The 56,133-nt window shown below is 69.9% G+C and carries 54 protein-coding genes, 2 tRNA genes and 1 pseudogene (2 of these 57 only partly in view); 26 read left to right on the forward strand and 31 right to left on the reverse strand.

Translation table 11 applies throughout. From position 1 onward, the window contains the following. A protein-coding gene (locus AB0I03_RS10475; protein ID WP_360409717.1) for a sulfotransferase crosses the window boundary here: on the reverse strand, positions 1-310 show its 5' end (the start). 914 nt of this gene lie to the left of the window's left edge; the window shows 310 of its 1,224 coding nt (coding positions 1-310); it begins with the start codon at positions 308-310; its stop codon lies off the left edge, out of view. A 248-nt stretch (positions 311-558) separates the two neighbouring features. Between AB0I03_RS10475 and AB0I03_RS10480 the strand changes: the two genes are divergently transcribed. From AB0I03_RS10480 to AB0I03_RS10490, 3 genes are all read left to right on the forward strand, one after another. Beyond that, positions 559-903 carry a helix-turn-helix transcriptional regulator gene (locus AB0I03_RS10480; protein WP_360409984.1) on the forward strand — a complete coding sequence of 115 codons (345 nt, stop codon included), beginning with the start codon at positions 559-561 and terminating at the stop codon, positions 901-903. 59 nt (positions 904-962) lie between these two features. Next, the gene (locus AB0I03_RS10485) at positions 963-1,379 is read left to right on the forward strand and encodes a VOC family protein (protein ID WP_360409720.1); all 417 of its coding nucleotides are present in this window, start codon (positions 963-965) and stop codon (positions 1,377-1,379) included. 111 nt (positions 1,380-1,490) lie between these two features. Next, positions 1,491-1,937 carry a universal stress protein gene (locus AB0I03_RS10490; protein ID WP_360409723.1) on the forward strand — a complete coding sequence of 149 codons (447 nt, stop codon included), beginning with the start codon at positions 1,491-1,493 and terminating at the stop codon, positions 1,935-1,937. 181 nt (positions 1,938-2,118) lie between these two features. On the opposite strand, the gene AB0I03_RS10495 is transcribed toward AB0I03_RS10490, so the two are convergent. The 4 genes from AB0I03_RS10495 to AB0I03_RS10510 form a co-directional block, all read right to left on the reverse strand. Further along, on the reverse strand, positions 2,119-3,621 hold the full coding sequence (locus tag AB0I03_RS10495; RefSeq protein WP_360409726.1) for a family 43 glycosylhydrolase: 1,503 nt from the start codon (positions 3,619-3,621) through the stop codon (positions 2,119-2,121). A 144-nt stretch (positions 3,622-3,765) separates the two neighbouring features. Continuing rightward, positions 3,766-5,520 (reverse strand): ABC transporter ATP-binding protein, encoded by a 1,755-nt coding sequence (locus tag AB0I03_RS10500; protein ID WP_360409729.1) that lies wholly within the window; start codon positions 5,518-5,520, stop codon positions 3,766-3,768. Positions 5,521-5,685: 165 nt separating this feature from the next. After that, complete coding sequence (locus AB0I03_RS10505) at positions 5,686-6,054, reverse strand: hypothetical protein (protein ID WP_360409732.1); 369 nt, start codon at positions 6,052-6,054, stop codon at positions 5,686-5,688. Next, the gene (locus tag AB0I03_RS10510; protein ID WP_360409735.1) at positions 6,051-6,644 is read right to left on the reverse strand and encodes a DinB family protein; all 594 of its coding nucleotides are present in this window, start codon (positions 6,642-6,644) and stop codon (positions 6,051-6,053) included. The genes AB0I03_RS10505 and AB0I03_RS10510 overlap by 4 nt, the downstream gene beginning before the upstream one ends. Positions 6,645-6,976: 332 nt before the next feature. On the opposite strand from AB0I03_RS10510, the gene AB0I03_RS10515 reads away from it, so the two are divergent. The 3 genes from AB0I03_RS10515 to AB0I03_RS10525 all read left to right on the forward strand — a co-directional run bounded on the left by AB0I03_RS10515 (position 6,977) and on the right by AB0I03_RS10525 (position 9,590). Further along, positions 6,977-8,368 carry a hypothetical protein gene (locus AB0I03_RS10515; protein ID WP_360409738.1) on the forward strand — a complete coding sequence of 464 codons (1,392 nt, stop codon included), beginning with the start codon at positions 6,977-6,979 and terminating at the stop codon, positions 8,366-8,368. Between the two features lie 34 nt (positions 8,369-8,402). Further along, positions 8,403-8,807 (forward strand): hypothetical protein, encoded by a 405-nt coding sequence (locus tag AB0I03_RS10520; RefSeq protein ID WP_360409741.1) that lies wholly within the window; start codon positions 8,403-8,405, stop codon positions 8,805-8,807. A 276-nt stretch (positions 8,808-9,083) separates the two neighbouring features. After that, on the forward strand, positions 9,084-9,590 hold the full coding sequence (locus AB0I03_RS10525) for a hypothetical protein (protein ID WP_360409744.1): 507 nt from the start codon (positions 9,084-9,086) through the stop codon (positions 9,588-9,590). On the opposite strand, the gene AB0I03_RS10530 is transcribed toward AB0I03_RS10525, so the two are convergent. Continuing rightward, the gene (locus AB0I03_RS10530) at positions 9,577-10,635 is read right to left on the reverse strand and encodes a hypothetical protein (protein WP_360409747.1); all 1,059 of its coding nucleotides are present in this window, start codon (positions 10,633-10,635) and stop codon (positions 9,577-9,579) included. The two genes, AB0I03_RS10525 and AB0I03_RS10530, sit on opposite strands and share 14 nt — an antisense overlap. Before the next feature lie 216 nt (positions 10,636-10,851). Here AB0I03_RS10530 and AB0I03_RS10535 point away from each other — a divergent pair, with 216 nt between their 5' ends. Together AB0I03_RS10535 and AB0I03_RS10540 are read left to right on the forward strand one after the other, a co-directional pair. Beyond that, entirely contained in the window at positions 10,852-11,841 is a 990-nt protein-coding gene (locus AB0I03_RS10535) for a heavy-metal-associated domain-containing protein (protein WP_360409750.1), read from the forward strand. A 26-nt stretch (positions 11,842-11,867) separates the two neighbouring features. Next, positions 11,868-14,129 carry a heavy metal translocating P-type ATPase gene (locus tag AB0I03_RS10540; protein WP_360409753.1) on the forward strand — a complete coding sequence of 754 codons (2,262 nt, stop codon included), beginning with the start codon at positions 11,868-11,870 and terminating at the stop codon, positions 14,127-14,129. 105 nt (positions 14,130-14,234) lie between these two features. Here the strand turns inward: AB0I03_RS10540 and AB0I03_RS10545 are convergent, their stop codons facing one another. Beyond that, positions 14,235-15,149: an NADP-dependent oxidoreductase gene (locus tag AB0I03_RS10545; protein WP_360409756.1), complete on the reverse strand. Its 915-nt coding sequence runs from the start codon at positions 15,147-15,149 to the stop codon at positions 14,235-14,237. A 118-nt stretch (positions 15,150-15,267) separates the two neighbouring features. Between AB0I03_RS10545 and AB0I03_RS10550 the strand changes: the two genes are divergently transcribed. Then, the gene (locus AB0I03_RS10550; protein WP_360409759.1) at positions 15,268-15,717 is read left to right on the forward strand and encodes a helix-turn-helix domain-containing protein; all 450 of its coding nucleotides are present in this window, start codon (positions 15,268-15,270) and stop codon (positions 15,715-15,717) included. 10 nt (positions 15,718-15,727) lie between these two features. Here the strand turns inward: AB0I03_RS10550 and AB0I03_RS10555 are convergent, their stop codons facing one another. Further along, positions 15,728-16,423, reverse strand: coding sequence for a haloacid dehalogenase type II (locus tag AB0I03_RS10555; RefSeq protein WP_360409762.1), 696 nt, complete (start codon positions 16,421-16,423; stop codon positions 15,728-15,730). Positions 16,424-16,503: 80 nt separating this feature from the next. Then, positions 16,504-16,839 (reverse strand): divalent-cation tolerance protein CutA, encoded by a 336-nt coding sequence (gene cutA / locus AB0I03_RS10560; RefSeq protein ID WP_360409765.1) that lies wholly within the window; start codon positions 16,837-16,839, stop codon positions 16,504-16,506. A 57-nt stretch (positions 16,840-16,896) separates the two neighbouring features. On the opposite strand from cutA, the gene AB0I03_RS10565 reads away from it, so the two are divergent. Then, positions 16,897-18,216, forward strand: coding sequence for a replication-associated recombination protein A (locus AB0I03_RS10565; protein WP_360409768.1), 1,320 nt, complete (start codon positions 16,897-16,899; stop codon positions 18,214-18,216). Here AB0I03_RS10565 and AB0I03_RS10570 read toward each other — a convergent pair. Next, positions 18,213-18,539: a GNAT family N-acetyltransferase gene (locus tag AB0I03_RS10570; RefSeq protein ID WP_360409771.1), complete on the reverse strand. Its 327-nt coding sequence runs from the start codon at positions 18,537-18,539 to the stop codon at positions 18,213-18,215. The genes AB0I03_RS10565 and AB0I03_RS10570 overlap by 4 nt on opposite strands. A gap of 84 nt (positions 18,540-18,623) precedes the next feature. Continuing rightward, complete coding sequence (locus AB0I03_RS10575) at positions 18,624-19,889, reverse strand: glucuronoxylanase (RefSeq protein ID WP_360409774.1); 1,266 nt, start codon at positions 19,887-19,889, stop codon at positions 18,624-18,626. A 204-nt stretch (positions 19,890-20,093) separates the two neighbouring features. On the opposite strand from AB0I03_RS10575, the gene AB0I03_RS10580 reads away from it, so the two are divergent. Beyond that, positions 20,094-20,867 carry an NAD(P)-binding domain-containing protein gene (locus AB0I03_RS10580; RefSeq protein ID WP_360409777.1) on the forward strand — a complete coding sequence of 258 codons (774 nt, stop codon included), beginning with the start codon at positions 20,094-20,096 and terminating at the stop codon, positions 20,865-20,867. A 125-nt stretch (positions 20,868-20,992) separates the two neighbouring features. Then, entirely contained in the window at positions 20,993-21,853 is an 861-nt protein-coding gene (locus AB0I03_RS10585; protein ID WP_360409780.1) for a hypothetical protein, read from the forward strand. 16 nt (positions 21,854-21,869) lie between these two features. Here the strand turns inward: AB0I03_RS10585 and AB0I03_RS10590 are convergent, their stop codons facing one another. Continuing rightward, positions 21,870-24,998, reverse strand: a complete 3,129-nt coding sequence (locus AB0I03_RS10590; RefSeq protein ID WP_360409783.1) for a BTAD domain-containing putative transcriptional regulator — start codon at positions 24,996-24,998, stop codon at positions 21,870-21,872. A gap of 273 nt (positions 24,999-25,271) precedes the next feature. Here AB0I03_RS10590 and AB0I03_RS10595 point away from each other — a divergent pair, with 273 nt between their 5' ends. Together AB0I03_RS10595 and AB0I03_RS10600 are read left to right on the forward strand one after the other, a co-directional pair. Beyond that, complete coding sequence (locus AB0I03_RS10595; RefSeq protein ID WP_360409786.1) at positions 25,272-25,820, forward strand: RNA polymerase sigma factor; 549 nt, start codon at positions 25,272-25,274, stop codon at positions 25,818-25,820. After that, positions 25,810-26,067 (forward strand): hypothetical protein, encoded by a 258-nt coding sequence (locus AB0I03_RS10600; RefSeq protein WP_360409789.1) that lies wholly within the window; start codon positions 25,810-25,812, stop codon positions 26,065-26,067. Before AB0I03_RS10595 ends, AB0I03_RS10600 begins: the two co-directional genes overlap by 11 nt. A 173-nt stretch (positions 26,068-26,240) precedes the next feature. On the opposite strand, the gene AB0I03_RS10605 is transcribed toward AB0I03_RS10600, so the two are convergent. Continuing rightward, positions 26,241-27,224 (reverse strand): helix-turn-helix domain-containing protein, encoded by a 984-nt coding sequence (locus AB0I03_RS10605; RefSeq protein WP_360409792.1) that lies wholly within the window; start codon positions 27,222-27,224, stop codon positions 26,241-26,243. Positions 27,225-27,295: 71 nt separating this feature from the next. Here AB0I03_RS10605 and AB0I03_RS10610 point away from each other — a divergent pair, with 71 nt between their 5' ends. Further along, complete coding sequence (locus AB0I03_RS10610) at positions 27,296-28,567, forward strand: MFS transporter (RefSeq protein ID WP_360409795.1); 1,272 nt, start codon at positions 27,296-27,298, stop codon at positions 28,565-28,567. A gap of 267 nt (positions 28,568-28,834) precedes the next feature. Further along, a complete protein-coding gene (locus AB0I03_RS10615) occupies positions 28,835-29,446 on the forward strand; it encodes a hypothetical protein (RefSeq protein WP_360409798.1) in 612 nt (203 codons plus the stop codon). A gap of 90 nt (positions 29,447-29,536) precedes the next feature. Here the strand turns inward: AB0I03_RS10615 and AB0I03_RS10620 are convergent. From AB0I03_RS10620 to dnaA, 11 genes and pseudogenes are all read right to left on the reverse strand, one after another. Next, positions 29,537-29,609 (reverse strand) — tRNA-Ala (locus tag AB0I03_RS10620). Positions 29,610-29,723: 114 nt separating this feature from the next. Then, positions 29,724-29,855 (reverse strand): DLW-39 family protein, encoded by a 132-nt coding sequence (locus tag AB0I03_RS10625; RefSeq protein WP_218125197.1) that lies wholly within the window; start codon positions 29,853-29,855, stop codon positions 29,724-29,726. Positions 29,856-30,048: 193 nt separating this feature from the next. Beyond that, positions 30,049-30,125: transfer RNA gene (locus AB0I03_RS10630), tRNA-Ile, on the reverse strand. 162 nt (positions 30,126-30,287) lie between these two features. After that, a pseudogene (locus AB0I03_RS10635) lies at positions 30,288-30,743 on the reverse strand (DUF3566 domain-containing protein); the annotation flags it as partial. Between the two features lie 252 nt (positions 30,744-30,995). After that, positions 30,996-33,500, reverse strand: a complete 2,505-nt coding sequence (gene gyrA / locus AB0I03_RS10640) for a DNA gyrase subunit A (protein ID WP_360409801.1) — start codon at positions 33,498-33,500, stop codon at positions 30,996-30,998. Positions 33,501-33,568: 68 nt separating this feature from the next. Beyond that, a complete protein-coding gene (gene gyrB, locus AB0I03_RS10645) occupies positions 33,569-35,533 on the reverse strand; it encodes a DNA topoisomerase (ATP-hydrolyzing) subunit B (RefSeq protein ID WP_360409804.1) in 1,965 nt (654 codons plus the stop codon). A 305-nt stretch (positions 35,534-35,838) separates the two neighbouring features. Beyond that, complete coding sequence (locus tag AB0I03_RS10650) at positions 35,839-36,294, reverse strand: DciA family protein (protein WP_360409807.1); 456 nt, start codon at positions 36,292-36,294, stop codon at positions 35,839-35,841. Beyond that, the gene (gene recF, locus AB0I03_RS10655) at positions 36,284-37,420 is read right to left on the reverse strand and encodes a DNA replication/repair protein RecF (protein ID WP_360409810.1); all 1,137 of its coding nucleotides are present in this window, start codon (positions 37,418-37,420) and stop codon (positions 36,284-36,286) included. The genes AB0I03_RS10650 and recF overlap by 11 nt, the downstream gene beginning before the upstream one ends. A gap of 94 nt (positions 37,421-37,514) precedes the next feature. Further along, entirely contained in the window at positions 37,515-38,390 is an 876-nt protein-coding gene (gene gnd / locus AB0I03_RS10660) for a phosphogluconate dehydrogenase (NAD(+)-dependent, decarboxylating) (RefSeq protein WP_360409813.1), read from the reverse strand. An 85-nt stretch (positions 38,391-38,475) separates the two neighbouring features. Beyond that, a complete protein-coding gene (dnaN, locus tag AB0I03_RS10665; RefSeq protein ID WP_360409816.1) occupies positions 38,476-39,624 on the reverse strand; it encodes a DNA polymerase III subunit beta in 1,149 nt (382 codons plus the stop codon). Between the two features lie 392 nt (positions 39,625-40,016). Next, on the reverse strand, positions 40,017-41,846 hold the full coding sequence (dnaA, locus tag AB0I03_RS10670; protein ID WP_360409819.1) for a chromosomal replication initiator protein DnaA: 1,830 nt from the start codon (positions 41,844-41,846) through the stop codon (positions 40,017-40,019). 597 nt (positions 41,847-42,443) lie between these two features. Between dnaA and rpmH the strand changes: the two genes are divergently transcribed. From rpmH to AB0I03_RS10710, 8 genes are all read left to right on the forward strand, one after another. Further along, entirely contained in the window at positions 42,444-42,581 is a 138-nt protein-coding gene (rpmH, locus tag AB0I03_RS10675; RefSeq protein ID WP_112137843.1) for a 50S ribosomal protein L34, read from the forward strand. A 57-nt stretch (positions 42,582-42,638) separates the two neighbouring features. Next, entirely contained in the window at positions 42,639-43,055 is a 417-nt protein-coding gene (gene rnpA, locus AB0I03_RS10680) for a ribonuclease P protein component (protein WP_360409823.1), read from the forward strand. An 80-nt stretch (positions 43,056-43,135) separates the two neighbouring features. Further along, positions 43,136-43,390 carry a membrane protein insertion efficiency factor YidD gene (yidD, locus tag AB0I03_RS10685; protein ID WP_360409987.1) on the forward strand — a complete coding sequence of 85 codons (255 nt, stop codon included), beginning with the start codon at positions 43,136-43,138 and terminating at the stop codon, positions 43,388-43,390. Further along, the gene (gene yidC / locus AB0I03_RS10690; protein WP_360409826.1) at positions 43,390-44,511 is read left to right on the forward strand and encodes a membrane protein insertase YidC; all 1,122 of its coding nucleotides are present in this window, start codon (positions 43,390-43,392) and stop codon (positions 44,509-44,511) included. Before yidD ends, yidC begins: the two co-directional genes overlap by 1 nt. Positions 44,512-44,603: 92 nt before the next feature. Further along, the gene (locus AB0I03_RS10695) at positions 44,604-45,098 is read left to right on the forward strand and encodes a R3H domain-containing nucleic acid-binding protein (RefSeq protein ID WP_289958875.1); all 495 of its coding nucleotides are present in this window, start codon (positions 44,604-44,606) and stop codon (positions 45,096-45,098) included. Positions 45,099-45,114: 16 nt separating this feature from the next. Then, the gene (rsmG, locus tag AB0I03_RS10700; protein ID WP_360409831.1) at positions 45,115-45,816 is read left to right on the forward strand and encodes a 16S rRNA (guanine(527)-N(7))-methyltransferase RsmG; all 702 of its coding nucleotides are present in this window, start codon (positions 45,115-45,117) and stop codon (positions 45,814-45,816) included. 506 nt (positions 45,817-46,322) lie between these two features. Further along, the gene (locus AB0I03_RS10705; RefSeq protein WP_360409834.1) at positions 46,323-47,348 is read left to right on the forward strand and encodes a ParA family protein; all 1,026 of its coding nucleotides are present in this window, start codon (positions 46,323-46,325) and stop codon (positions 47,346-47,348) included. 3 nt (positions 47,349-47,351) lie between these two features. Next, positions 47,352-48,437, forward strand: a complete 1,086-nt coding sequence (locus AB0I03_RS10710; RefSeq protein WP_360409837.1) for a ParB/RepB/Spo0J family partition protein — start codon at positions 47,352-47,354, stop codon at positions 48,435-48,437. A gap of 292 nt (positions 48,438-48,729) precedes the next feature. On the opposite strand, the gene AB0I03_RS10715 is transcribed toward AB0I03_RS10710, so the two are convergent. Further along, positions 48,730-49,305, reverse strand: a complete 576-nt coding sequence (locus tag AB0I03_RS10715; RefSeq protein WP_360409840.1) for a GNAT family N-acetyltransferase — start codon at positions 49,303-49,305, stop codon at positions 48,730-48,732. Positions 49,306-49,604: 299 nt separating this feature from the next. Between AB0I03_RS10715 and AB0I03_RS10720 the strand changes: the two genes are divergently transcribed. Then, positions 49,605-50,135 carry a hypothetical protein gene (locus AB0I03_RS10720; RefSeq protein WP_289958871.1) on the forward strand — a complete coding sequence of 177 codons (531 nt, stop codon included), beginning with the start codon at positions 49,605-49,607 and terminating at the stop codon, positions 50,133-50,135. A 204-nt stretch (positions 50,136-50,339) separates the two neighbouring features. Here AB0I03_RS10720 and AB0I03_RS10725 read toward each other — a convergent pair whose 3' ends face one another. Further along, positions 50,340-51,305 carry a D-alanine--D-alanine ligase gene (locus tag AB0I03_RS10725; RefSeq protein ID WP_360409843.1) on the reverse strand — a complete coding sequence of 322 codons (966 nt, stop codon included), beginning with the start codon at positions 51,303-51,305 and terminating at the stop codon, positions 50,340-50,342. Beyond that, positions 51,302-52,549, reverse strand: a complete 1,248-nt coding sequence (locus tag AB0I03_RS10730; protein ID WP_360409846.1) for a PLP-dependent aminotransferase family protein — start codon at positions 52,547-52,549, stop codon at positions 51,302-51,304. The genes AB0I03_RS10725 and AB0I03_RS10730 overlap by 4 nt, the downstream gene beginning before the upstream one ends. Positions 52,550-52,827: 278 nt before the next feature. On the opposite strand from AB0I03_RS10730, the gene AB0I03_RS10735 reads away from it, so the two are divergent. Then, positions 52,828-53,529 carry a GNAT family N-acetyltransferase gene (locus tag AB0I03_RS10735; protein WP_360409849.1) on the forward strand — a complete coding sequence of 234 codons (702 nt, stop codon included), beginning with the start codon at positions 52,828-52,830 and terminating at the stop codon, positions 53,527-53,529. A 75-nt stretch (positions 53,530-53,604) separates the two neighbouring features. Here the strand turns inward: AB0I03_RS10735 and trxA are convergent, their stop codons facing one another. The 4 genes from trxA to sigM all read right to left on the reverse strand — a co-directional run. Further along, positions 53,605-53,922 (reverse strand): thioredoxin, encoded by a 318-nt coding sequence (trxA, locus tag AB0I03_RS10740; RefSeq protein ID WP_360409852.1) that lies wholly within the window; start codon positions 53,920-53,922, stop codon positions 53,605-53,607. Between the two features lie 34 nt (positions 53,923-53,956). Then, positions 53,957-54,889, reverse strand: a complete 933-nt coding sequence (trxB, locus tag AB0I03_RS10745; protein ID WP_360409854.1) for a thioredoxin-disulfide reductase — start codon at positions 54,887-54,889, stop codon at positions 53,957-53,959. A gap of 217 nt (positions 54,890-55,106) precedes the next feature. Further along, the gene (locus tag AB0I03_RS10750) at positions 55,107-55,892 is read right to left on the reverse strand and encodes a hypothetical protein (protein ID WP_360409857.1); all 786 of its coding nucleotides are present in this window, start codon (positions 55,890-55,892) and stop codon (positions 55,107-55,109) included. Further along, a protein-coding gene (sigM, locus tag AB0I03_RS10755) for an RNA polymerase sigma factor SigM (RefSeq protein WP_360409860.1) crosses the window boundary here: on the reverse strand, positions 55,889-56,133 show its 3' end. Its footprint extends 520 nt past the window's final position; the window shows 245 of its 765 coding nt (coding positions 521-765); the start codon falls outside the window, past its right edge; its stop codon occupies positions 55,889-55,891. The genes AB0I03_RS10750 and sigM overlap by 4 nt, the downstream gene beginning before the upstream one ends.

The following is a 56,133-nucleotide window of genomic DNA, read 5'->3' on the forward strand; positions in this document are numbered from 1 at the left end:
GCTCGCTCTCGATCTCGGGGCGGTCGGCGATGATCTTGGCGACCTTGAGGCGGTTGGTGATGCGGCGCTGCACGTCGCCGCGGATCGCGGTCCAGCCCAGGAACGAGGCCTGCTCCTCGTCCGCATAGCAGCCGAGGACGAACCGGCAGTCCTCTATGTACTCGCGATGCGCCGCAGCGGAAGCGCCGGTCGCCGCCTCGGCTTCGGCGACCATCCGCGCGATCTCCGCGTCGACCTTGCCGCGGCGACCGCGGACCGCCGGAGTGAGCAGGGCATTGACGGCCTTGACGGTGAGGGTCGCGTGTCCCACGCAGATCTCCTTCTGCTTGTTCCTGCACGGCGGCAAGACAATCGGGGGTGAGAGAACCCGTTGAGCATAAACGCCCACTGTGCACGAATCAATACGCTCGATGCCGCGCGCTCGACCCCCGCGGACCGTTCCACGAGCCGACCCGCCGGCCCGTGCGATCATCGGCGTACGCGCACGCGACCTCGGAGGATGCCGTGAAGACCCCAGGCGAAGACCAGAACCGCCGCCTCCTGCGCGCCCGCGACGCCATGGACCGCAGCTTCGCCCAACCCCTCGACGTACCGGCCCTCGCCCGCGTCGCCCTCATGTCGCCCGCGCACTTCAGCCGCCGATTCCGCGCCACCTTCGGCGAGACCCCGCACCGCTACCTCCAGCGCCGCCGCATCGAACGCGCCTGCGCGATGCTCCGCGACTCCGATGACACCGTCACCGAGATCGCCCTCGCAGTCGGCTTCGACAGCCTCGGCACGTTCAGCCGCACCTTCAGCACCCTCATCGGCCGCTCCCCCACCCGGTTTCGGGCCGAGGCGACCCCGCTCAAAGCCCCGGTCTGCTTCGTCAAGAGCTGGACCCGCCCGAGCAGTTTCAGTTGAGCGGCAACCGAGCATTTTTGGATAAGCCTGCGCGGCGGCAGCACCCATAAGCTGGGGGCATGTTCAAAGACATCAGCATCCACACCGTGTTCGTCCTCGACCAGGAAGAGGCGATCGACTTCTACGTAGGCAAGCTCGGCCTCGCGATCGTCGAGGACGTCGACCTCGGGTTCATGCGCTGGCTCACCGTCTCGGTGCCTGGTGACCCCGAGCACCGCATCCACCTCGAGGTGCCCGGCCCGCCCTCGCAGAGCGACGAGACCGCCGCGGTGGTCCGCGACCTGCTCACCAAGGGCGCGCTCGGTGCCACGGTGCTCACCACCGACGACTGCCGCGGCACCTACAAGCGGCTCACCGACCTCGGCGTCGAGTTCACCGAGGAGCCGGTCGAGCAGCCGTACGGCATCGACTGCGCACTGCGCGACCCCTTCGGCAACCACATCAGGATCACCCAGCCGGCCGCTCCGGAGGCCTGACAGTAAGCAGGGGGAACGCCCGGGCCGGCCCGGGCGTTTTCGCGTGCCTTCGAGGGTTCGACTCCAGTTCAGGCGGGTACTCCGGAAGCTCGGAGCGGCTTTGGAGGAACCATGGACGGCACAGAGGAGCGGCAGGAGCGCATCGTCGTCGGCGTCGACGGCTCCGGGCCGTCGGTCAGGGCCCTTGAGTGGGCCGTTCGGCAGGCACGGCGCACCGGCGCGAAGGTCGAGGCCGTGCAGGCCTGGGAAGTGCCGACGATGTACGGCAGCGGCATGATGGTCCTGCCCGGCGGCGAGGAGTTCGACAAGTCGGCCCGGCAGTCGCTCGAAGCGGCGGTCAACCACGCCTTGGAGGGGAAGACCGACGTCGAGGTCGAGCACCACACCGTGGGCGGCCACCCGGCCAAGACGCTCATCGACATGGCCGAAGGCGCCGACCTGCTCGTGGTGGGCAGCCGCGGGCACGGCGGGTTCGTCGGCTCCCTGATCGGCTCGGTCAGCCACTACTGCGTCAACCACGCGCCCTGCCCGGTCGTGGTGATCCGCCAGACGGACTGAGGCCGCGTCGGCCGGGCCGGGTCCGGCGCCCTACCTCGCGGGCACGGTCGCGGCGCCCGCGCGGGCGCCGGGACCGGCGCGCGCTACCGCGGGCACGGATGCCGCTGGCGTCCGAGCAGTTGCAGCTCCGCCGCCGAGGCCCGACAGCGCCCGCACGGGCGCCCCGACCGGGGCCGGCGCGCTACTCAGCGGCGGGCGCGGATGCCGTTGGCGTGTAAGCGAAGCTGCGCAGCCGCGTCGCCTCACCGGCGGCGCCGACGCCGAGCACGCGGCCGGTGAACCCGGCGGCGACCTCGGTCGAGAGGTAGCGGCCGTCGAGTCGCGCCAGCTCGGTCACGTCACCGCCGTCGACCAGCGCGAGCACGATGTCGTCGGGGCCGAAGGCCGTCATGGTCTCGGCCTCGCAGTCCACCGCGGCGATCCGCAGCACGACCGCGTCCCCGGTGACCGGGGCCGAGCCGAGTTCGGCGCTGACGCCGCCGATCCTCGCTTCCGCGCGCACCGCGCCGTCCTCGAACACCAGGCCGTAGCGGTGCCGGTCGTCGATGCGCACCTCGAAGCGGCCCGAGCCCGTGAACGCGGCCTCGGCCTCCCATCGCAGGTCCTCGACGCGCGTGCACAGCAGGCCTGGGGAGCCGTCGCCGGGGGCGCGGAGCCGCAGGCCCCCTTCGGGATCGGGTGCGGCGATCGCGGCGGGTTCGCTCGCGGGCGAGACCCAGCGGTGGTGCAGGGCCTTCGCGGTGAAGTCGTCGCGGAAGGCGGTGTCGTCGGGCGCGAACTCGTAGCGGTGCTCGTCGAACACCGGCCAGCCGTCGACCCAGTCGACCCCGGCCAGGAACGTCTCGCGGCCGATCACGTGGTAGCAGGGGGTGAATCCGGCGGGCCGCACGGCGAGGTAGACGGCGGCCCATTCGCCGGAGGCGGTCTGGACGAGGTCGGCGTGCCCGGTGTTCTGCACCGGGAGGGACGGCCGGGAGCGGTGGCTGAAGACCGGGTTGGCGGGGCAGGACTCGTACGGGCCTTCGGGGCGGTCGGCGCGGGCCACAGTCACGGCATGGCCGCGTTCGGTGCCGCCTTCGGCCAGGAGCAGGTACCAGTGGTCGCCGTGCTTGTAGAGGTGCGGGGCCTCGGGGAAGTCGAGTTCGCCGGTGCCCTGCCAGACCTTGTAAGGCTCGCCGGTGAACTCGCCGGTCTTGAGGTCGACGCAGCCTTGGAGCATCCCGTGGAGGTCGGTGTCGGCGACGCGGCCGGTCCAGGTGAGGAGGAGTTCGCCGTCGTCGTCCCAGCAGATGTCGGGGTCGATGCCGACGGCTTGGGGCACGAAGATCGGGTCGCTCCAGGGGCCGGCGGGGTCTTCGGCGGTGACGATGGTCTGCCCGGAGTCGGCGTCGCCGACGTTGGTGGTCACGAAGTAGAAGCGGCCCTCGTGGTGGCGGAGGGTGGAGCCGTAGATGCCGCCGGAGGGGCGGCCGTCGGCGCGGAGGAACTGGCCGCGGCGGTCGAGGATGTTGCCGATCTGCTTCCAGTGCACGAGGTCGCGGCTGTGGTAGATGGGTGCGCCGGGGAAGTATTCGAAGCTGGAGTGGGCGAGGTAGTAGTCCTCGCCCACTCGGCAGATCGTCGGGTCGGGGTGGAATCCGGGGACGATCGGGTGCTCGGCCCCGGACACGGCAGTTCGGCTCACAGTGCTCCCTCGATCAGCGCGGAGCCACCAGATTAAGTTGTGTCGCCAAACTTTGTCAACCGCGAACCGGGTCGGCCGCTTCAAGCTGTGGCCTTGAGCCGCAGCCGCAAGCGACCGCCCCGGACTTACCGCGGACGCTCCCGGTCACGCCGCCGCGTGCTGCACGCCCCAGGTCCGGGCGTACCGGCCCGAGCGTTCGAGCAGTTCATCGTGCGTGCCCTGCTCGATGATCCGCCCGTGCTCCATCACGACGATCACGTCCGCACTCCGGATGGTGCTCAGCCGGTGCGCGACGACCAGCGTGGTCCGCCCGCGCATCAGCGTCTCGAGCGCGCCCTGGATGTGCCGCTCCGACTCCGAGTCCAGCGCGCTCGTGGCCTCGTCGAGGAACAGGATCCGCGGGTCGCGGATCAGCGCCCGCGCGATCGAGAGCCGCTGGCGCTGCCCGCCCGAAAGCCGCGCGCCGCGCTCGCCGACCACGGTGTTCCAGCCGTCCTGGAGGGCCTCGACGAATTCGAGCGCGTTCGCGTCGCGCAGCGCCTGCCGCACCCGCTCGTCGTCGATCGGCCCGAGCCCGTACGTGATGTTGTCCCGCACCGATCCCTCGAACAGGACCGAGTCCTGCGGCACCACCGAGACGTGTCGGCGCACCGACCGCATGTCGAGGGCCTCCATGTCGGCGCCGTCGAGCAGCACCGTGCCGCCCGCGGGCCGGATCAGGCCGAGCACGGTGTTCATCAGTGTCGACTTGCCGGAGCCCGAAGGGCCGACGAGCGCAACGGTCTTCCCCGCCGCGATGTCGAGGTTCACTCCGTCCAGCGCGGGCGCGCCGCCGTCCGGGTACCGCACGGTGACCTCGCGGAGCTCGATGCGCCCCTCGACCTTGTCCACAGTGGGCTTGCCTTCGTTGTACTCGACGTCGGGGTCTTCGAGCACTTCGGCGATCGAGCGCGCCGACTCGGTGCCGCGCGCGGTCACCGGGATCAGGTTGAGCACGGCTCCGACGGAGCCGGTGAGCATCGAGAAGTAGGTGCCGAGCACCACGACCTGCCCGGCCGAGATCGGTGCCCACTGCATCACGGCCACCGTGGCGGCCAAGAGCAGGCAGCCGACCGACAAGAGCTGCATGGTGACCCAGCTGGCGGCGCCGAAGCGGCCGTTGACGACGTCGAGCCGCAGCCCCCGGTGCCGCACCTCCTCGGCGACCTCGGCGACCCGCCCGGTCGCGACGTGCTCGAGCCCGTGCGCGCGCGTGATCGGCATGAGGGCGGCCATCTCGCCGACCCGCGCGGAGAAGACCTCCATCTCGCGGCGGAACTCCTCGTTGCGTTCGCGGGAGCGGCGGCGCGTGAACCACCAGACGCCGAAACCGCAGGGAATCGAGAGGGCGAAGACCGGCAGGAACTGCGGCACGGTCAGCGCGGTCATGGTGATCGCGCCCGCGAAGACGAAGACGGCCGAGAGGAACGGCCCGCCCGACTGGGCGAACATCATCTCCACGTTCTCGACGTCGCGCACGACCTTGCTCTGGATGATGGAGGCGTTCGACCGGGAGTGGAACCCGATGGACAGCAGTTGCAGCCGCGCCGCGAGCGCGTTGCGGAAGCCGGCGCCGAGGGACCGCACGGCGCCCATGTAGAGGCGGGTGAACCAGACGTGGGTGAAGGCGTTCTGGACGACGAGGACGGCCGCGCCGACGGCGAGCCAGCCGAGTGTCGAGAGTGGACCGCCGCGTACGACCGCGTCGACGGCGGCGCCGGTGATGACCGGCATCAGCCAGGTGGGGCTGTCTTTGACGACGAAGATGCCGACGGCGAGGGCGAGCTGCGCCCTCCGGGGTCGGAGCGCCCGGGCGACCGAGGCGAGAGGACGTTTCCCGTCGAGGGTGATGGATTCCATTGCAGCAATGGCCCCGTGTTCGATTAGTGGGTTCAGGTTGGGCGACAACGGGAGTGGATGGGTCTCCCGCCGCGGTGCCGAGCGATGCGCCGAACACGCGAAGTCACCGCCCTCGACCATAACCCCGGCGTCCGCAATCCGCCTCCGCTTTTCACGGCATGCCGCTCAGTCGCCGGCCCGCTGGGCCCTCCAGGACCGGCGCGGCCTGAGCTCGAGGTCGGGCACGCCCGGCGGGTACGGCGGGTACTGCTCGACGAGGTCCGCCCAGACCTCGTGGGGGATCGCGAGCCCGGCATCGATCATCGCCGCGCCGTGCCACAGCCCGATCCCCTTGAGCGCCTTCGCGGTGCTGCGGCAGATCTCCTCGGAGAGGAACGCGAACCGCTCCTCGGCCGCGTCCCGCTCTCGCACCTCCGCGGGATCGGTCGCGTCCTCGAGCCGGTCCAGCACCGCTCCCTCCCGCTCCCACTCCTCCACGAGCGCCTGCACCGGTCGGAACGCCGCGGCGAGCTCCCCCTCGGTCATCTCGTTCACATCCCACCCCTCTCGATTTGCGCCGCCGACCTGGCGGCCTGTTCGATCTTCGCGCGGTAGGCCGCACGGGCCTCCTCGTCGATCGGCTGCTCGTGCTCGGCGCGCATCCCGGTTCGGCCGTCGAGGCCCTCGCGCAGGATGTCGGCGTGGCCCGCGTGCCGGATGGTCTCGCCGAGAACGTGGAGCAGTACGGCGAACAGGTTCGTGTCGGCATGAGGCTCCGACCACCACGGCACGCGGCCGGGGGCGTCGAGGGCCAGCTCGTTGATCGTCGCGTCCGAGTGGTCCCACGTGCGCTGGTAGAACTCGATGATCTGATCGCGGGTCTCGTGCTCGTTCGCCCACAGTTCACTGCCGTCTGAGTCCTGCCAGCGGGGCAGCGATTCGGGGGAAGGGCGGCCGAAGACCTCGCCGAAGTATCGGGCCTCGACGTTGGCCACGTGTTTGACCAGTCCGAGGAGGCTCGTCCCGGTCGCGGTCAGCGGCCGGTGGGCGTCGTATTCGGACAAGCCGTCGAGTTTCCATACCAACGCTTGGCGATCCCGCCGCAGTCTCCCGTGCATGGTGGCTTTCGCGAAAGCATCGATCATGTGGGACGAGTCTGCCACAGGCTGCCGCGTAGTAAGGGCGACGACGGTCACAGTCCAGATCGTGTTGCAAGGCAAGGGAGGCGAGAAAATAAGGGCTCGCGTCTAGACGGTGTGGTTGACATTTTGCACACTCATCGCTCATCATGCAGTAACCGCAATTGGCGATATGCCTAGTGCGACAAGGATTTACGTCGTCACCCGAATGGGTTACGTCGCAGGCCGCATGAAACGCAAGAAACCCATAGTGCAAAAATCTCCATCAGTCGCCCGGTGGCTCTCGAGCTACCAACTTTCAGACCACCGGGCGACCTAACAACGAAGGACGAACCATCGTGTCGTGGACGACGATACGCCATTCCGGCGTACCTGAAAACACCCATTCGGCCGCCTGGCGGATCGGCGAGAAGCCGCACGACCCGCTCGACCCGGGCCCGTACGGCACCCCCGGCTGGCAGCCCGACCCGCGCCGGGGTCGGCGCCGTCGAGGCGAATTGCCGGACCCGCCGCCGATCGAGCGCCGCGAATCGATGCCCGTCGAGCGTCGAAACGAGTCGAACCCGACCGAGCGTCGCGGTGAGCCGCGTCCGCTCGAGCGTCGCGGTGAGCCGCACCCCGAGGAGCGGCGGCGCATCGAGCCCCCGGGGCGCAGCTGGTTCGGGTCACCGGACCCGCGCCCCGCAGAGCCGCAAGACTTCTCGCCGATGCGCGAGGCCGCGTACCGCGCCTTCCTCCGCGACTCCGAGGAGCTTCACCGCGCGCACCTCGAAGCGCCGGAACCGAACCGGGTCCTCGTCTACCTGCGCTGGTACCTCCGGATCGTGGTGGCGATCCTGTACTGGCGCGTCGTGCCGTTCCCGGAACCGCCGTCGCGCTGCCGCCGCTCCCGCGCGGTATGCGGACCGCGCCAAGCGCACCAACCCCGCCAAGCGGCCCGATACGTCGGCCGCGCCGCCGTACCTACCCGCCCGGTGGTCGACTCGATAGGAGCGGCCCCATTCGCGGCCGACCCGATCGAGGCGGCCCAGCTCGCGACCGCGCCGACCGAACCGCTTCCGATCGCCGCACACCCGACCGAGCGGATGCCGATCCCCACGCAATCGGCCAGGCCCCCGCAGATCGGCGCACAACCGGTTGAACCGCCGCCGGTCGCCGCGCAAGCGGTCACCCCGGCAGCCGCTCCCCCGATCGCGATCGAGTGGCGCACCGTCGCGCGCCCGCAGGTCCGGCCCACCGCCACGGCCGCCAGGGCCGCCGAGGCCGGGGATATAGAGGCCACCGTGTCCACCACGTCCGCCAGGGCCGCCATGCCCACCCCGGCCCGACGCGTCGACCTGCCGCGCTCGCGCCCTCCGGTCCGACCGCAGTCCCATCGACTCGCGGTCATGACCCCGCGCAATGGCACGCACAGTCGCCGTCGCGCCGACACGCGTCGCATCTTCCTCCACACCTACGCCATCACCCGCGACCAGAACCTCCGCGACCTCACCTGGCCCAAGGGCAGCTGGGAAGGCTTCACGGCCTCCGACCCCTACGCCAACCCGCGCCGAGGCTCGATCCAACGACGCCGCAACCACCGACCTCGCAACCTCGCCCTCGCCCGCTCGTTCCCGAGCACGACCCCGGTCGTACCGGTCGGCGCGACCAGCCGCCCGGCCCCGATCGGCCCGACCACACGCCTGGTCCCGGCCACCGCGACCCCGTTCCCGGGCGGCGACCTCCGATGAGCCGACTCCGCAGCTTCCCGAACGGAGACCGCCCATGAGCCGACTCCGCAACGCGCCCTGGGAACTCCGCCGCGCCTACCAGCGCGCACTGGCCGCACTCCCCGGCAAGTCCACAGTGGTGTATCCGCCTGACCTCAGCACGCTCACCACGGTGGGCGCGGCGATCATCGACGACCGAACCCTCGCGTTCGGCGTCGACGGCGACCACCCGCGCCTGTGGATCACCACGGACGCACTCGAGGGTCCGAACCTCCTCGGCCACTTCTCCGGCCTGGCCGACGCCGCACCCGACCTGTGGATCTGCGACCACAGCGCCTGGCCGTGGGTCCTGAGCGGCGACATCGCCGACCGAATCGAGGAGGCGGCCCTGCGCGCATGGAGCGACTGCACCCGCAACTGCGACGGCTTAAGCGCTCGTCTCAGTTGGCGAGTTCCTTGAAGCACGTGATGGCTGCGGCGAGATTCCTGCCGGTCTCCCGCCGCAGTCCTGCCTTGATCCAAGCCGGTTCCGCCGAAAGAATCAAAGTCGGCCAAATCTGAAGGGTGCGCTGAACCATCGTGAGCGACAGGGAAAGACGAGCGGCGATCGACGCGTTCGCCCCGGCAGCCGGCGTCGAGCGGGCCGGCTGAATCGGTGAGCGCGGCGCATCCCCTTCATGGGCAGCCCCCAGTTCCCGACCCCCGACGGCGACTGTCCGCCAGGGCAAAGTGGACCTTGACCGTCGCGGCCGCATTGGTCGTCGTCTCCGTTGCCGCGGTGGTGGTCTGGTCGCAGGTCCGGGAGACCGAGCCAACGCAAGTCATCGACGATGAGGCCGGGCTGCGCTATGACATCCCGCAGAGCTGGGTGCAGGCCGGAGAAGCGGAAATGGCGGGCGAGGTCTACGCCATGTACTCGTCGGTGGCAGAAGCCCCCGGAAACGCATGGGTGCGAGTCAGGGTCTCCGGACCGGGTGCGGACGCATTGACGACGGCCAAGGGCTTCGTCGCCGCTTTCAACGGAGCCGACTGGGATTCCCCTTCGATGGTGGAGGAGGAGAGCGTCATCGACGGGCACGCCGCCACGAGGTTCTCCGACTCGGACGACGAGGGCCGCACCTGGATGGCAATGGCCATCGAGTTCGACGACCGGTGGGTCGAGGTGTCGGGAATGGCCGGCGACAATGAGCCGCACCTGATCGAGGAGCTGGAGTCGATCTACGCCTCGATCACGGTCCTGTAGCGGCGGGCCGGAACCCGGGCGCGGCCGGGTTCCGGCCCGGATGGCGGCAAAAACTCGCCGACCGAATCCGGGGTTCCACCTGGGATAAGGCCGGATCGACACCGGTGAGCGCGCGTCGTTCGACGATGCTGAGCACGCACGCCAAGGCGAGTGCGAGCCCCGCGAGCACCGACGCGAGCTGCATCAGGTTTCCGACCGGCGAGACGTCCTCGGTCAGCGACGCCCCGGAAAGCACGACCACCACCTGGTAGAGCCCCCAGCCGAACAGGCTGCCGGAGCCGACCCACGCGAGTACCGCGGCCCGCCCGAACGGCACCCGCACTGAGGGTCTGAGCATCCGGGCGGCGCCGAGCGCGGCCGAGAGGGCCGTCGCGGCCGCGATCGCCAGGTGCATTCGCTGCGAGACCTCCCACCCGGGCTCGTATGCGCCGAACGGGCTCGCGTCGCCGAACAGCCAGACCGCGTAGCCGATCGCGATGACCACCGCAGCCCCGCCGCCCCCGCGGACGAGTACCGCCTGCACGTCGTAGGTGGCGCCCTTCGCCGGTTCCGCCGGTTGGAACACATGACTCCAGCGCGCTTTCGCGTACCACCAGAACGCGGCCGCGAGGAAGATCCCCTGGAGCGCGAACGACGCCCCGACGACCGCGTACACCCACGGCTCGACCAGCCCGCCCTCGAACCGCATCGCCTGCCCGCCGCTGACCAGCCACGCGATCCCGCCAGCGGCCGCTTGCAGCACGGCGGGCACGAGCAGACCGGTCCCGATCCAAACGGGCGCCAGCAGCAGCCAGGCCGGCATCCGCGCTCCCCAGCGCCGTGTCAGCGCCGACGCGAGCACCACCACGAAGGCGTCCATGCCGAGCGTGATCGCGTTGGCGTACACGAACTCGTGCCCGGCGGCGGGGGAATCGGCCGGCACTCCGACCAGGTCGCCCGAGAGCCAGAGCACCTTGAGTGCCATATAGGGCACGGTGGCGACGACGGCACCGAGCCCGGCGAGTCTGCGCAGGAAGCGTTGCGGGGGAGGGGCATCGACCATCATGTCGTCATCGTGCCGCCCGTGGACCGCTCCGGCCTCCCTCCGCCGGGGGGCGGCGGTCCCCCGGCGGTGGGAGGCCTCACCCGCTGCCGGATTCGGTCGTGCTGCGGTGTCTCCCGCCTCACGTCGCGAACCCAAACTTGACTCTGATACCCGTAGGGGGTATAAATTCGGTTATGCGGATACCCTAAGGGGGTATCATCGGATCGGGAGGGTCTTATGAACACCGGAACACGCCTCGGCCTCTACGGCGGCGGGCTCGCAGTCCTGTTCGCGGCCGCGTTCGGCACCGCCGCGGCGGTCATGCCCGACGATGCCGCCGACGACTGGAACGACCAGGCCGAAGACGGCGGCCACGGCGGGCACGGCAGCGGCGACGGCGAGGCCGCCCCCGTCCGAGGCGTCTCCATCGAGCAGGACGGCTACCTCCTCAGCCAGGTCAGCGCCCCGACCGGGATCGGCGAGGCCGGCGAACTCGCCTTCCAGATCACCGGCGCGGACGGCGAGCCGGTCACCGACTACACCGTCTCCCACGAGAAGGAACTCCACCTCATCGTGGTCCGCACCGACGGCACCCACTTCCGCCACGTGCATCCCGAACTCGGCGCCGACGGCACCTGGTCGCTGCCCTGGACCTGGGACGCGGCCGGCTCCTACCGCGTCTACGCCGACTTCGTGCCCGAAGGCGGCGAGGACCTCACCCTGACCCGCACCGTCGAGGTCGCGGGGGACTACGGCCCCGAAATCGCCACCGAGCCCGCGCTGGTCTCGGAGGTCGACGGGTTCACCGTCACCCTCGAAGGCGACCTCAGCGCGGGCGCCTCCTCCGAGGTCACGGTCTCGGTTGCCCGCGAGGGCCGGCCCGTCACCGAGCTCGAGCCCTACCTCGGCGCGTTCGGTCACCTTGTGGCCCTTCGCGAAGGCGACCTCGCTTACCTCCACGTCCACCCCGAGGGCGAAGCGCCCCAGGCGGGCGACCTGAGCGGCCCGGACGTCACGTTCGCGACCGAGGTGCCGACCGACGGCCGGTACTTCCTGTACTTCGACTTCCAGGTCGCGGGCCAGGTGCACAGCGCGGCGTTCGTGGTCGACACGACCGAGAGCGCGAACGGCGGCGCCGAGGCCGACCCGAGCGAAGGAACCACCGAAGCGCCCGCCGAGGAGCCGTCCGAATCCGGCGAGCACGGCACCGACGACCACGGTCACTGATCCCGCACGAGAGAGGAAGGACGACCATGACCACTGCACTGCCTCCCGGCCCGGTCGACCGCATTGAACTCGAGATCGGCGGGATGACCTGCGCGTCTTGCGCGATGCGGATCGAGAAGAAGCTCAACAAGGTCGAGGGCGTCACCGCCACCGTCAACTACGCCACCGAGAAGGCCCGCATCGAGGCCCCCGCGGGCATCGACCCGGCCGAGCTCATCGCGGTCGTCGAGAAGACCGGCTACACCGCCGCGCTCCCGGCCCCGGCCGAGCCCGAGGCTTCGGACGCCGCGGAGGACGAGAAGCCCGACCCGGAACTGACGAGCCTGCGGCAGCGGCTCATCGGATCGGTCGTGCTCTCCGTACCCGTGATCGCCATGGCGATGGCCCCGGCCCTGCAGTTCGAGTACTGGCAGTGGGCGTCGCTCGCGCTGGCGTCCCCGGTGGTCCTGTGGGCGGCCTGGCCGTTCCACAAGGCGGCCTGGACCAACCTCCGCCACGGTTCGGCCACTATGGACACACTGGTGTCGGTCGGCACCCTCGCCGCGTTCGCCTGGTCGCTGTACGCCCTGTTCCTCGGCACCGCCGGGACGCCGGGCATGACCCACCCGTTCACGCTCAGCGTCGCCCCCAGCGACGGGGCCGGCAACATCTACCTCGAGGTGGCCGCGGGCGTCACCATGTTCATCCTGGCCGGACGCTACTTCGAGAAGCGCTCGAAGCGGCAGGCCGGCGCGGCCCTGCGGGCGCTGCTCCACATGGGCGCCAAGGAAGTCGCGGTGCTGCGAGGCGGCGCAGAGACGCGGATCCCGGTCGCGCAGCTGGCCGTGGGCGACGAGTTCGTGGTGCGTCCGGGCGAGAAGATCGCCACCGACGGCGTGATCGTCTCCGGCACCTCCGCAGTCGACGCCTCGATGCTCACCGGCGAATCGGTGCCCGTCGAGGTCGGTGTCGGGGACGCCGTCACCGGCGCCACGGTCAACGCCGGCGGGCGACTCGTCGTGCGGGCCACGGCGATCGGCGGCGACACGCAGCTCGCGCACATGGCGAAGCTGGTCGAGGACGCGCAGTCCGGCAAGGCCGAAGTGCAGCGGCTCGCCGACCGGGTCGCCGGGATCTTCGTCCCGATCGTCATCGCGATCGCCGTTGCGACCCTTGGGTTCTGGCTCGGTGCCGGATTCCCGACCGCGGCGGCGTTCACCGCTGCGGTGGCGGTGCTCATCATCGCGTGCCCTTGCGCTCTCGGGCTCGCGACGCCGACGGCGCTGCTGGTCGGGACCGGGCGCGGCGCGCAGATGGGCGTGCTCATCAAAGGGCCGGAGATCCTGGAGTCCACGCGTCGCGTCGACACGATCGTGCTCGACAAGACCGGGACCGTGACCACCGGCAAGATGACCCTGGTCGAGGTCCTGCCCGAGGAGGGCGTGGAGCGCGACGAACTGCTGCGGCTGGCGGGCGCTTTGGAGCACGCTTCAGAGCACCCTGTGGCGCAGGCGATCGCGAAGGCCGCCGCCGCTGAAGGCCGGCTTCCTCCCGTCGAGGACTTCAAGAACATCGAAGGCAAAGGCGTGCAGGGCGTCGTGGACGGCCACCTCGCGGTGGTCGGGCGCGCATCGCTGCTCGCGGACTGGACCCTGGAGCTGAGTGCCGAACTGGCCGAAGCGAAGGCGTCGGCCGAGGCCGAGGGCAAGACCGCCGTCGCGGTCGGCTGGGACGGCGAGGCGCGCGGCGTGCTCATCGTGGCCGACACGGTGAAGCCGACCAGCGCCGAGGCGATCGAGCAGTTCAAGGCGCTCGGGCTGACGCCGGTGCTGCTGACCGGCGACAACCAGGCCGTCGCCGAGCGGATCGCGGCGGAGGTGGGCATCGACGAGGTCATCGCCGAGGTCATGCCGCAGGACAAGGTGGACCAGGTGGCGCGGCTGCAGGCCGAGGGGCGGGTCGTGGCGATGGTCGGCGACGGTGTGAACGACGCGGCGGCGCTCGCCAAGGCCGACCTCGGTCTCGCGATGGGCACCGGGACGGACGTGGCGATCGAGGCCGCCGACCTGACGCTGGTGCGCGGGGACCTGCGGTCGGCGGCGGACGCGATCCGCTTGTCGCGCAGGACGCTCGGCACGATCAAGGGGAACCTGTTCTGGGCCTTCGCCTACAACGTGGCGGCGATTCCGCTTGCGGCGCTGGGGCTGCTGAACCCGATGCTCGCAGGTGCCGCGATGGCGTTCTCGAGCGTGTTCGTGGTCGGGAACAGCCTGCGGCTGCGGTCGTTCAAGAGCGGCGCGCGCGACTGACCTGGCCCGGGAAGTCACTGGACGCACAGTCCGGCCCGGTCCGCCGAGGCGATGCCCGGCGAGCCGGGCCGTCATGGGTCTCCAGCCTCTCGGCTGCTGCGCCGCTCAGGGCTGGAGGACGTAGCGGCCGCGCAGTCCGGCCTGCTCAGTGGCCTTGTAGGCCTCGGCCGCCCGGCTCAGCGGCAGGACCGCGTGCACCCGGGTGGGCAGGCCGCCGGACGCGGCGAGGTCCAGGAGCCGGCCCAGGCGTGCGGGGGCGGGCTCGACCATCAGCGTCCGCACCGTGATCCCGCGTTCGACCTCAGGCACGATGTTGGGGCGGACGCCGACGAAGGTGCCGCCGTCGCGGACCGGGGCCAGGCCCCACTGCTGCTGCGAAGAGGTGTCGACGACCGCGTCCCAGCCCGGCGCAGCCTCGGTGGCGAAGTCGGCGCCGAGGCTGCGCACGAAGTCCTCGTCGGCGGCGCGGGCCAGGCCCGTCACCCGCCAGCCGCGCTCGATCGCCAGCGCGACCACGTTCGCGCCGATGGCGCCGGCGGCACCGGTGACCAGGAGTCGGTTCTCGTCGGGCGCGTCGCCGAGCAGGTCGACGATCTGCGCGGCGCTCAGTCCGCTGAGCGGCACGGTCGACGCCGAGGCCAGGTCGAGTCCCTCAGGGACCGGGGCGACGTCGGCGGCATCGACGATGAGGCGTTCGGCGAAGGTGCCGAAGTCGCGGTCGAAGCCGACCACGACGCCGGCGACGCGGGTCCCGGGGGCGAGGTCGGTGCCGGGTCCGGCGGCGTCGACGGTGCCGGCGAAGTCCCAGCCCAGGCCCGTGTGGTGGGGTTGGTCGATGAGGCCCATGGTGTGGAAGAAGCCGCCCACGACGCCGAGGTCGGTGGGGTTGACGGGCGCGGCGGCGACGGCGACCCGGATCTGCCCGGGGCCGGGGTCGGTGAGGGGGACGTCGATGATCTCGATCGAGTCGGGTCCGTTCGGGGTGCGGACGACGGCGGCACGGTAGGTGGTCGTGTTCATGGCTTCGCTCCTGGTGTGCAGGTGTCGTGCTTGACAACTTCACTATGGAGGAGTAACTCTCTATTGGGAAGTAGGCACTTCAGAGTGCGTAACCCACCCCAGGGTGAGAGGAGAGCTCATGAGCACGATGACGGCGGGCCAGAAAAGGGAAGCGGCGCAGTCGAAGTACAACGCGTACCTGGCCGCCTGCCCCAGCCGCCAACTGCTGAGCCGGATCTCCGACAAATGGGTCGCGCTGGTGCTGGCCGCACTGGGCGGCGACGGCCCGCACGCCGATCACGCCGGCGAGCTGCGGCCGATGCGGTACTCGGAGCTGGCACGGCGGCTGGCCGGGGTCAGCCAGAAGATGCTCACCCAGACGCTGCGCTCCCTCGAGCGCGACGGCCTGGTCACGCGGACGGTCACGCCGACCGTGCCCACGACGGTGACCTACGGGCTGACCGAGCTCGGTCTCTCGCTGCACGAGCTGATGCGCGGCGTCAAGGGCTGGGCCGAGTCGCATATGGACGAAGTGCTCGCCCGCCGCGAGGACTACGACGCCCGCACCGCTGACGACGGCGTCAAGTAGACGAGGCCGGTCACGCTCCGGCCACGAGGGCCGCGGTAAGGGCCTCGAGGCCGTCGAAGTGGCCGTCGAAGGTGTCCGTGTCCTTCGGCGGGTCGCCGACCGACCTGCCGATATAGGCCGTCCGCATCCCGACCGCCTGTGCCCCGCGCAGGTCCCAGGCGTGGGCCGCGACCATCAGGACGCGCTCGGGCGCGCACCCGGCGGCGTCGAGGGCGAGCCGGTACACCTCGGGGGCGGGCTTGTACGCGCCCGCGAGCTCGCTCGAGAGCGCCAGATGGAACCGCAGCCCCGCGAAGGCGTTGAGCCGCAGCAGCGCCGAGAGGCCGGCGTTCGAGAGCCCGATGACCGGGAAGTGCCACGAGAGGCGCTCCAGCCCGGAGACCGTGTCCTCCCAGGGCACGAGACGCTGCCCGGCCTTCGCGAGCCTCGCGATGACCGCCGCGTCGGCGATCCCGGCCCGATCGGCCACGAGCTGCGCGGCCTCGGCGTCGATGACCGCAGTGTCGGCGTACGCGCGCTCGCCCCGGGCGATGCGCGTCTGCTCGGTCTCGACATGCCGCTGCCACAAGGTGACCGACTCGTCGACGGTGGCCTGCTCGGCGTCCGACAGCGCTTCGCGGACCGCCGCCCCGATGCCGTCCGGTTCGTCGACCAGCGTGCCGAGCACGTCGAAGACGACCACGTCGATGTCGCGGATCTCGGTCATGAATGCCCCCATCCGTTTCGGAGGTGCCGATCCTGCCAAATGCCGCCGTATCGGTCAAGCGCGGCGGCCGTAAGCCGAGCCTATGCCGCTTCGTCCGGTGCCCTGGTCGATTCGAGGACCCACGCCCGGTAGTCGGGGTCGGCGTGCGCGATGAGATGGGCGAGCACGCACGGCACCTCATAGGGGTGCGCCTCGCGCACGGCCCGGATGATCTCCGGGACCAGCGACTCGCGGGTGTGCAGCATGGCGCGGGCCTCGGGCTCGTCGTGCACCCGCCCTTCCCACCGGTAGATCGAGCGGATCTCCGCGATGTGCTGGGCGCACGCGGCCAGGCGCGCCTCCACCAGTCGCCGCGTGCACTCGCGGAGCCAGGCGGCGTCGGGTCCGGTGATCACCACTTCGCAGAGAGCGTCCACAGGCGGCATCCTCTCACGTTCGCACCGTATGTCATACCCCGGCGATACGGTGGTGACATGAGTGAACCGGCGCCCGCATTGCCGCTCTTCGGGGACGAACCGCCCAGGCCCCTCGCCGACCGGCTGCGCCCGCGCACGCTCGCCGAGGTCGTCGGCCAGGACCACCTGCTGGCCCCTGACGCGCCGCTCGGACGCATGGTCGCGCGCGGCAAACCCGTGTCCACGATCCTCTGGGGCCCGCCCGGATGCGGCAAGACCACGATCGCGCGGCTCCTCGCCGAGGAGACCGACCTCGCGTTCGAACCGCTCTCGGCCGTGTTCTCCGGCGTCGCCGACCTGCGGAAGATCTTCGCCGCCGCGCGGCAGCGCCGCGAGATGGGCCAGGGCACCCTCCTGTTCGTCGACGAGATCCACCGGTTCAACCGCGCCCAGCAGGACGGCTTCCTGCCGTACGTCGAGGACGGCACGATCATCCTCGTCGGCGCCACCACCGAGAACCCCAGCTTCGAGCTCAACGGCGCGCTCCTCTCCCGCTGCCAGGTGTTCGTGCTCCACCGCCTCGACACCGCCGCGCTCGAGACGCTGCTGGCCCGCGCCGAGGAGGAAGTGCGGCCCGTGCCGCTGGACGAGCAGGCGCGCGGGTCGCTCGTGGCGATGGCCGACGGCGACGGCCGGTACCTGCTCAACATGGTCGAGCAACTGCAGGAACTCCCGGAAGGCACACCGCCGCTCGACACGACCGCCCTCGCCGAGGCCATCCAGAAGCGCGCGCCGCTCTACGACAAGACCCAGGAGAGCCACTACAACCTCATCTCGGCCCTGCACAAGTCCATGCGCGGCTCCGACCCCGACGCCGCCCTGTACTGGCTCGCGCGGATGCTCGACGGCGGCGAGGACCCGCTGTTCATCGCGCGCCGCATCGTGCGGTTCGCCAACGAGGACATCGGGATCGCCGACCCGCAGGCCGTGCAGCAGGCGCTGGCGGCGTGGGACGTGTACGAGCGGCTGGGTTCGCCGGAAGGGGAGCTGGCGATCGCACAGGCCGTCGTCTACCTCGCGACCGCACCGAAGTCGATCGCGGTCTACCGCGGTTTCGGGGAGGCCGTGCGCGCCGCGAAGCAGACCGGTTCGCTCGCCCCGCCCCCGCACATACTCAACGCGCCGACCCGCCTGATGAAGGAGATCGGCTACGGCAAGGGCTACCAGTACGACCCCGACAGCGAGGACGGCTTCTCGGGCGCGGACTACTTCCCCGAGGGCATGGACCGGCAGCGCTTCTACCGGCCGACCCGCAACGGCAACGAGGCGCGCGTCGGCGAGCGGCTCGAGCGGTGGGCCGAGCTGCGCGCCGAGAAGCGGGACCCCGACACCCCTTAGGTCTCTTCGCCGAGGCGGATCGCCTTCTCGTGCACCATGTCGGCGTGTTCGGGGTGGCGTTCGAGCCAGCCCGCGATGAACGGGTCGGCCGGTTCGATGCGCTTGCCGGCCTTGCGCGCCGCGTCGATCGCGAACCGCGCGAGCGCGGCGCCGATGCCCTTGTTCTGGAGCTCCTCGGGAACTTCGGTGCGGGCGAGCATGGTCGTGTCGTCGTGGTGGCGGTATTCGGTGTACCCGACCAGTTCGCCGTCGACCCGCGCCTCGTAGCGGCTCAGGTCGGGCGCGTCGGTGACGTGGACGGTGAGGCCCTCCTGCACGGCCATGGGTCCTCCTTCGGCTGGGCGGGCGCCCGCGCGGACGCCCGCTTCGAGACGGTGGAGTACCCCTCCGGGCCGGTTCTCACCCGGCTAGTTGATGACGAACGTGCGGATGCTGCGCGCCGGGAGCTGCGCGCCGAAGGACCCGTTGGTCATGGTGGGGGAGGCGGAGGCCGCGAGGGTGTTGTTCGCGTCCGTCACCCAGGTCGCGACGGTGGCGTTGCCGCCGCCTTTGACGGTGAACGGGAAGTACGCCGCCGAGGCGTTCTTGTTGATGGCGACGATGACGATCCTGGCGCCGCTCTTGAACGCGGTGATGTAGACGTTCGACTGGGGGTTCGCGGTGGCCGTGATCCGCTGGTAGCCCGGGCGCACCCACTTGGAGAAGTGGGCCATGTTGGCGCCGCGCTTGCTGATCCGGCCGTCCTCGCGCATCGGCCCGTAGCTGCGGCGGATGTACCACCACACGTAGGTCTGGAAGCGGCCGTACACGAGCGCGCGGTGCATGTGCTCGCCGGTGTCGAGGGCGCCGGGCCACAGGTCGGCCGAGTCGCTGCTGTTGGGGTGGTAGACCTCGGTCATCCAGAGCCCCTTCCCGCCGCCCTTCTGCTGGAAGAGCGGGTACGGGAGGTCGGCGTTCTGGGTGCCGTAGAGGTGGGCGCCGATGATGTCGACGTTGCCGAGGGCCTGCGGGTCGTTGAGGATCGGGTCGGAGATGTTCTTGCGGTACTGGAACGACTCGGGCGCGATCACGCGTGTGCCGATGGCGCCGGCGTTCTCGCGGCAGAAGCGGAGGATCTCCTGGGGCGTCCAGGCGGTCCAGTCGTGCGCGTAGTCGGGCTCGTTCTGGATGGAGATGCCGTACAGGTCGACGCCGTTGCTCGCCATGAACTGGTCGAAGTCATTGAGGTGCTGGACGTAGGCGGCGTACTTGTCGTAGCGCAGGCGCTTGCCGCCCGAGAACGTCTCGGTCATCGACGCCGGGGGGTTCCAGGGCGAGGCGAAGACCTTGGCGCCGAGGGCGATCGCGCGCTGGGCGGTGGCGACTTCGCGGCTCCAGTTGGCGCGGTCCTCGTGGACGGGGATGCGCAGGATGCTGAAGCCGAGCTGGCCGCTGCCGTTGCCGAACGCGGTGTCGCGCTGGGCGGCGGTGAGGTCGGCGATCCAGACGGCGTGGTTCATGCCGCCGAACCCCTCGATGGTCTGCTGCACCGTCCCGGGTTCGACGACGATGGTCGTCTGGGCGGCGGCGGGCGAGGCGGCGGCGAGTACCGGGAGTGCCGCGCCTGCGGTGATGAGGGACCGCCGCTTCAGCTTCGCCTTGGCGGTCGGGGGCTGGTTCGGGTGGTGCTCCATTGCTCCTCCTGGTGGCGAGAACGCCCTGGAAATACCGGGGACAACGTTTGCCACAATCAGGATAAATTCGTCCGATTGCAGTGTCAATCCTGCTCAGCCACTAATTAATATTGAATGGCTTCAATGTTGAAGGCCGAGGGTTTCGCTTCGGCCTCGCCCGGCCCGCGGTGCACTAGCCTCAAGACCGACACGAAGGAGCACCCAGTGGAACGCATCGGATTCATCGGCGTGGGCGAGATCAGCAGCGCCATGGTCGAAGGCCTCAGCCGCGGCGTCGAAGCGCCGCCGCCGATCAGCCTCTCCCCCCGGGGCGCGGCCACCGCCGCCGCACTGGCCGAGCGGTACCCGAACGTCCAGGTCCGCGCGAGCAACCAGGAGGTCGCCGACCACGCCGACCTCCTGGTCCTCGCCGTGCGCCGCGCCGACCGGCACGAGGCCCTCGCCGGCCTCCGGATCGGCCCCGAGGCCACGATCGTCAACGTCATCCCCGGTGTCCCCCAAGCGGAACTGCGCGAGATCCTGCGCACCGAAGCGGACATCGTGGCCGCCATCCCGCTCCCCACCGTGCGCGAGCGGCAGTCCGTCACCGTCACCTACCCGGCCCATCCGGTGGCCGACGCGCTCTTCGACCGGCTCGGCGGCGCCCAGCCCGTCGCCGACCAGACCGCGTACAACGTCTGCTCCTCCCTCGCGAGCACGCTGAGCACCCACTACGCCTACCTCGCCGCCCTCACTGAATGGGCCGTGCGGCACGGCGTCCCGAGCGAAGCCGCCGACCGGTACGTGCGCAGCCTCTTCCAAGGCGTCGGCCGCTCGCTCGGCGACGAGTCCCGCCCGCTCGGCCGCCTCGCCGCCGAGCACGAGACGCCCGGCGGCAGCAACGAGCGCATCCGCACCACCTGGTTCGACACCGCCAACGCCGCGGCCCTGCAGGCCGCTCTCAACGGGCTCCTCGCCGACCTCGAACAACCGCAGTGACCAGCGGAAACGCTGCGCGCTGAGGGGTGTCAGGGGCGGTGTCAGGCCGGAGCAAGGCCGGTGACAGGACGCGGGGCCATCGTTAGGGCATCACACCAGCGACCCGCACCGAAAGAGGCACCGAGATGCAGACCTTCACCACCCCCGCCCCCATCACCGCCGCCGTCGACATCGTCCTCGGGGACATCCGCTTCACTGCCGCCGACCGCGACACCACGGTCGTCGAGGTCGCCCCGATCGACCCCGGCCGCGCCCTCGACGTCGAGGCCGCCGCCAAGGTCAACGTCGAGTTCGAAGCCGGGCGCCTGCGCGTCTGGCAGCCCAAGCTGCGCACGGCGTTCAGCCGCAAGTTCGGTTCCGTGCGCGTCACCGTGCAGCTCCCGACCGGCTCGAACGTGCAGGGCGACACCGCCGACGGCGAGTACGTCGTCCAAGGGTCGGTCGGCGCCTGCCGCCTCAAGAACGCCATCGGCGACATCAAAGTCGCCCAGGCCGCCGAGGTGCGGCTGGCCACCAGCGCCGGCCGGATCGCGGTCGACCAGGTCCACGGCAGGGCCGACATCAGCGGCAGCGGCGACATCCGCGCGGCCCGCATCGGCGGCGAGGCGACGGTGAAGAACATCGGCGGGAACACCTGGATCGGCGAAGCCGCAGGGAATCTGCGGGTCAGCTCCTCCCAAGGACCCATCACCGTTGACCTCGCGCACGCCGAGGTGTGGGCCAAGACCGCGATCGGCGAGATCCGCATCGGCGAGGCCGTCGCCGGGCCGGTCGACCTGCACTCGGCGGTCGGCAGGCTCGAGGTCGGCGTGCCCGAGGGCACCGGCGTGCGGCTCGACGCGAAGACGCCCACAGGCCTGGTGCGCGACGAGTCGCCGCACGCCGGGACCGTCCGTCAGATCGCGGTCAAGGCCCGCACGAGCGGCGGCGACATCACCGTCCGCAGTGTCGCCTCCGAGACCGGCCATTCCCAGCGGGCGGCGTGAGTGCCGTTGCGGCCCTTCACGAACCGAGGACGGCCTCCGCCAGTTCCTTCCAATCCGCTTCCCGCCCTGCGCGCATCGCCTCGTCGAACGCCGTTTCGCCGAGGCGATGCCGCGTCTCCTCGGCGATCCGGGTGTAGTCGGGCTGCGAGTGGTCCCGGGTGCCGCGCACGGCGTCGCCGGCCGCGAGCAGCCGCACTGCGGCGGCGTCGTCGCCTTGGCGCGCAGCGAGATCGGCGATGCCGGTGAGTGCTTGGGCGATCATCGGCGGGTGGCCGAGCTTCACGGCCGCCGCGAAGGCCGCGCGGCGGTGCGCGCGGGACTCGGCCAGGTCCTCGGCGAGGTGGGCGCGCAGGTCGAGCACCATGAACTCGATGCCCGCACTGCCCCCGCCGGGCCGGGCCCGGACGGCCGCGACCTGCTCGCGGGCTTCGTCGGCGTCGCCGCGCCAGCGCGCCAGGTGCGCTTTCGCCAGCGCCAGTTCGGCGGCGGTGTCGGGCCAGGCGATGCCGTCGGCCGCGAGTTCGGCGGCGGTCATGGCGGCCGCGCTCGCGCGCTCGTCGCCGAGCAGCCAGTACAGCTGCGCCTGGCGGGCGCGCACGGTGACCACTTCTTCCCGGGCGCCGAGTTCGGCTTCGGCCGCGGCGGCCTCGTCGTAGGTGCGGCAGGCTTCGGCGAGGTCGCCGCGCGTGGCGAAGCGTTCGGCGCGGAAGGCCTGCGCCTGCGAGATGCCCCAGCGGTCGCCGAGGGCGCGGAACTCGGCGAGCGCGGTGGCGAGTTCGTCGTCGGCGTCGGTCTCGTCGCTGCCGATGGAGAGCCGCAGCCAGCAGCGTGAGAGGCGGGCCTGGGCGCGCACCCACGGGTCGTCGCCTTCGACGAGGGGGTCGAACGCGGAGAGGAAGTCGTCGGGGGCTTTCAGCATGCGGTACAGCGGTTCGGTGAAGCCGAGCAGCGGGTGGCGGGAGCCGCTGCGCTGCGCGAGGTCGTGTCCGCGCTCGATCCACTCCTGCGCCTGGAACTGGTCGCCGCCAGCGCCTGCGGTGAGGAAGATCGTGACGGCGGTGCAGGCGAGGGCCTGCACTTCGTCGGGCACGTCGTCGCCGGGGAGCGAGGCGGCTGCGAGGCTCAGCTCGACGCCTTCGGCTTTGCGGCCGGAGAGGTACCAGTACCAGGCGGTGGATCCGGCGAGGGCCATCGCGTCGGTGGACCAGCCGTCCGCGATGGCCTCGCGGAGGGCGCCGATGAGGTTGTCGTGCTCGGTTTCGAGCACGGCCAGCCACTTGAGCTGGTCGGCGCCGCGCAGGAGCGGGTCGGCGGTCGCGGCGAGCGCGATGAGGTGGGCGAGGCGGGCTCGGCGGGCCGCTTCGGTGCCGCCGGCCTCCTCGAGCCTCTGGGCCGCGTATTCGCGGATGGTGCTGAGCATCCGGTAGCGGGGTTCGTCGTCGCCGTACGCGACGAGCAGGGATTTCTCGGTGAGTGCGGTGAGCAGGTCGAGCGCGTACTCGCCTTCTGGGCAGACCCGTTCGGCCGCTTCGAGGCTCACGCCGCCGGTGAACACGGCGAGGTTCTGGAGGAGTTCGCGTTCGGCCTCGTTGAGGAGGTCCCAGCTCCAGTCGACGACGGCGCGGAGGGTGCGGTGGTGGGCCATCGCGGTGCGGCTGCCGCCGGTGAGGAGCTGGAAGCGGTCGTCGATGCGGTCGGCGAGCTGGTCGACGGACATGGTGCGCAGGCGGGCGGCGGCGAGTTCGATGGCGAGTGGCATGCCGTCGAGCGCCCGGCAAATGCGGGCCATAGTGGACAGTGTGGCTTCGTCGCCGCCGACGTTGCGGCGCACGGCCTCGGCCCGGTCGCGCAGGAGCCGCACGGCCGGAGAGGCGGCGGCCTCCTGCGGGCTCGCGTCCTCGGCGGGCAGCGCGAGCGGTTCGACCTGCCAGAGGGCCTCGCCGGTGATGCCGAGCGGTTCGCGGCTGGTGCTGATGATGCGCAAGGACCGGCATTCGCCGAGGAGCCGGTCGGTGAACGCCGAGACCTCCTCGATCACGTGCTCGCAGTTGTCGAGGACGAGGAGCATCACGCGGTCGCGGATCGCGGCCACGAGCCGGTCGGTCGCGTCGCCGCCGCCCTGCTGGTCGCGCAGGCCGATCGCGGTCAGGACCGCTTGCGCCAGTTCGCCTCCGGCGCCGACTGCGCCGCCTGCACTGACAGTGGCGAGTTCGACGAGCCAGGCGCCGTCGGGCAGGTCGCCGAGCATCGTCCGCGCCGTCTCGACGGCGAGGCGGGTCTTGCCGGCGCCGCCGGGGCCGTGGAGGGTGACGAGGCGGTGCCGGGACGCCAGGTCGGCGACGAGCGCCACCTCCGACTCCTTGCCCACGAACGCGGTCAGCTCGGAGCGGAGGTTCGTGCGGCGGTTCTCGGTGCGCCCGCCGAGCTCCCCGCGCAGCACCGCGATGTTCAGGGCCGAGAGCTCGGCGGAGGGGTCGACGCCCAGTTCCTCGCCGAGGCGTTCGGCGAGCTGCTGATAGGCCGTGAGCGCCTCCGCGCCGCGGCCGGCCTCGGCGAGCGCCCGCATCAGGGCCGCCACGAAGCCTTCGCGCATCGGGTACCGGGCCACCAGGTCCGTGAGCTCGGTGACGAGGTCCGCGCCCCGCCCCAGCCGCACCTCCGCGTCGACGCGGTCGCCCAGGACCGCGACGTACCGGTCGTTCAAGCCCACCACCACCGAGTCGAACGCCTTGCTGCCCAGGAGGGAGATGCCCTCGAGAGCGGTGCCCCGCCACAGGTCCAGGGCCGCACGCAACAGCGCGACCTTCTCGGCGTCCTCGGCGTTGCGGGCCCGCGCGACGAGATCCTCGAAGCGGCTCACGTCCACCGCCTCGGGCTCGACCGCCAGCAGGTACCCGCCCGACTTCGACTCGACCACGCCCTTCGGCAGGGCCTTGCGCAAGCGGGACACCAAGACCTGCAAGGCGTTCGCCTCATCGGCAGGCGGCTCGTCGCCCCAGATCCAGTCGACCAGGCGCGCCCGCGGCACGATCCGGCCCGGCTCCAGCGCCAGCGCCGCGAGCAGCGCCCGCGACCGCGCCCCCGGGACCTCCAAGGCCGCATCGCCTACGTGGACTTGAAACGCGCCGAGCAATCCGATTCTCACCGGCCCATCTTGCCGCATCAGCACGCCCCTCATCAACGCCGCGTCTTCGTCAATGCCGCTGCCGGACCGTCCGGGCCGGCGGGAGAAAATCGGGCCGGGCGCGAATCCTTCGCACCCCCGCGCGCCTCTCTTGTCGGATCGGTCAGATCGGCCGGTCGGATATGGAGGTCGTCATGGTCGTCGCCATCGCCATCGGAGTGCTCGTGCTGCTCATGGGCATGTGCAGCGTCGTGGTGCTGCGCCGGAGGGCACGGTCGTCGGGAGGACAGTCGCGTGGATAGGACCACCTGGCCGGGCGAGGCGCTCATCGCCGCCGCGCAGGACGGGGACAGCCGGGCGATCACCGCGCTCGTCTCCGGCTCGCACCCGCACGTGCGCCGGTTCGCCCACTCGCTCTGCACCACACCGCAGGACGCGGAGGACGCGGCGCAGGAAGCGCTCATCATCCTGTACCGCAAGATCGGGATGCTGCGCGCCACCGGGGCACTCGCGGCCTGGATGTTCCGCATCGTGCGCAACGAATGCGTGCGGCGCGCGAAGCTCGCCATGCGCCACCGCGGGCAGCTCCCGGACCGGGCCGTGCCCTCAGCGGAGGAAGAAGCCTTGCAGCTCTTGGAAGCCGGGATCGTCGCGGACGCGATCGCGGCGCTCCCGGCCGACCAGCGCCGCGTGCTCATCATGCGCGACGTGCAGGGCTACAGCGGCCGCATGACCGCCGACGCGCTCGGGATCAGCACGGCCGCAATGAAATCGAGGCTCCACCGCGCCCGCGCCGCCGTCCAGGCGGAACTCGCCCACTCGGGAGGCCGCCATGGCCGGTAGCGGGAGCTTCGCGAGCAGGTCCGTGCCGCGGCATGTCGCGCGCGGCGTCCTCAGCTTCGGCCTGCTCATCGCCGCGTTCGCGCTCCTGCCCGCGTTCGGCCCGGTGAGCCTCGTGCTCGCGCCTGTCGGCCTGCTCGCACTGCGGGGCTGCCCGATGTGCTGGGTGCTCGGCCTCATCGAGACGGTCTCCAGGGGCCGCCTCCAGCGCGAATGCGTGGACGGCAGCTGCCAGCTGCAACGCCACTAGGGGAGTTCGCGCAAGCCGCGGGTCTCGGCTCGCTACACCGGTCGACGGCTCGCGAGCGTCGCCGAGGCCCGCGGAAGGCCTCCCGGCGCGGCGGCCACTGGACTCGGAAAGACGACCTGTCCGATCCACCGCACAGGCCACAGACCGGCGGCGGTCCCGTCGGCCGCCGCCGGTCACCGGCCCGCGAACGTCCGCCGGTACATGCTCGGCGAAACCCCCAGCACCGCTTGGAAATGCAGCCGCATCGCCGACGCCGAGCCGAACCCCGCGTCGGCCGCCACCTGATCCACCGTGCGGTCGCTGCGCTCCAGCAGCTGCCGGGCCCGCTCCACCCGCTGATGCAGCAGCCACCGCTGCGGCGAAGTGCCCATCTCCTCGCGGAACCGCCGCGTGAACGTCCGCACGCTCACCGCCTCGCACTCCGCCAACTGCCGCAACGTCAACGGCTCGTGCAGCCGCTCAAGCGCCCACGCCCGCGCCGCACTCGTCGAATTCACGCCCGGCTCGGGAATCGGACGCTCGATGTACTGCGCCTGCCCGCCATCGCGGAACGGCGGCACGACCGCCCGCCGTGCCACCGCATTCGCCACGGCCGCACCGAAATCCAGCCGCACCAAATGCAGGCACAGGTCGAACCCGGACGCCACCCCCGCCGAGGTGAACACGTTCCCGTCACCCGTGTACAGCACCCCCGGTTCCAAGTTCACCTGCGGAAAGAGCCGCTGGAACCGCACCACCGCATCCCAATGGGTCGTCGCGCGCCGCCCGTCGAGCACCCCCGCCGCCGCGAGCGCGAACGACCCGGTGCAGATCGACGCCAGCCGCGCCTGCGGCCGCACCAGCGCCAGAGCCGCCGCCACCGCATCGGGCAGGCGGCCCTCCCGGTATGTGGCGTCCCACTCGTGCTCCGAAGGGATCACCACCGTGTCGGCCTCGGCCAGCGCCTCCGGCCCGTGCGGCACGTTCACCGTCACATCGGCATCAGTGCGCACCTCACCCGGCTCGACCGCACACGTCACCACCTCGTACAACCGCTCACCATCATCGCTGCGGGCCGTACCGAACACGCGATGCGCAATGCCCAGCTCGACCGGCAGCAACCCGTGCCGCACGAACACCGCCACCCGGTGACGCCCCGGCTCCTTGAACACGCTCATGGCTCGATCCTCGCACATATTGGCCTGCGGGCCACTGGCCGCCGACGCCCGCGCGCCCGATGCTTGACCACATGCCCGTCACCGCCCCACCCGCACCCGCACCGGCCACCGCCCGGATCCACCGCGCCTGGTGGGTCGCCGCCGTCGCGTTCACCGCCCTCGTCGGCGCCGCCGCCTTCCGCGCCACACCCAGCGTCTTCATCGAACCGCTCCACCGCGAATTCGGGTGGTCCCACGGCACCATCTCCGCCGCGATCTCCGTGAACATCCTGCTCTACGGCCTGTTCTCGCCCTTCGCCTCAGCGCTCCAGGAGCGGTACGGCATCCGCCGCGTCGTCGCCATCGCCCTCACCCTCATCGCCGCCGGCTCCGGCCTCACCGTCTTCATGACCGCCTCCTGGCAGCTCGTCATGGCCTGGGGCTTCATCGTCGGCATCGGCACCGGATCGATGGCCATGGCGTTCGTCGCCACCATCACCAACCGCTGGTTCATCGCCCGACGCGGCCTCGTCAGCGGCATCCTCACCGCCGGCTCAGCCGCCGGGCAGCTCGTGTTCCTGCCACTCGTGGGCCTCCTCGTCGAAGGCCCCGGCTGGCGGGCGGCCTCACTCCTCGTCGCCGCCACCGCACTCGCCATGGTCCCCCTGGTGCTCTTCGTGCTCCGCGACCGGCCCGAAGACGTCGGCCTGCGGCCCTTCGGGGCCGGGCCCGACTACACGACCCCGGAACCGCTCACCGCCGGCGCGGTCCGACGCACCCTCGGCGCGCTGGCCGCCGCGTCCCGCACCCGCGCGTTCTGGCTCCTCGCCGGGACCTTCGCGATCTGCGGGGCCTCTACGAACGGCCTCGTGGGCGCCCACTTCGTGCCCGCCGCCCACGACCACGGGATGCCGCTGACGGCCGCCGCATCGCTCCTGGCCGTCATCGGGATCGTCGACCTGATCGGCACGATCTTCTCCGGCTGGCTCACCGACCGCTTCGACCCGCGGCACCTCTTGTTCGTCTACTACGCGCTGCGCGGGGTCTCGCTGCTGGCGCTGCCGTCGCTGTTCGCGGACAGCGTGCACCCGCCGATGCTGTTCTTCATCATCTTCTACGGCCTCGACTGGGTCGCCACCGTGCCGCCGACGATCGCCCTGTGCCGCGAGCACTTCGGCGAGGACGGCGCGGTCGTCTTCGGCTGGGTCCTCGCCTCCCACCAGGTCGGCGCGGCCCTCATCGCGTCCGCCGCGGGCATCACCCGCGACCTCACCGGCGCGTACGACCTCGCCTGGTTCACCTCCGGCGCCCTCTGCGCCCTCGCCGCGGCCATGTCCCTGGCCGTCAAGCGCCGCGCGTCGTGAAACGGCACGGCGGCGGGGCACCGGCGGGATACCGGCGGGCTCGGCAGCAGCCCTTCGCATGGGGCCGCGGCGGCGGGTCGACTGCGCCCGTCCACTACCAGCCCGGATAGCGGAGTCGACGCTCACATTCATCCAGAGTGGATGGTCTCTGCGGAGGGATCGGGTGTCCTAACCTCGCCCTGAACGGAAGGGGATCCGGTGCCCTTCGCCGGCACCCGTACCCCCGATCCACCCCTCGACGTCCGGAATAAAGGAGGACGAACCCTCATGACCGATCACCCCGGCCCCGCCCATAGGCCCGCCCGGTCCCGGCGGCTGACCATGGACCAGGCCGCGATGCTCGCCGTCACCATCAGCGTCGGTGCGATCCTCGGCGCCATGGGCGTCATCGCCGTCACCCTGCTCCCCGGCGAATCGGCCGAGTCAGCCGCCGAACCGCCACCGGCGGCATCCACCGCCGACCCTGAGCCGTCGGCAACGGCCGAACCGGAAGTCTTGCTGGAGTACACGACCACCGATGCGGTCGATCCGGAGAGCCCGGAAGGCGTGGCGGCGCTCTGGCACGAGGCGAGCATCAACGACAACCTCGAGGCGCTCGAACCCCGCACGTGCGCGAACCCGTCGTCCGCCGTCGCCGAGCGAGTGCAGGAGGCCCAGACCGACGAGGAGGAAGACCTCGACTTCATCGCCTCGAACATCTTCGTGACCTCACGCGAGCTCAACGGCGTCACCGAGGTGGCGATCTTCCTGGTCGCCGACGACCCGACCTACGACTACATCTGGGACAAGGTCTCAAGGCCCGGCGACCTCATCGCGATCATGACCGTCGTCCAGGAAGACGGCGCCTGGAAGGTATGCCACGCCGAAGGCTTCGCCTGAGGCCGCGATCAAAGCCCGCCAGGTCATGCGGCCTGCACCGCCCATGAACACGAAAAAGCGCCGGGAACACATGTTCCCGGCGCCCGGCTGTGGAGCCTAGGAGAATCGAACTCCTAACCCCCTGCTTGCAAAGCAGGTGCTCTGCCAATTGAGCTAAGGCCCCTCGGTCAGTCGCGCGGAATGCACCCTACGAGACGTGACCTCTTCCAGTATCGCCGCTCTGCTCAGTGCAACAGCGAGGATACCCGGACGGCAGTGAGCTGGCTAACGCAATTCGCTAGCGCACGTCCTCGGCGGAGGTGGTGGCCTCGTGCCACAGGGTGCGGTCGTCGTTGATCGACTTGACCTTCTTGGCCACGACGAACGCGACCGTGGCCACGCCGGCGACGATCAGGATCTTCTTCCACATGGACCCAGGCCCCCATATCAGAGATTGCCGCGTACAGCAACACCGTGATCGGCATTGCACGATGCGCCTCAGCATAGCGAACCGCGGCCCGCCCGGCCGCCGGGCCGGGGCCTGTCAGTAGAGGACGCCGGGCGGGGCGGCGGGCGGGGCCGGCCACAGGCATGAAAAAACCCGCCGGTGAACGGCGGGTTGTTGGTGGGCGTACCAAGACTCGAACTTGGGACCTTCGAGTTATCAGCTCGACGCTCTAACCACCTGAGCTATACGCCCTTATGTTGCGGCCGGATTCACCGGCGGCGCTGAGAAAGACTACCTCATGCCCGCGCGATTCGCCGAACAGGGCCCCTGCCTGAAGGGACGGCCGTCACTGCCGTGACCGGGCGAACGAATGCCCGCGGCCGCATGGCCGCGGGCATTCGCTTCGCTTTGTCGCTAATCGCGTTCGGCGAGCGTCACCTCAACGCCGCCGACGAGGTCGGCGCACACGTTGTAGATGAACGAGCCGAGCGTCGCCAGCGCCGTGAACAGGACCATGTTCACCACGCCGAGCAGGGCGGCGGCCCCGATGACGCCCTTCGCGGTGATCCGGAAGGCCTCCGTGCCGCCCGCGGCGTCATCGGCGTTGGTGCCCATGAGCATCTGCAGCATGTCGTTCACGGTGTCGAATACGCCCATCGCGTCGAGCGCGATGTACAGGACCGTGGTGGCCACGACCATCACGATGAACAGCACGATCGAGACGGCGAACGAGAACTTCATCACCGACCACGGGTCGATCCGCTTGAGCCGCAGGCGGGCCCGGCGCGGACCGCGCGCGGCCGCCTGGCTCACCGCGGCGCGCGCGGCGCGGACGGCGTCCGCGACGCGGGCCGAGGACGCCACGCCCGCGGCCTGGTTGGCCGCGGTGTTGCCCGTGGGTGAGGACGGGATCGAATCCGGCGTCACCGGCGGCGGCGTCATGCCCGGCGGGCGGCGCAGCGTCAGCGTCTGATCCTGGGCGGGAGCGGACGGCGGGGACGAGACCGGGGACGCCGAGTCCCCGGATGTCGCCTGCTCGGCCGGCGCGGACGTGTCGGAGGCGAACTCCGGGACGTCGGTGTCGCGATCGGTCTCCGCAGCGGTGGCCTTCGCTTCGGTCATCTACTCGTCCTGCCCCTCATCGGGTTCCGGTTCCTCGGCGCTCTGGGTGATCGCGAGCAGCGAGACCTCGTCGGGCAGGTCGATCAGCTTGACGCCCATAGTGTTGCGGTCCGAAGTCTGACGGACCGGCTGCACCGGAGTCCTGATGACGCCTCCCTCCGAGGTGATCGCGAACAGCTCGTCGTCCGGCGTCACCGACAGCGCCCCAACCAAGTCGCCGCGCCGTTCCGTGATCTTCGCGGTCAGGACGCCCTTGCCGCCGCGGCCCTGCTGCGGATACGCGTCGACCGGAGTCCGCTTCGCGTAGCCGCGGCTGGTGGCCACGAGGATGTCCATATTATCGCGCAGAACGATCATGGTGAGCAGTTCGTCGTCCCCGACGAACCGCATCCCGATCACACCGCTGGTCGCGCGGCCCATGGGCCGGAGCGCCTCGTCGGTCGCCTGGAAGCGGATCGACTGCGCCTTGCGCGAGACCAGCAGCAGGTCGTCCTCCTGCTGGATGAGCGCCGCGCCCACCAGCTCGTCGCCGTCGCGCAGGTTGATGCCGATGAGGCCGCCCGTGCGGGGGGAGTCGAAGTCCGTGAGCTTGGACTTCTTGACCAGGCCGTTGCGGGTCGCGAGCACCAGGTACGGCGTGACCTCGTAGTGGGCCAGCTGGATGACCTGCGCGATGTGCTCGTCCGGGCCGAACGCCAGGATGTTCGCCACATGCTGCCCGCGGGCCGTGCGGCTCGCCTCCGGCAGCTCGTAGGCCTTCGCCCGGTAGACGCGGCCCTTGTTGGTGAAGAACAGGATCCAGTCGTGCGTGGTGCACACGAAGAAGTGGCTGACGATGTCGTCCTGCTTGAGCTGCGCGCCCTGGACGCCCTTCCCGCCGCGCTTCTGCGAGCGGAACGCGTCGGTCTTGGTGCGCTTGACGTAGCCGCCGCGGGTGATCGTGACCACGATGTCCTCGCGGGCGATGAGGTCCTCCATGGACACCTCGCCGGCGTCGGGCATGATCACCGTGCGCCGCTCGTCGCCCCAGCGGGCCACGACCGTGCCGAGCTCCTCGCGCAGGATCAGGCGCTGCCGCTCGGGCTTGGCCAGGATGTCGGCCAGGTCGGCGATCTTCGTCTCGATCTCGATGAGCTCGTCGACGATCCGCTGCCGCTCCAGCGCGGCGAGGCGGCGCAGCTGCATGTCGAGGATGGCCACGGCCTGGATCTCGTCGACGTCGAGCAGGCTCATCAGGCCCTGCTTCGACTCCTCGGCCGACGGCGAGCGGCGGATGAGCGCGATCGTCTCGTCGAGCAGGTCGAGGGCCTTGGCGAGGCCGCGCAGGATGTGGGCGCGCTCCTCGGCCTTGCGCATCCGGTACTGGGTGCGGCGCACGATCACTTCGATCTGGTGCGCCACGTAGTAGCGGACCATCTGCGCGATGTTCAGCGTGCGCGGGACGCCGTCGACCAGCGCGAGCATGTTCGCGCCGAACGTGTCCTGCAGCTGCGTGTGCTTGTACAGGTTGTTGAGCACGACCTTCGGCACCGCGTCGCGCTTGAGCACGACCACGATCCGCATGCCGGTGCGGCCCGAGGACTCGTCGCGGATGTCCGCGATGCCGCCGAGCTTGCCCTCCTTGACGAGGTCGGCGATGCGCTCGGCCAGGTTGTCGGGGTTGACCTGGTACGGCAGCTCGGTGACGACGAGGCAGGGGCGGCCCTTGGAGTCCTCTTCGACCTCGATGACGGCGCGCATGCGGATCGAGCCGCGGCCCGTGCGGTACGCGTCCTCGATCGCGGCGCGCCCGAGGATCGTGGCGCCCGTGGGGAAGTCGGGGCCGGTGATGATCCCGAGGATCGCCTCCAGGGCCTCCTCCTCGGTGGCCTCCGGGTGGTCCAGGCACCAGTCGACGGCCGCCGCGACCTCGCGCAGGTTGTGCGGCGGGATCTTGGTGGCCATGCCGACCGCGATGCCCTCGGAGCCGTTGATGAGGAGGTTCGGGATCCGCGAGGGCAGGATCGTCGGCTCGGTGGTCTTGCCGTCGTAGTTCGGCTCGAAGTCGACCGACTCCTCGTCGATGTCGCGCAGCATCTCCATCGCGAGCGGCTCGAGGCGCGACTCGGTGTAGCGGTGCGCGGCGGCGGGGTCGTTGCCGGGGGAGCCGAAGTTGCCCTGGCCGTCGATGAGCGGGTACCGCAGGCTCCACGGCTGCGCCATGCGCACGAGCGAGTCGTAGATCGCGGAGTCGCCGTGCGGGTGGAACTGGCCCATCACGTCGCCGATGACGCGCGAGCACTTGACGTAACCGCGGTCGGGGCGGTAGCCGCCGTCGTACATCGCGTACAGGATCTTGCGGTGGACCGGCTTCAGCCCGTCGCGCACGTCGGGCAGCGCGCGCCCGACGATGACGCTCATGGCGTAGTCGAGGTAGGAGCGCGACATCTCCACTTCGATGCCGACCGGCTCGATGCGGCCGTGGCCCTCCGGGATCTCAAGCTGGTCTTGGTTGTTCTCAGGCACCAGTGCTTCCTTGCTTGTCGTCGGAACGTGGTCGAGCTGCGCTCGCTAGGTGTCCAGGGCGGGCCGCCTCAGATGTCGAGGAACCTGACGTCCTTGGCGTTCTCCTGGATGAAGCGGCGGCGGCTCTCCACGTCCTCACCCATCAGGACGCTGAAGAGCTCGTCGGCGGTTGCCGCATCGTCGAGCTGAACCTGGAGGAGGTTGCGCTGCGCGGGGTCCATGGTCGTCTCCCACAGCTCGGTGTAGTTCATCTCACCGAGACCCTTGTAGCGCTGGACGCCGTCGGAGCGGCGCGGGTCGGACTTGCCCGAGGCGAGGCCCGCCTCGATGATCCGGTCCCGCTCGGCGTCCGAGTAGGCGTAGTCGACCAGGTCGCCCTTCTTGTTCCACTTGATCTTGTACAGCGGCGGCTGGCTCATGTACACGTGCCCCAGCTCCACGAGCGGGCGCATGAACCGGAACAGCAGCGTCAGCAGCAGCGTGTTGATGTGGTGGCCGTCGACGTCGGCGTCCGACATCAGGATGACCTTGTGGTAGCGGAGCTTCTCGGCCTCGAACTCCTCGTGGATGCCGGTGCCGAGGGCGGTGATCATGCCCTGGACCTCGTTGTTCTTGAGGATCTTGTCGAGGCGGGCCTTCTCCACGTTGAGGATCTTGCCGCGGATGGGCATGATCGCCTGCGTGCGCGGGTTGCGGCCCTGCTTCGCGGAGCCGCCGGCCGAGTCGCCCTCGACCACGAAGATCTCGCACTCCTCGGGGTTCGTGGACTGGCAGTCGGCGAGCTTGCCCGGCATCGAGGAGGACTCGAGGAGGCTCTTGCGGCGGGCCAGCTTGCGGGCCTGCTGCGCGGCCTTGCGCGCGTTCGCGGCGCTGGAGGCCTTCTGGATGATGATCCGCGCCTCTTTGGGGTGGCGGTCGAGCCAGTCGGGGAGGTGCTCGTTGCACACCTTCTGGACGAAGCTCTTCACCTCGGTGTTGCCGAGCTTGGTCTTCGTCTGGCCCTCGAACTGCGGCTCGCCCAGCTTCACGGAGACGATCGCGGCCAGGCCCTCGCGGATGTCCTCGCCGGAGAGGCGGTCCTTCTCGGACTTGATGATCTTCTTCTCGAGCCCGTACTTGTTGACGGTGTTCGTGAGCGCCGAGCGGAAGCCCTCTTCGTGGGTGCCGCCCTCGTGGGTGTTGATCGTGTTCGCGAAGGTGTAGACCGACTCGCCGTAGGACTCGTTCCACTGCATCGCGACCTCGAGCGCGAGCGACTGGCCCTCCTCCTCGGCGCTGAACGCGATCACCGTGGGGTGCACGGCGCTCTTGGAGGCGTTGAGGTGGCGCACGAAGTCGGCGATGCCCTCGTCGTACTTGAAGGTCACCTCCCTGACGTTGCCCTCTTCGTCGCGGTGGTCGGGGCGCTCGTCGCGGAAGGTGATCGCCAGGCCCTTGTTCAGGAAGGCGTACTCCTGGAGGTGGCGGTAGATCGTCTTGTAGTCGAAGTCGAGGGTCTCGAAGATGGCGTCGTCGGGCCAGAACGAGAGCTTCGTGCCGGTCGTGTCAGTGGTCTCGCCCTTCTCGAGCGGACCGGGCTGCGCGTGCTTGTACTCCTGGCGCCACACGTTGCCGTTCTTGTGGATCTGCACCGAGACGCGCGTCGACAGGGCGTTGACCACCGAGACGCCGACGCCGTGGAGACCGCCGGAGACGGCGTAGGACTTGGAGTCGAACTTGCCGCCCGCGTGGAGGACCGTGAGGGCCACTTCGACACCGGGCTTCTTCAGCTTGGGGTGGAGGTCGACCGGGAATCCGCGGCCGTTGTCCTCGACACTGACCCCGCCGTCGGCCAGGAGGGCCACCTCGATGTCGGTGCAGTGGCCGGCCAGCGCCTCGTCGACGGAGTTGTCGACGATCTCCCAGATGAGGTGGTGCAGGCCGCGCTCACCGGTCGAACCGATGTACATGCCCGGCCGCTTCCTGACGGCCTCGAGGCCTTCGAGGACTGTCAGCGAACTGGCGCTGTACTCGTCCTGCTGCTTCGCCGCCACCGGCAACTCCTTCTGTCGTCGTACACGGTCAGTAGTGAAAAAGCTAGTCCATGGCTGTGACACTTTCAGCCGTCTGGCCGCGGCTGCGCCGGATGTCCGACCCGGTGGCACGGGTCGCGCGGCGCGCCGCTGCAGCGCTTCCACCAAATCGCGGCGGTCGGCACCGAAGGCGCCGGACCGCCGCTTCATACGTCAAGTCTACTGCGTCCGCGCTGCGGATTCCGCTTCTGTGCGCTCCGTTGTCGTCACAGTCGCGTCGGGAGCCATGGACATGAACCCCCCTACGGACCTAGGGGTGTGCGGCTTCAGAACGTGTCACGAGAGCCATTAAACCGTACTCGCCTGGGGCCGAAGGAACGTGTCGGCTGCTTCGGTCCGACGATCTTCAGGCGCTTGACGACGCTCGGGCCGAGGGCCGCGGCGAGCTTGCCGTGGATCTGGCGGGAGAACAACCGCAGCTGGGTCGCCCACGCCGTCGACTCGGCCACGACGAGGAGCTCGCCGTTCTCGAGCTGCTCAGGGCGGCAGTGGCTCGCGATGTCCGGGCCGACGATGGCCTCCCAGCGGCCGAACACCGAGGCGTCGGCCACTTTGCGCGTCCAGCCGTTCTTGCGCACGACCTGGGGGAGCAGGCTCCCCAGCGTCTCGGGGTCGCGCTTGTCGGGCCCGGGGCCCGACCACTCCTTGCGGAAGCGCGGGTCGTCGGACTTGCCGCGCCTGCGGGGGCGCGGGCGGTAGTCGTAGCCGCCGTTAAAGGACACGTTTGACCTCGCCTTCCCACACGTCGTAGCGGGCGCCCGTGAGCCGCTCGGGGACGTCCCCGGCGACGGCGCAGGTGATGAGCGTCTGCGGTGCGGCTTCAGCGTATTCCGCCAGACGCTCGCGCCGCGTGGCATCCAGCTCGGCGAACACGTCGTCGAGGATGAGGATCGGGGCGGTGCCGTCGGCGCGCAGGAGTTCGAAGGCGCCCAAGCGGAGTGCGAGTGCCACCGACCAGGTCTCGCCGTGCGAGGCGTAACCGCGCACGGGCATCGAGCCGAGCCGCAGGTCCAGGTCGTCGCGGTGCGGGCCGATCAGGGTGGTGCCCCGCTCGACCTCCTTGGCGCGGGCGCCGGCGAGCGCGGCGCCCAGGCGCGCGGTGAGGAGCTCCTGGTCGGCGGTGAGGTCGTCGCCGAGTTCCGACTCGTACGCCAGGTGCACCTCGGCGCGGCCGTCCGCGATCTTGGAGTGGGCCTTGCTGATCGGCTCGGTCAGGTCCTCCAGGAGCGCGAGCCGCCCGGCCATGAGCTCGGCGCCGTGGCGCGCGAGGTGCGCGTCCCACGTGTCGAGGGTGGCCATCTCGGCCCCGCCGGGGCCGCGGCCGCCGGTCTTCTTCGCGAGGTACGCCGTCCGCAGGAGGGTGTTGCGCTGCTTGAGGACCCGCTCGTAGTCGGCGCGGACCCCGGCGAAGCGGGGGAAGCGCGCGCACAGCAGCTCGTCGAGGTAGCGGCGGCGCGCTGACGGCTCGCCGCGCACCAGCGCCAGGTCCTCGGGGGCGAACGCGATGGCCTTGAGCGCCCCGATGATCTCGCGCGGGCGCTTGAGGTCGGTGCGGTTGAGGCGGGCCTTGTTCGACTTGCCGGGGACGATCGCCAGCTCGGCGAGAAGGCGGCGGGAGTCATGGACGATCTCGGCCCGGACGACGGCCTGCTCGCAGCCCTGGCGGACCAGGGGGGCGTCGGAGGAGACGCGGTGGGAGCGGAGGTTCGCCAGGTAGACCAGGGCCTCGACCAGGTTGGTCTTGCCGTGTCCGTTGGGGCCCACCAGGATCGAGGGCCCCTCGTCGAACAGGACTTGGGCGTGCGCGTAGGACCTGAAGTCCGTCAATTGCAGCTGTCGTACACGCACGCCTCTATGATGCCCGCTTGCTTATTCGAACTTCACGCAGTGCCGAGACTGCGTCCCGACCCTGGCCGCTTCGCGGCGCATGGCCGCCACTCCGCTATTCGGATTTGACGGCATGGCCGCCAAATTGGTTGCGCAGCGCGGCCACGGCCTTCATCGCCGGGGAGTCGTCCTGGCGGGAGGTGAACCGCGCGAACAGCGACTCGGTGATCGCCGGGAGCGGGACGCGCAGGCGGATGCCCTCGTCCACGGTCCAGCGGCCCTCGCCGGAGTCCTCGACGTAGCCCTTGACGCGGGCCAGCTCGGGGTCGTCGGTGAGCGCCCGGTCCATGAGGTCGAGCAGCCAGGAGCGGATCACGGTGCCCGAGCGCCAGGACTTGAAGATCTCGGGCACATTGTCGACGTACTCGGAGGCCTCGAGCAGCTCGTAGCCCTCGGCGTAGGCCTGCATCATGGCGTACTCGATGCCGTTGTGCACCATCTTGGCGTAGTGGCCCGCGCCGACGCCGCCGGCGTGGACGAAGCCGAACTCGCCTTCGGGCTTGAGCGCGTTGAAGACCGGCATGAGCCGCTCCACGTCGGCCTCGGCGCCGCCGACCATGAGCGCGTAGCCCTCGGTGATGCCCCAGACGCCGCCGGAGACGCCCGCGTCGACGTAGCCGACGCCGTGCTCGGCCAGGAGCGCGGCGTTCACGGCGTCGTCGGTGAAGCGCGAGTTGCCGCCGTCGACGACGATGTCGCCCTCGGACAGGAGCTCGCCCAGTTCGGCCACGGTGGAGCTGGTGGGCTCCCCGGCGGGGACCATGACCCAGACGGCCCGGGGGGCCTCGAGGGCCGCGACGAGCTCGCCGAGGGAGCCGACGTCGGCGACATCGGGGTTGCGGTCGTAGCCGACGACCTGGTGTCCAGCCTTCTCGAGCCGCAACTTCATGTTGCCGCCCATCTTGCCGAGCCCGATCATGCCCAGTTGCATGTCGCGCCCCCCTTCAAGAGTGAGCGCGGAATGTCTTCCGCGGTTGAGCCGAGTACGCGCCAGGGTCACTCACGTCGTTGTGCGGTCAGGCGTCCCAACGCAATGGTTGCAGCATGTACAGGTACACGTCGTGGTTTGTGTCAGATTCCTCATCTTCGGGCGCGGGCTGCCCGGTCATCACGACAGGCTTCCCCAACTCGTTCATCTTGAACGCCGTGTAGGGCGCGTCCACAGCGGACAGGCCGTCGAGCAGGTACGTGGGGTTGAACGCGATCTTGCCCGGCTCGCCCTCCAGCGTGCAGTCCATCGCCTCGGAGGCCTTCGCGTCCTCGGCGCCGCCGGCCTCGACCACGAGGCCGTCCTCGTCGAACGAGAGGCGGATCGGCGAGTTGCGGTCGCCCACGAGCGCGACGCGGCGGGCGACCTCGATGAGGTCGGCGGTCTTGACGCGCAGGGTGGTCGCGTACGAGGTGGCCAGGAGGCTGCGCAGCGGCGGCAGCTGGCCGTCGAGCACGCGCGAGGTGGTCTGGCGGCCGCCGGCGATGAAGCCGATCATGCCGGGCGCGCCCTCGGTGCCGTTCGGCACGGCGATGGTCACGGGCCCGGAGAAGGACCCGAAGGTGCGGGCGGTGTCGGCGAGCGCCTTGGCGGGCACCAGGACCGTGACGGCCACGCTGGGGTCCCCGGGCTCCCAGGAGGAGTCGCGGATGGCCATGCGGTAGCGGTCGGTGGCGAGCATCCCGATGCCGCCGCCGGTCATCTCGACCTGCACGCCGGTCATCGTCGGCAGGGTCTCGTCCTTGCCCGCGGCGACGGCGGTCTGCGCGACGGCCCGCGCGAACTCGTCGGCGTCGATGGTGCCGATGGCCTCGGGCATCTGCGGCAGGCTCGGGTAGTCCTCCAGCGGCATCGTCGGCAGGGTGAACCGCGCCGAGCCGCAGGTGAGTTCCGCGTGGGGGCCGTCGACGACGAAGTCGACGGGCTTGTGCGGGAGGGCCTTCACGATCTCCGACAGCAGCTTGCCCGAGACCAGGGCGGTCCCGGCGGACTCGCCGGTGACGTCGACGGTGACGCGGGTGGAGATCTCGTAGTCGAAACCGGAGATGGTCAGCTTGCCCTCGTCCACCGAGAGGCGGGCGCCCGCGAGGACGGGCACCGACGGGCGGGCCGGGAGGCTCTTGGCGGTCCACGAGACGGCATCGGCGAAGGTGTCTCGGTCGACTTGGAACTTCATGGTTGGCTCCTTCTAGCTGAAGCTCGGTTGTTCACAGCGCTATTACTAATGAACTCTCTATAGATATAACTGTCGTCGTCGTAGTCGGTGCTGTGGAAACTGTGGAAAACCCGCCTTTTCGCAGGTCGTTCCACGTTCAGGGCTGTGGACGGACTGTGCATAACCTGTGGATGAATCAGGAGCTTATCCACAGGGTCCGACAATCGCCGAGTTTTCCACATCTCATCCACAGGTCTGTCCACAGCTTTTCCACAGGTTATGCACAGGGTTACCCACAGGAAAATCGCGAGTCGAAATCGCAATACCGCGTGTTATCCACACGCCGTCCACAGGCTTTCCACAGAAATTCGCGGTTATCCACAGCTTTTCCACAGCGTTGTCCACAGGCCCGCTCATTCGCCGGTGTGTTTCAAACGGTTCGTCAATTCGGCTATCTGCGTGTACAGCGCCCGCCGCTCGGCCATCTGCTTCCGGATCTTCTTGTTCGCATGCATCACGGTCGTGTGGTCGCGGCCCCCGAACGCCTGGCCGATCCGCGGCAGCGACATGTCCGTCAGCTCCCGGCACAGGTACATGGCGACCTGGCGGGCGTTCACGAGCACCCGCGAACGCGAGTTCCCCTTGAGGTCGGCCGAGGCCACCCCGAAGTAGTCCGCCGTCGCCTGCATGATCTGGTCCACCGTGACCTCGGTGTTCTTCCCGCTCTCGGGGATGATGTCGTGCAGGACCTCCTCGGCCAGGCCGAGGTCCACCGGCTTGCGGTTGAGGCTCGCGTACGCGGTGACGCGGATGAGCGCGCCCTCGAGCTCCCGGATCGAGTGGTGGATCTGGGTGGCGATGAACTCCACGGCGTCCGTGGGGATGTTGAGGTCGTCCTGCACCGCCTTCTTGCGCAGGATCGCGATCCTCGTCTCCAGGTCCGGCGGCTGGATGTCCGCGAGCAGGCCCCACTCGAAGCGCGTGCGCAGCCGGTCCTCGAGGGTCTGCAGCTGCTTCGGCGAGCGGTCCGAGGAGATCACCAGCTGCTTGTTCGCGTTGTGCAGCGCATTGAAGGTGTGGAAGAACTCCTCCTGCGTGCGCTCGCGGTCCATGAGGAACTGGATGTCGTCGATGAGGAGGATGTCGACGTCCCGGTAGCGGCGCTGGAAGGCCTGCTGGCGCCGGTCGGAGAGCGAGTTGATGAAGTCGTTCGTGAACTCCTCGGTGGTCACGTACCGCACCGAGTGGGCCGTGCCGAGGTCGTGGGCGTAGTGGCCCACCGCGTGGAGCAGGTGCGTCTTGCCCAGCCCGGAGCCGCCGTAGAGGAACAGCGGGTTGTACGCCTTCGCAGGTGCTTCGGCCACGGCGAACGCCGCCGCGTGCGCGAAGCGGTTGGACGAGCCGATGACGAACGTGTCGAAGTTGTACCGCGGGTTGAGGCGGCCCACCCCGTCGATGGCCTTCACTGGCGCCGAGTCCTTGTGGGACTTCGTGATCCCGCCCCGGCGGGCCGGATCCGGGTCGTCCGAGGGCGGGGGAGCGACCGGCGGCATCGCCCCGTGTTCCTTGTTCCCCTGCCGCGCGGCCGACTCCGAGAGGACCCGCTCGAGCTCCTCACCGGGAGGTTCGGGCGTGTGCTCCTCCCAGTGCGACTCCGCCGCCGGAGGCGCGGCGGCGGGACCGGCGGGCTGGTGCGGAATCGCGGCCGGCCGCTCGGGCTCGACGGGCGCAGGCTCAGGTGCGCGCGGCGCTTCGGCGTCACCGGGACGGAAGGCCGCGGTGTCGAAGAGGCTCGGGGGGTTCTGCGCCGGGACGGGCCCGCGGGGCGCGGGCGGCTCGACGGGCTCGGCCGCCACCGGGGGCCGGTCGAACGCGGGGCGCTCGAAGACGATCGTCGCGTCCGCCATGGCGGCGCCGTTCACGGGCGGCTCGGGGTTCTCGGACGGCTCCTCGCCCGCCGGGGCGGGCTCGGCCTGCTTCTCCTGCAAGGTGACCGCGATCTGCGTCGGCTGGCCCAGATGCCGGGAGAGGGCCTCGCTGATCGGCACGCGCAGCTTCGACTCGAAGGCCGAGCGGGCGAACTTGTCGGGAGCCGCGACGATGAACGTGCCGGGCATCGACAGCACGGGCTGGGACAGCCGCATCCATGCCGACTGCTGGCGAGTGAGCGCCGACGCGTCGGCCAGCTCGGCGGACACCGCCGCCCAGACTGCCGACAGATCTTGGTCGGTCACCTTCGCCATCCCTCGCTTCTTCTGTCCAGGTACGGGCTGTTTCGCGAAGTTCAGAGGCCGCACCAGGTAGGCTCCGATACAGGCGATCCGCACCGCCGCACCCGGTCGTCCCCAGTGCGCTCCAGCAAGTTTTCCACAGGTTATCCACAGGCCTTCAGCTGGCCTGTGCACATGCGCGCCTTGTGACAATGTTTCCTGAATCACGGTCATGACCAGCGTTTTCTTGTGAGCTCGCTGACGAAGTCGTTCGGGTGACACGGAAGTCGTCCACGATCCGCGCAAAGTTATCCACAGGCAGCTCGGAGTGGTCGCAGCGCTCCTGCACAGGCGCGGGTCCGGCGCGGGCGGCGCCTGCGCAGAGGACCGTGGGTGAACACGCGCCGCGTCCCCCAGCCGACCACCCGCGGTGGCGACCGACCGGCCGCGGCGAGTAACATGAGCGAGTTGCCCTCTGGAATCAGAGGGGCGTGCCACACCCGCCGTCCGCGGCGCGGGCGGCGCATGAATGCCCTGCTAGGCTGTTCTCCGCGTCCCCGTAGCCCCGATGAGGGGCTGGGCCCGAGGCCTGGCGCAGCAGCAACTTATTCGTTATGGGAGACATCCGTCGTGAGCAAGCGCACCTACCAGCCGAACAACCGCCGTCGCCACCGCACCCACGGCTTCCGGCTGCGCATGCGGACCCGTGCCGGCCGCGCCATCATCAACGCGCGCCGCAACAAGGGTCGCAAGCAGCTGACCGTCTGAGCGCTTGCCTCCCGGTCCCTTGCAGGCTCAAGGGGCCTCGATGAGGACGTGATCCAAGTGCTTCCAGCCGACGCGCGCATTCGCCGCAGCCAGGACTTCGGTTCGGCGCTCAAGCGAGGCCGCCGCGCCGCCCGCGGCGGCGTCGTCGTGCACTGGGCACCTCTGACCGCTCCGACCGAAGACACCGCGGCCCAGCCGCCGACACCGCCCGCCGCCGATGCGAACCGCACGGCGCGGGCGGGTTTCGTCGTCTCCAAGGCCGTGGGCAACGCCGTGGCGCGCAACAAGGTGAAGCGCCGCCTCCGGCACGCCGTCGCCGCCGAACTGCCGCACTGGCCCCCCGGGACCGACGTCGTCGTGCGCGCCACCCCGCGCGCCGCCGAACGCGACTTCGCCCAGCTGCAGCGGGACCTCGCCGAGGCCGTGCAAGCCGCCCGTGCCGGCCGTGCGCGCGAGCGCCGGAGCACGCCATGACGCACGCCGCGGCCGCGCCGACCCCCACCCCGGGCCTGGCCGACACCCCTTCCCGCAGTGGCGGCGGCCGCGCGGTGCGAGTGGTAGCGGCCCCGGTCATCGCGTACCGTCGGTGGATAAGCCCCGCGCTACCCGCCCGCTGCCGCTTCTACCCCAGTTGCAGCGCATATACCCTTGAGGCGCTGTCCCAGCACGGAGTCGTACGTGGCATATGGTTGAGCCTGCGACGGCTGGGACGGTGCCACCCCTTTCATCCTGGGGGTCATGACCCCGTACCCCCACGGCATGACCTTGATGTGCATTCGAAGACTGAGCAGACTGGAGTCCGCAAGTGATGGAGTGGGCCTACGACGGCGTGTCCTGGGTACTGCTGCGATGGCATGACCTCTGGACGAAGGTCTTCGGCAGCGACAACGGATTCCTCGACACCGACTGGGCCTGGGTCCTCGCCATCATCGGCGTCGTGCTCACCCTCCGGATCATCCTCTTCCCGCTCTTCGTGAAGCAGATCCAGTCGCAGCGCGCGATGCAGAAGCTCGCCCCCGAGATCAAGGCGCTCCAGGAGCGCTACAAGGGTGACCGCGAGACGCTCCAAAAAGAGATGATGGAGCTGTACCGCAAGGAGAAGGCCAACCCGCTCATGGGCTGCCTTCCCATCCTCATCCAGATGCCGGTCTTCCTGGCGCTGTTCCACGTCCTGCGCCGCCCCGACCCGACCCAGCAGAAGTTCACCGACTCCTACGGCTGGAGCGGCATCGACGCGGGCCCGCTGTCGGACTGGAACTCCTACGTCCACGCGAAGCTCTTCGGCGCCCCGTTCTGGAGCACCTTCCTCACCCCGGGCAGCGAGCTCGAGAAGGTGGGCTCCTCGGCGCTCGACGTCAAGCTCGTGGCGGGCATCCTCGGCGCGACGATGATCCTCACGACCTACCTGACCACGCGTCAGATGATCCTGAAGACCGGCTGGAACGAGGACCCGAACCAGCGGATGATCCAGAAGGTGATGCTCTACGGCATCCCCGTCATCATGATCTTCTCCGCCGGCGCCTTCCCGATCGGCGTGGTCATCTACTGGACCGTGAACAACCTGTTCTCGCTCGCGCAGCAGCAGTACGTGCTGCACAAGTACCCGCCGCCGGCGCAGAACTCCGCGACGAAGCCGCCCAAGCCCGGCTCGAAGGCCCACGAGAAGATGCTCGAGGAGCAGCGCGAGGCCGAGCAGCGCCGCAAGGAGCTCGCCCCGAAGCCCGGCTCGAAGCCGAAGCCCGGAGCGAAGGCCAAGCCGAGCAGCCCGAAGAAGCCGGAGAGCGTCACTGACGCCAACGGTTCCGAGCCGCCGAAGCCCGAGGCCAAGGGCGGCCCCGGCGCGGGCAAGAACCTCTCACGGGCGGAGCGCATCGCACGGGCCAAGAAGGTCAGCGGCGCGCAGCAGGCCTCTAAGAAGAAAAAAGGCTAGAGGGGGACGGTCCACGGCTGCGCAGGCGCCGCCGGATCAGCCACAATGGTGCAAACTAGGCTTATAACTAGCGATAGGACGAGTTGACGATTATGGGAGCAACGGTGCGGGAGGACGAGGTGGCCTCCGAGGACGACCTGTTTGAGCAGAGCGAAGTGGCGGCCGACTATTTGGAAGGCCTGCTCGACATCCTCGACCTCGACGGGGACATCGACGAACTGGTGGTCGGCGACCGTCCTCAGGTCGAGATCGTCGGTGAAGACCTCAGCGGCCTCGTCGGCCCGAAGGGTCAGACGCTCGAGGCGCTGCAGGAACTGGCCCGCCTTGCGGTGTACCGCAAGACCGGCGACCACTCGCGCCTGATGCTCGACATCGGGGGCTACCGCGCCGGGCGTCGCAAGAAGCTCGCGGAACTGGCCGAGAAGACCGCCAAGAAGGTCATCGAGTCCGGCGAAGTGGTCAAGCTGGACCCGATGAGCGCCTTCGAGCGCAAGTGCGTCCACGACGTCATCAACGCGACCGACGGCGTCCAGAGCGAGTCGGAGGGCGCCGAGCCGCGCCGCCGGGTCGTCGTGAAGCCGGAATAGGACTGAGTAGGACGACATGACTGAGGAGCCGACGGGCTCCGAATCCGCCGAGGCCAATGTTTCACGTGAAACATTGGCCTCTGTGTTCGGAGCCGGAGACCCTGCAACTGCCGACGATCGCATCGCCTTGGCCGAGGCCTATGTGGGCCTGCTGTCGACCATCGGGATCGAACGCGGCCTCATCGGGCCGCGGGAGGTGCCGCGGTTGTGGGCACGGCACGTGCTGAGCAGCGCCGTGGTCGAGGAGCTGATCCCGGAGAAGGCCGACGTCCTCGACGTCGGGTCAGGCGGGGGACTGCCGGGGATTCCGCTCGCCATCGCGCGGCCGGACCTGTGGGTCACCCTGGTTGAGCCGATGCAGCGCCGCGTGGACTTCCTCCACGAGGTGATCGACGCGCTCGGCATCGAGAACGTGGAAGTCCTGCGGGCCCGTGCCGCCGAAGTCGATCCGAAGGGGCGGGCGGACATCGTCGTGTCCCGTGCGGTGGCGCCCCTGGCGAAACTGGTCGGCTGGTGCCTGCCACTGGCGAAGGTGGGCGGCGCGATGCTGGCCATCAAAGGCCAGGGCGCGTCCCTCGAAGTGACCGAGAGCGGGGGCCTCATCAAGCGGGCCGGCGGCGGCAAGGCCGCGATCCTCACGTGCGGCGAGTCCAAACTGTCAGAGCAGGACGAGTTCACCATTCCAGCAACCGTGGTGAAGATCGAACGGATCCGCTGACCAAGGCCCGCAACACAATTCCTCGCAGAGATAATCGAATACCCAAGTAGTGCAACGGATGCCGTGATGAGACGATCATCGCGGCATCCGTCGTTGTGGTTTCCACGCTTTGCGCTCGGCGGACTGCGCAGCGTTCGGATAGTGTATGGCTCGTAAGCTTCTCCGAGCAGGGTCATGTTTCACGTGAAACATCCGGCCCGTAGTCTGTGGCGGTGAACGTGCGGGACCCCCTTCCTTCTGAAGATCGTGAACACCAGAGCTCCCTTGGCGGCGATACCCCGGCCGAACGGCGCATCAAGAACCTCCTCGATGCGGCCGTGAGCGAGGAGGCACCCCCGACTCGGCGGCACCGCTATCGAGAAACTTCCCCGGCGCCGGGTGGCGCAGCCCCGGCCTTCGGCCAAGGTGGGCCAGAATCGGTGACGATGGAGTCCGGTGCGGACGGCGGTTCGCCGCCCTCGCCGACGGGCACCATGCGTTCTGACAACGGGGGGGAGCGGGACGGGATGCGCAGATCCACATCGCAGCGAGGACGTTCGGGACGGCATCTGGCGCCGGACGAGGCGGCGAAGAACGGCCGCACCAAAGCCGAGACCGTGCCGCAGCAGCCGGTGCCGGAAGCGAAAGACCCGTCGCTCGACGACGACCTGCCGCTCGCGCGCGAGGCGCAGCGGGCCGTGCGGGTGCTCAACCCTTCGGGCAGTGTGACGATGCCGCGGCCGCCGCGCCGCCGCGTCTTCGCCGTCGCCAACCAGAAAGGCGGCGTCGGCAAGACCACCAGCACCGTGAACCTCGCGGTCGCCTTGGCGCTGCACGGGAACCGCGTGATGGTCGTGGACCTCGACCCGCAGGGGAACGCCTCCACCGGTCTCGGCGTCGAGCACGGCGCGGGCACGCCGAGCGTCTACGAGGCCGTCGTCGAAGGCATGTCGCTCGATGAGATCGCCGTGCCCGTCGACGGCATCCCGTCGCTCTACTGCATCCCGGCGACCATCGACCTCGCCGGCGCCGAGGTCGAACTCGTCAACGTGGTCGCTCGTGAAGGGCGCCTTGAGAAGAGCATCGAGACATTCAGCGGGGAGCTCGACTACATCTTCATCGACTGCCCGCCGTCGCTCGGGTTGCTCACCGTCAACGCGCTCGTGGCCGCCGAGGAGGTCTTGATCCCGATCCAGTGCGAGTACTACGCGCTCGAGGGTCTGGGCCAGCTCCTGCGGAACATCGAGCTGATCAAGGCGCACCTGAACGCGCGCCTGCGCGTCTCGACGATACTGCTGACGATGTACGACAAGCGGACCAAGCTCGCCGACCAGGTGGAGCAGGAAGTGCGCGGGCACTTCAGCGAGATCGTGCTCGACGCGGTCGTGCCGCGCAGCGTGCGGGTCTCGGAGGCTCCCGGGTACGGGCAGTCGATCATGACGTACGACCCCGGCTCGCGGGGCGCGACGAGCTATTTCGAAGCGGCCGAGGAGATCGCGCGCCGCGGCGCGAAGCTCTCCCGGCGAGGCAAGAACCAGAAGGGCGGGAACTAGTCGATGGCTGCGGCGAAACGCGGAGGGCTCGGTCGTGGACTCGGGGCGCTCATCCCGACCGGTCTGGCCGAGACCACGACGACCGAGGAGGAGGAAGCCGACGAGGCTCCCGCTTCGGTCGCGGCGCCCCGGCAGGCGGCCCCCAGGCTGAGTAGTAAAACCAAGGGCGATGTTTCACGTGAAACATCGGCTCGGGATCAGGCGGATGTTTCACGTGAAACATCGGACGGTCCGGAACTCGTCCCCGTTCCCGGGGCGAGCTTCCAGCTGATCCCGATCGGGGACATCGGCACCAACCCGAAGCAGCCGCGGCAGTTCTTCGACGACGAGCACCTGCTCGAGCTCCAGACCTCCCTTACCGAGGTCGGGATGCTCCAGCCGATCGCAGTGCGCGAGCGCACCGCCGAAGAGCCCCGCGAGGACGGCGCCCGCTTCGAACTCGTCATGGGCGAACGCCGCCTCCGTGCGGCGACCGCTCTCGGCTGGGAGACGATCCCGGCCATCGTCCGCCGCACGGCCGATGAGGAACTCCTCCGCGAGGCGCTCCTGGAGAACATCCACCGGGTGCAGCTGAACCCGCTCGAAGAGGGCGCGGCCTACGCCCAGCTCCTCGAAGAGTTCAACGTGACGCAAGAAGAGCTGTCGAAGAAGATCGGCCGCAGCCGCCCCCAGATCTCGAACATGATCCGCCTCCTCGGCCTCCCGCCGACGGTGCAGACGAAGGTCGCCGCGGGTGTCCTCACCGCCGGCCACGCGCGGGCGCTGCTCGGTCTCGACAGCGCGGACTCGCAGGAGCACATCGCCGAGCGGATCATCAGCGAGGGACTGTCGGTGCGCAGCACCGAGGAGCTCGTGACGGCGAACCGCCTGGAGGAGAAGCCGGAACTCGACGAGCCCCGCAGCCCCTCGTCGCGAGGCGCCAAGGACCGCATCAAGGCACCGGGGCTCGAGGATCTGAAGGAGCGCCTCTCGGACCACTTCGAGACGCAGGTGGCGATCTCCTGGGGCCGCAAGAAAGGCAAGATCACCATCGAGTTCGGTTCACTCGCCGACCTCGACCGCATCGTCGAGCAAATCGGCATCAAGTAGCTCAGCGAAACGGTCGGTATCAAATAGCGGCCCGAATCGCAAGGGCGAGAACATGAAAGCGGATATTCCCGATTTATCCCCTCTAAGGGACCCCTGGCATCAAAAATACGCGGGGGGTCCGACAGGATTCGGGCGTGTCGCCTCACTCGTTGGAGTGACAGCAGACAAGTAGCCGGGGCGATGTTTCACGTGAAACATCGCCCCGGCTTTTACTTTGCCTATTCGTCTGGTGCTGCCGCTTGTTCTGGAGCGGCGTGGTGGGCGGCCCTCCGCGGGAAGGCCGCGCGCTCCGCTAGGAGAGCTCCCGCCACATGATGATGTCGTCCCGGTAGTCGTTGTCCGCCATGCGCACCGCGCGCGGCAGGCGTCCGACTTCGGTGAAGCCGTGCCGCCGATAGAAGGCGTCGGCGCCCGTGCCCGAGCGGACCTTGAGGCTCAGCGCCTCCAGCTTCAGCTCTTCGCGTGCGACCTGATCGACTGCCGCCAGGAGTTTGCCACCGAGACCGCCACCCTGTCGGGAGGGGTCGACCTGAACATGGCGGATGGTCCGCCAGCCCTGGCGCGGCGGGCTGTCGTTTGATGTGAGAACACACCAAGCGACAATGGCGGCTCCTTCCTTTAGAGCGACCAGCGTGTCAGTCTGGTCGATCACTCGCGCGAGAATGGAAACGGTGTGAGGGCGAACCTCGTCGATGTTGACCGGCGGAACGAACCCGACGGAACCGCCGGCGTTCGTCACTCTCACCCAGAGATGGCTGAGTTCGTCAACGAGCGCGGCAGTCACCGGGGGGTCCACGAACACGGCGATGTCGCCGCCCGAAACGGGCGACGCCTCCGGCGTGGAGCTGTCAGTAACTGTTGCTTGCACGCCTTCCAGCTTGCCCTACCGACCCACCCGACCGACAGTCCCTTCCCGCCATATGGGCGCACGTCACTATCGGCCCCGAAAACCGTATTCTGTCGATGATTGCCCTGGTTCGCCGCCTACATGTCGGTCCACTATCGGGTGTCGACCCTGCGCCACGCCGCGTAACCTCGTGGAAATCTGCCAAAAGGTCGATTCCGGTGGTTTCCAGTCTCGCATTCATGCGGTATTTTTCGATGGTGGCATCTGCGAGTACCCCCGGCCCGAATTCCAAGCCCAACTTGAATCCGCATGCGAGCGGCGTGCGCCCGACCCTGCCCCCGTTCGTCGACTGGCCCGCCTTTCCGTTCGAAGGCGAGCTGCGCATCAAACCCCTGCAGGAACCGGTCGACGCCGAGCCGCCGCGACGCGGCGACCGCCAAGAGCAGTGCGCCGCCTGCCACACGCCCGACTCCGCCTACCTCTGGTCCAACGAGCGGTGGCGCCTCAAGAGCCCGCCAGCGCCCAGCGGGCTGCCCGTGGTGGTGATCCTGGAGCCGCGCGCCCACCTCGACCTCGGGGACCTCTCAACGATGCACGCGGCCGAGCTCGGTGTGCTGACGGTGCGGCTCGAGCGGGCGATCCGGTCGCTCGAATCGGTCGCGCAGGTCCACGTCAACCGCTGGGGCGACGGCACCGCGCATCTCCAGCAGTGGTTCCTGGCCCGCCCGCACGGCTACCTCCAGTTGCGGGGGCCGTTCATGACGATGTGGGACGAGATCCTGCCGCCGGTGGAGGAGCACGAGTGGCAGATGAACCTGGAGTACATCGCGGCCTGGCTCACCGACGACTGACGTGAGGCCCGAACGTGAGTGTGGACCGCCCGATCGGGTGAGGATTCGGCCCCCGTTTTCGTCGGACCCCGCGAGTATTTTTGATGCCAGGGGTCCCTTAAGGGGGATAAATCGGGAATATCAGGATTTGTGGCTTTGGAACAAAGTCTTCGAGGGTGTCGATGTTTCACGTGAAACATCGACACCCTCGGGTCGTTCGTGAGACTAGGAGCGGGCGAGGGCTTGGCGGACCATGGTCGCCAGCGTCTCGCCGAAGTCGCGGTCGGCGGCTTTGATCGCCATCGGCAGCAGGGACGTCTCGGTGGTGCCGGGGGCGACGTTCGCCTCGAGCACCTGGATGCCGCCCGCGTCGTCCACGATCATGTCGATGCGGGACATGTCGCCGAGTCCGAGGGTCCGGTGGACCTGGACCGCCAGCTCCGCGACGCGGTCGGCCACGGGCTCGCTCATGGCGGCCGGCACCGTCCACCGGGTCGCGCCCGGGTTGTACCGCGCGGCGTAGTCGTAGTCGCCGTGGAGCGGCGCGATCTCCACCGGCGGCAGGGCCGTGGGGCCGTCGCCGAGGTCGATCACGCCGACCGCGATGTCACGGCCCTCGATGAACGTCTCGATGAGCGCCTCGTCGCTGTAGGAGAAGCAGCCCATCATCGCGGACGGGAAGTCGTCCTCCTTGTGCACGGCGTGCACGCCGAGACCCGAGCCGCCGGAGTTGGGCTTGACGACCAGCGGCAGGCCCATCTTCGCGGCGATCCGGTCGAGGAGCTTGCGCGCCCCGAAGTCGGAGAACGCCTGGCGCGGCATGACCGTCCAGTCCGGGGTCGGAATCCCGGCGGTGCGGAGGAGGTCCTTGGCGGTGATCTTGTTCCACGCGCGGCGGGCTCCCACGGAGCCCGTGCCCACGATCGGGATGCCGGAGAGCTCCAGCACCGCCTGCAGCGAGCCGTCCTCGCCGGGGGAGCCGTGCACGAGCGGCAGCACCACGTCGGGCGGGAACTCCTGGAGCGCGGGCAGCAGCTCGATGTCGAGGTCCCGCACATCGCAGACGAAGCCCTGGCGCTGCAGGGCGTCGGCGGCCCGGCGGCCCGACTTCAGTGAGACCTCGTGCTCGTAGGACATGCCTCCGGCGAGGATGAGGACCCGGATGTCCGAGGCTGCGGCGCTCTCCTTCATGCGGCGCCTCCGGCGAAGGTGTCGCGCAGGTCGATGTCGCCGGCGACCACCCCGGCGAGGCGGCGCACGCCTTCGCGGATGGTCTCGGAGGTCTGGGTCGAGAAGTTCAAGCGCATCTCCCTGCGGCCGTTGCCGTCAGCGTAGAAACCGGTGCCCGGGACGTACGCCACGCGCTCTTGCAGCGCCCGCGGCAGCATCGCCTTCGAGTCGAGCCCTTCGGGGAGCGTGGCCCAGATGAACAGGCCGCCGCCCGGCACGGTCCAGGTCATGCCCTCGGGCATGTAGTCGCCGAGCGCGCCGAGCAGCGCGTCGCGCCGGTCCCGGTAGAGCGTGTTGAAGACCTTCACCTGCTGGCGCCATTCCATCTCGGTGAGGAAGCGGAGCGTGGCCTCCTGCGTGAGCCCGGACGGGCACAGGATCGAGGCCTCGATCGCCAGCAGCAGCTTGTCGCGCACCGCGGGCGGCGCGAGGACCCAGCCGAGGCGCAGGCCCGCGGCGAAGATCTTGGAGATCGTGCCGAGGTAGATGACGCCGCGTTCGGCGCGGGCGCGCAGCGGCGCCGGCGGGGCGCCGTCGAAGTTGATCATCGAGTACGGGTCGTCCTCGATGACGAGGAGGCCGTGGCGCTCAGCGATCTGAAGGATCTCTTCGCGGCGCTCCTCGGTGAGGGTGACGCCGGCCGGGTTCTGGTAGGTCGGGATCGTGTACAGGAACTTCGCCTGGCGCCCTTCGCGGGCGAGCGCGGCGAGACCCTCTTCGAGGCCGGCGGGGATGAGCCCGTCGTCGTCCATCGGCAGGTGCCGGACGTCGGCCTGCGCGGCCTGGAACGCGCCGAGCGCGCCGACGTAGGTCGGGCCTTCGGCGAGGACGATGTCGCCCGGGTCGAGGAAGGTGCGGGCGAGCAGGTCGAGGCCCTGCTGGGCGCCGGTGGTGAGGACGAGGTCGTCGGCCGAGGCGCGGATGCCCGAGAGCTCCAGGACCCCGCAGAGCGCCTCGCGGAGCGCGACGCTGCCCTGGCCGGGGCAGTAGCCGAGCGCTTCGGCGCCGACCTGGGAGAGGAGGCGGGTGAACATCTCGCCGAGCTCGTCCATGGGGAGCGCGGCGGTGTACGGGTTCCCTCCGGCGAGGGAGACGACCTCGGGGCGCGATGCGACCGAGAACAGTGCGCGGATCTCCGACTGTGCCATCCCGTGAACCCGGGATGCGTAGCGACCGGTGTAATCGTCGAGTGTTGTACCGGACACGCGGAGACCTCCTCTGATGGTCCTCGTCGCCCGCGATCCGTGGTCGCGGGTCGGTGCGGCGGTGTCGCTCAGGAGTGGAAGCCTCTGACGGCGCCGCTCGCGCGGGATCTCGTATGGACACGTCCGGCCACCGTCCGCGGTTGACCCGCGGGGGCCGAAACGCTGTTCCGACCAGCGTACGGGACCTGGTACGTGATCGACCCACTCTACTAGCACGTGGAGCGAAGGCCCCGCGTGTTTTCCGTCATGTGGACGCCCGGTCGACGTAGGCTGGACGGGTGCATCGGCGCATGGTCAACCTCACACTCGACTCCCTGGAAGCGATTCCGGGGCGTTGCCGCGCCTGCGTGTTCTGGGAGCTCTCACCCCTGTGCGCGGAGGCGGCCCGCGACGTGGGCGAACCCGCCCTCGAGAAGGAGGCGTGGCTCTCGCACACGCTGCTCGAATGGGGCGGCTGCGGCCGGATCGCCTACGAAGGCGATGACGTGGCCGGGTACGTCACCTACGCGTCGCCGAAGTTCGTGCCGCGCTCGATGGAGTTCCCGTCAGGGCCGGTCTCGCCGGACGCGGCGCTCCTCATGACCGCGTTCGTGCACCCGACCTACGCGGGCACCGGCCTGGGGCGCCAGCTGGTGCAGACCGTGGCGGCCGATGTGGCGCGGCGGGGGATCTACGCGATCGAGACGTTCGGCGACGCCCGCGGCGAGGCGCGCGCGTGCCTGGTCCCGGCGGACTTCTACCGCTCGGTGGGCTTCAAGACCGTGCGCAGCGACCCGCGCTACCCGCGGCTGCGCCTGGAGCTGCGCTCGGCGCTCGACCGGAGCGTGGAGGCGGAGGAGTCGTCGGTGTTCACCGACTCGGTGGAGTGGTTCAAACTCGACGACATCGAGCTGGAGCAGTTCTTCGGCGAGCCCACGACCGGCGGGCGCTCGCGGATCGACCGCCCGGGGACGCAGCGCGGCGGCGAACTCTTCGACTGAGACGCTTCGTCCAGTCCGGTTCGGACATGGCGGAGGGCGCGACGCCGATGGCGTCGCGCCCTTCGCGCTATGGGACTACTGGCCCAGGAACTTGCGGATGGCCGCCTTGGGCTGGGCGCCGATGAGCTGCTTCGCGGGCTTGCCGCCCTCGAACAGGATCATCGTCGGGACGCTCATGACCTGGTACTCGCGGGTGATCTCCGGGTTCGCGTCCGTGTCGAGCTTGCGGATCTCGAAGGCGTCGGTCTCGGCCGCGAGCTCCTCGAGGACGGGGGCGACCTTCTTGCAAGGCCCGCACCATTCGGCCCAGAAGTCGACGAGCACCGGCTTGTCGGCGTCCAGCACCTCGGCCTGGAACTCGGCCTGGCCGTTAACTGCTTTGATGGCGCCCATGGGCATCCTCCTGTGTGTCGGTGAGAGAGCGGGATCAGTCGTTGAGGGAAGTGAGGTAGCGCTCGGCGTCGAGCGCGGCCGCGCAACCGGTGCCGGCGGCGGTGACCGCCTGCTGGTAGGTGTGGTCGACGAGGTCGCCGGCGGCGAACACGCCTTCGATGTTCGTGCGGGTCGAAGGGGCGGCCACCTTCACGTAGCCGGACTCGTCGAGCTCGACCTGCCCCTTGAACAGCTCCGAGCGCGGGTCGTGGCCGATCGCGATGAACAGGCCCGTCGCGGGCAGGTTCCGGGCCGTACCGGTCACGGTGTCGACCAGGTCGACGCTCGAGACCTTGCCGTCAGTGCCGTTGACCTGGGTGACCGCGGAGTTCCAGGCGACCTCGATCTTCGGGTTCGCCAGGGCGCGCTCGGCCATCACCTTGGAGGCGCGGAACTCGTCGCGGCGGTGAATGATGGTGACCTTGGAGGCGAACTTGGTGAGGAACGTGGCCTCCTCCATCGCCGTGTCGCCGCCGCCGACGACCGCGATGTGCTGGTCGCGGAAGAAGAAGCCGTCGCAGGTGGCGCACGCGGAGACGCCGCGGCCCATGAGCTCGTTCTCGCCGGGCACGTTGAGCGGGCGGAACGCCGAACCGGTCGCGAGGATCACGGCCCGGGCCTGGTACTCGCGGTCCTCGACCCAGACCTTCTTGATCTCGCCGGTGAGGTCGACGCGGGTGACGTCGTCCGAGACGAGCTCGGCGCCGAAGCGCTCGGCCTGCTTGCGCCAGGAGTCCATGAGCTCGGGGCCCATGATGCCCTCGGGGAAGCCCGGGTAGTTCTCGACCTCGGTGGTCTGCATGAGCGCGCCGCCGAACTGGAAGCCCTCGAACACGAGCGGGTGCAGATCGGCGCGGGCGGTGTACAGCGCGGCGGTGTAGCCGGCGGGGCCCGAGCCGATGATGATGACGTCGCGGATATCGCTCACCGGGTTCGCTCCTGTGATGGTTCGGCGCTCCAGGGACGGCTCCCTGAACTGACTGCTTCAACGCCATCTTATTGACCCGAAATTCCGCCCCCGGGAGCTGTGGCGGGCTTGTGACAGGCGAATATCCCGAAGGTGGGCAACCTCACCCGTACGCCGGCCGCGAAATGGCCACCGGCTGAGGTGCGATCAGGCCTTGGACGTCTGTGCTGCCCGAAGGTCAGGGCTGCTCGGCGAGCGGTTCGATGACGCCCTCGGCGCAGGCCGGGGTCAAGGCCACCGCGGTGTCGCCGTCGTCGCCGGTCAGGAGCGCCATGATCGCCGGCTGCGACTCGTAGTGTGCGAAGTCGACCGCCACGAGCAGGCCGGGGTAGTGCGCCGCGATGGCGTCTTCGCAGCGCTGCCAGAAGTCGCCGCCCACGGCCAGGTCGACCAGCTCGGGCGGGGCCTCGCCGCTGAAGCCGCCGGCGCTGAGCTCGTGCATGACCGCGACCAGGTCGGTGTCCTCGGCGTAGTCGGTCCCGGACGTGAAGATCGCGATCCCGGAGAAGCTGTCGGCGCCGGACTCGCTCTGCGTCTCATCGGACTCGGCCCCGGGCAGCGGCGACTCGGCCGCGTCGGGTGCGCCCTCTTCGTTGTCGCGCTCGTTCTGGTCCTCGGCGAGGACCTGCGAAGCGCCGCTCTCCTGGTCCGCATCGCCGTAGGTCAACTGGATCGCGGTGGCGACACCGCCGACGGTGACGAGCACCGCCGCGGCCGCACTGGCGATCGCGTACCGGACCCGCTTGGGCCGCAAGCGTTCCGCCCACCGGTCCGCCCAGGTCTCGAGCGGGCGCTCTCGTCCGCCCGCGCGCAGCGTGTCGGCCGGGGGGAGGGCGTCGAGGACGCGGTCGAGGCGGTCCCCGACCTCGTCGGGAAGGTCGCCGTAGCCGCTGGACGCCTGCCGCAGCTTGCGGCTCACGTCGGCCTCGACGCTCTCGGCGTCGTTCGGGCGCTGCGGGCTCATGGGCTCCCCTCCTCTCGACCGTGCTGGTTGCGACCGTGCTGATATGTCGCTCCTGGTTCGACGCCCTGCTGCCGCGGGGGGTTCCCGGCCGCGGCCGCGGCATCGCCGTCCAAGGACGTGTCGTCGCGCACGCCGCCCAGGGCGCTGTGATCGACGGCCGGATCGAACTCCGGGAGCCGCGCGGCCAGGCGCTTCCGCGCCCGCGACGCCCGCGACTTCACCGTGCCGGGGCGCACCTTGA

Origin of the sequence: Glycomyces sp. NPDC021274 (genome assembly GCF_040641195.1) — a bacterium.
Classification (GTDB): Bacteria; Actinomycetota; Actinomycetes; order Mycobacteriales; family Micromonosporaceae; genus Glycomyces.

Excerpts from the sequence above, each read along its gene's own strand:
- AB0I03_RS10480 (WP_360409984.1), top strand. The coding sequence starts at position 559 with ATGGACCGCAGCTTCGCCCAACCCCTCGACGTACCGGCCCTCGCCCGC.
- AB0I03_RS10485 (WP_360409720.1), top strand. The coding sequence starts at position 963 with ATGTTCAAAGACATCAGCATCCACACCGTGTTCGTCCTCGACCAGGAA.
- AB0I03_RS10490 (WP_360409723.1), top strand. The coding sequence starts at position 1,491 with ATGGACGGCACAGAGGAGCGGCAGGAGCGCATCGTCGTCGGCGTCGAC.
- AB0I03_RS10500 (WP_360409729.1), bottom strand. The coding sequence starts at position 5,520 with ATGGAATCCATCACCCTCGACGGGAAACGTCCTCTCGCCTCGGTCGCC.
- AB0I03_RS10510 (WP_360409735.1), bottom strand. The coding sequence starts at position 6,644 with ATGATCGATGCTTTCGCGAAAGCCACCATGCACGGGAGACTGCGGCGG.
- AB0I03_RS10520 (WP_360409741.1), top strand. The coding sequence starts at position 8,403 with ATGAGCCGACTCCGCAACGCGCCCTGGGAACTCCGCCGCGCCTACCAG.
- AB0I03_RS10530 (WP_360409747.1), bottom strand. The coding sequence starts at position 10,635 with ATGATGGTCGATGCCCCTCCCCCGCAACGCTTCCTGCGCAGACTCGCC.
- AB0I03_RS10535 (WP_360409750.1), top strand. The coding sequence starts at position 10,852 with ATGAACACCGGAACACGCCTCGGCCTCTACGGCGGCGGGCTCGCAGTC.
- AB0I03_RS10540 (WP_360409753.1), top strand. The coding sequence starts at position 11,868 with ATGACCACTGCACTGCCTCCCGGCCCGGTCGACCGCATTGAACTCGAG.
- AB0I03_RS10545 (WP_360409756.1), bottom strand. The coding sequence starts at position 15,149 with ATGAACACGACCACCTACCGTGCCGCCGTCGTCCGCACCCCGAACGGA.
- AB0I03_RS10550 (WP_360409759.1), top strand. The coding sequence starts at position 15,268 with ATGAGCACGATGACGGCGGGCCAGAAAAGGGAAGCGGCGCAGTCGAAG.
- AB0I03_RS10555 (WP_360409762.1), bottom strand. The coding sequence starts at position 16,423 with ATGACCGAGATCCGCGACATCGACGTGGTCGTCTTCGACGTGCTCGGC.
- AB0I03_RS10565 (WP_360409768.1), top strand. The coding sequence starts at position 16,897 with ATGAGTGAACCGGCGCCCGCATTGCCGCTCTTCGGGGACGAACCGCCC.
- AB0I03_RS10570 (WP_360409771.1), bottom strand. The coding sequence starts at position 18,539 with ATGGCCGTGCAGGAGGGCCTCACCGTCCACGTCACCGACGCGCCCGAC.
- AB0I03_RS10575 (WP_360409774.1), bottom strand. The coding sequence starts at position 19,889 with ATGGAGCACCACCCGAACCAGCCCCCGACCGCCAAGGCGAAGCTGAAG.
- AB0I03_RS10585 (WP_360409780.1), top strand. The coding sequence starts at position 20,993 with ATGCAGACCTTCACCACCCCCGCCCCCATCACCGCCGCCGTCGACATC.
- AB0I03_RS10600 (WP_360409789.1), top strand. The coding sequence starts at position 25,810 with ATGGCCGGTAGCGGGAGCTTCGCGAGCAGGTCCGTGCCGCGGCATGTC.
- AB0I03_RS10605 (WP_360409792.1), bottom strand. The coding sequence starts at position 27,224 with ATGAGCGTGTTCAAGGAGCCGGGGCGTCACCGGGTGGCGGTGTTCGTG.
- AB0I03_RS10610 (WP_360409795.1), top strand. The coding sequence starts at position 27,296 with ATGCCCGTCACCGCCCCACCCGCACCCGCACCGGCCACCGCCCGGATC.
- AB0I03_RS10615 (WP_360409798.1), top strand. The coding sequence starts at position 28,835 with ATGACCGATCACCCCGGCCCCGCCCATAGGCCCGCCCGGTCCCGGCGG.
- AB0I03_RS10625 (WP_218125197.1), bottom strand. The coding sequence starts at position 29,855 with ATGTGGAAGAAGATCCTGATCGTCGCCGGCGTGGCCACGGTCGCGTTC.
- gnd (WP_360409813.1), bottom strand. The coding sequence starts at position 38,390 with ATGCAACTGGGCATGATCGGGCTCGGCAAGATGGGCGGCAACATGAAG.
- dnaN (WP_360409816.1), bottom strand. The coding sequence starts at position 39,624 with ATGAAGTTCCAAGTCGACCGAGACACCTTCGCCGATGCCGTCTCGTGG.
- dnaA (WP_360409819.1), bottom strand. The coding sequence starts at position 41,846 with ATGGCGAAGGTGACCGACCAAGATCTGTCGGCAGTCTGGGCGGCGGTG.
- yidC (WP_360409826.1), top strand. The coding sequence starts at position 43,390 with ATGGAGTGGGCCTACGACGGCGTGTCCTGGGTACTGCTGCGATGGCAT.
- AB0I03_RS10695 (WP_289958875.1), top strand. The coding sequence starts at position 44,604 with ATGGGAGCAACGGTGCGGGAGGACGAGGTGGCCTCCGAGGACGACCTG.
- rsmG (WP_360409831.1), top strand. The coding sequence starts at position 45,115 with ATGACTGAGGAGCCGACGGGCTCCGAATCCGCCGAGGCCAATGTTTCA.
- AB0I03_RS10705 (WP_360409834.1), top strand. The coding sequence starts at position 46,323 with ATGCGCAGATCCACATCGCAGCGAGGACGTTCGGGACGGCATCTGGCG.
- AB0I03_RS10710 (WP_360409837.1), top strand. The coding sequence starts at position 47,352 with ATGGCTGCGGCGAAACGCGGAGGGCTCGGTCGTGGACTCGGGGCGCTC.
- AB0I03_RS10725 (WP_360409843.1), bottom strand. The coding sequence starts at position 51,305 with ATGAAGGAGAGCGCCGCAGCCTCGGACATCCGGGTCCTCATCCTCGCC.
- trxA (WP_360409852.1), bottom strand. The coding sequence starts at position 53,922 with ATGGGCGCCATCAAAGCAGTTAACGGCCAGGCCGAGTTCCAGGCCGAG.
- AB0I03_RS10750 (WP_360409857.1), bottom strand. The coding sequence starts at position 55,892 with ATGAGCCCGCAGCGCCCGAACGACGCCGAGAGCGTCGAGGCCGACGTG.